General features: G+C 50.3%; 56 protein-coding genes and 1 pseudogene (2 of these 57 only partly in view). 27 read left to right on the top strand and 30 right to left on the bottom strand.

The window, feature by feature from the left end; genetic code table 11:
* The 3 genes from EOS98_RS00830 to EOS98_RS00820 form a co-directional block, all read right to left on the bottom strand.
* Positions 1-383, bottom strand: the 5' portion of a protein-coding gene (locus EOS98_RS00830) for a glutathione S-transferase (protein WP_000766677.1). Its footprint begins 226 nt before the window's first position; only the first 383 of its 609 coding nucleotides appear in the window; it begins with the start codon at positions 381-383; its stop codon lies beyond the left edge, outside the window.
* A 97-nt stretch (positions 384-480) separates the two neighbouring features.
* Positions 481-1,617, bottom strand: a complete 1,137-nt coding sequence (locus EOS98_RS00825) for an HlyD family secretion protein (RefSeq protein ID WP_000364909.1) — start codon at positions 1,615-1,617, stop codon at positions 481-483.
* A 2-nt stretch (positions 1,618-1,619) separates the two neighbouring features.
* The gene (locus tag EOS98_RS00820) at positions 1,620-1,982 is read right to left on the bottom strand and encodes a DUF3302 domain-containing protein (protein ID WP_000479643.1); all 363 of its coding nucleotides are present in this window, start codon (positions 1,980-1,982) and stop codon (positions 1,620-1,622) included.
* A gap of 533 nt (positions 1,983-2,515) precedes the next feature.
* Between EOS98_RS00820 and mtlA the strand changes: the two genes are divergently transcribed.
* From mtlA to mtlR, 3 genes are all read left to right on the top strand, one after another.
* Positions 2,516-4,432 (top strand): PTS mannitol transporter subunit IICBA, encoded by a 1,917-nt coding sequence (gene mtlA, locus EOS98_RS00810; protein ID WP_000093287.1) that lies wholly within the window; start codon positions 2,516-2,518, stop codon positions 4,430-4,432.
* 230 nt (positions 4,433-4,662) lie between these two features.
* Positions 4,663-5,811, top strand: coding sequence for a mannitol-1-phosphate 5-dehydrogenase (mtlD, locus tag EOS98_RS00805; protein ID WP_000645395.1), 1,149 nt, complete (start codon positions 4,663-4,665; stop codon positions 5,809-5,811).
* The gene (gene mtlR, locus EOS98_RS00800) at positions 5,808-6,398 is read left to right on the top strand and encodes a mannitol operon repressor MtlR (RefSeq protein ID WP_000193201.1); all 591 of its coding nucleotides are present in this window, start codon (positions 5,808-5,810) and stop codon (positions 6,396-6,398) included. Before mtlD ends, mtlR begins: the two co-directional genes overlap by 4 nt.
* A gap of 9 nt (positions 6,399-6,407) precedes the next feature.
* On the opposite strand, the gene EOS98_RS00795 is transcribed toward mtlR, so the two are convergent.
* Positions 6,408-6,617: a hypothetical protein gene (locus EOS98_RS00795; RefSeq protein WP_001062558.1), complete on the bottom strand. Its 210-nt coding sequence runs from the start codon at positions 6,615-6,617 to the stop codon at positions 6,408-6,410.
* A gap of 290 nt (positions 6,618-6,907) precedes the next feature.
* Between EOS98_RS00795 and EOS98_RS00790 the strand changes: the two genes are divergently transcribed.
* From EOS98_RS00790 to trmL, 7 genes are all read left to right on the top strand, one after another.
* Positions 6,908-7,270, top strand: a complete 363-nt coding sequence (locus EOS98_RS00790) for a YibL family ribosome-associated protein (RefSeq protein ID WP_000665687.1) — start codon at positions 6,908-6,910, stop codon at positions 7,268-7,270.
* Positions 7,271-7,757: 487 nt separating this feature from the next.
* Complete coding sequence (locus tag EOS98_RS00785; protein WP_064012710.1) at positions 7,758-8,441, top strand: DUF3251 domain-containing protein; 684 nt, start codon at positions 7,758-7,760, stop codon at positions 8,439-8,441.
* A 43-nt stretch (positions 8,442-8,484) separates the two neighbouring features.
* Positions 8,485-12,366 (top strand): YadA-like family protein, encoded by a 3,882-nt coding sequence (locus tag EOS98_RS00780; RefSeq protein ID WP_126523749.1) that lies wholly within the window; start codon positions 8,485-8,487, stop codon positions 12,364-12,366.
* A 298-nt stretch (positions 12,367-12,664) separates the two neighbouring features.
* Positions 12,665-14,320, top strand: a complete 1,656-nt coding sequence (gene lldP, locus EOS98_RS00775; protein ID WP_001055304.1) for an L-lactate permease — start codon at positions 12,665-12,667, stop codon at positions 14,318-14,320.
* Entirely contained in the window at positions 14,317-15,093 is a 777-nt protein-coding gene (gene lldR, locus EOS98_RS00770; RefSeq protein WP_076727395.1) for a transcriptional regulator LldR, read from the top strand. Before lldP ends, lldR begins: the two co-directional genes overlap by 4 nt.
* Positions 15,090-16,280 (top strand): quinone-dependent L-lactate dehydrogenase, encoded by a 1,191-nt coding sequence (gene lldD / locus EOS98_RS00765; protein ID WP_000586988.1) that lies wholly within the window; start codon positions 15,090-15,092, stop codon positions 16,278-16,280. Before lldR ends, lldD begins: the two co-directional genes overlap by 4 nt.
* A 64-nt stretch (positions 16,281-16,344) precedes the next feature.
* On the top strand, positions 16,345-16,818 hold the full coding sequence (gene trmL, locus EOS98_RS00760; RefSeq protein WP_000932335.1) for a tRNA (uridine(34)/cytosine(34)/5-carboxymethylaminomethyluridine(34)-2'-O)-methyltransferase TrmL: 474 nt from the start codon (positions 16,345-16,347) through the stop codon (positions 16,816-16,818).
* 67 nt (positions 16,819-16,885) lie between these two features.
* On the opposite strand, the gene EOS98_RS00755 is transcribed toward trmL, so the two are convergent.
* Complete coding sequence (locus EOS98_RS00755; RefSeq protein ID WP_001537635.1) at positions 16,886-17,890, bottom strand: LacI family DNA-binding transcriptional regulator; 1,005 nt, start codon at positions 17,888-17,890, stop codon at positions 16,886-16,888.
* Between the two features lie 318 nt (positions 17,891-18,208).
* Here EOS98_RS00755 and EOS98_RS00750 point away from each other — a divergent pair, with 318 nt between their 5' ends.
* Together EOS98_RS00750 and EOS98_RS00745 are read left to right on the top strand one after the other, a co-directional pair.
* Positions 18,209-19,405: an L-talarate/galactarate dehydratase gene (locus EOS98_RS00750; RefSeq protein WP_001218249.1), complete on the top strand. Its 1,197-nt coding sequence runs from the start codon at positions 18,209-18,211 to the stop codon at positions 19,403-19,405.
* Positions 19,406-19,478: 73 nt separating this feature from the next.
* Complete coding sequence (locus tag EOS98_RS00745) at positions 19,479-20,789, top strand: MFS transporter (RefSeq protein WP_001092104.1); 1,311 nt, start codon at positions 19,479-19,481, stop codon at positions 20,787-20,789.
* Between the two features lie 82 nt (positions 20,790-20,871).
* Here the strand turns inward: EOS98_RS00745 and cysE are convergent, their stop codons facing one another.
* The 5 genes from cysE to EOS98_RS00720 all read right to left on the bottom strand — a co-directional run bounded on the left by cysE (position 20,872) and on the right by EOS98_RS00720 (position 24,069).
* Positions 20,872-21,693: a serine O-acetyltransferase gene (gene cysE, locus EOS98_RS00740; protein ID WP_001112114.1), complete on the bottom strand. Its 822-nt coding sequence runs from the start codon at positions 21,691-21,693 to the stop codon at positions 20,872-20,874.
* 77 nt (positions 21,694-21,770) lie between these two features.
* Positions 21,771-22,790 (bottom strand): NAD(P)H-dependent glycerol-3-phosphate dehydrogenase, encoded by a 1,020-nt coding sequence (gene gpsA / locus EOS98_RS00735; protein WP_001076596.1) that lies wholly within the window; start codon positions 22,788-22,790, stop codon positions 21,771-21,773.
* Positions 22,790-23,257 (bottom strand): protein-export chaperone SecB, encoded by a 468-nt coding sequence (gene secB / locus EOS98_RS00730; RefSeq protein ID WP_000003370.1) that lies wholly within the window; start codon positions 23,255-23,257, stop codon positions 22,790-22,792. The genes gpsA and secB overlap by 1 nt, the downstream gene beginning before the upstream one ends.
* Positions 23,258-23,300: 43 nt before the next feature.
* Entirely contained in the window at positions 23,301-23,552 is a 252-nt protein-coding gene (grxC, locus tag EOS98_RS00725; protein WP_001273795.1) for a glutaredoxin 3, read from the bottom strand.
* Positions 23,553-23,637: 85 nt separating this feature from the next.
* On the bottom strand, positions 23,638-24,069 hold the full coding sequence (locus tag EOS98_RS00720; protein WP_001156179.1) for a rhodanese-like domain-containing protein: 432 nt from the start codon (positions 24,067-24,069) through the stop codon (positions 23,638-23,640).
* A gap of 247 nt (positions 24,070-24,316) precedes the next feature.
* Between EOS98_RS00720 and gpmM the strand changes: the two genes are divergently transcribed.
* Genes gpmM through EOS98_RS00705 form a run of 3 tightly spaced genes read left to right on the top strand, consistent with a single transcriptional unit; the run spans position 24,317 to position 28,120 of the window.
* Positions 24,317-25,861, top strand: a complete 1,545-nt coding sequence (gene gpmM / locus EOS98_RS00715) for a 2,3-bisphosphoglycerate-independent phosphoglycerate mutase (protein WP_000116576.1) — start codon at positions 24,317-24,319, stop codon at positions 25,859-25,861.
* A 33-nt stretch (positions 25,862-25,894) separates the two neighbouring features.
* Positions 25,895-27,154: a murein hydrolase activator EnvC gene (gene envC / locus EOS98_RS00710; RefSeq protein WP_241615622.1), complete on the top strand. Its 1,260-nt coding sequence runs from the start codon at positions 25,895-25,897 to the stop codon at positions 27,152-27,154.
* A 3-nt stretch (positions 27,155-27,157) separates the two neighbouring features.
* Positions 27,158-28,120, top strand: coding sequence for a divergent polysaccharide deacetylase family protein (locus tag EOS98_RS00705; protein ID WP_001135519.1), 963 nt, complete (start codon positions 27,158-27,160; stop codon positions 28,118-28,120).
* Here EOS98_RS00705 and EOS98_RS00700 read toward each other — a convergent pair.
* The 3 genes from EOS98_RS00700 to kbl form a co-directional block, all read right to left on the bottom strand.
* Entirely contained in the window at positions 28,107-29,141 is a 1,035-nt protein-coding gene (locus EOS98_RS00700; RefSeq protein WP_000798198.1) for a glycosyltransferase, read from the bottom strand. The genes EOS98_RS00705 and EOS98_RS00700 overlap by 14 nt on opposite strands.
* Positions 29,142-29,434: 293 nt before the next feature.
* Positions 29,435-30,460, bottom strand: coding sequence for an L-threonine 3-dehydrogenase (gene tdh / locus EOS98_RS00695; protein ID WP_000645990.1), 1,026 nt, complete (start codon positions 30,458-30,460; stop codon positions 29,435-29,437).
* A 9-nt stretch (positions 30,461-30,469) separates the two neighbouring features.
* Positions 30,470-31,666, bottom strand: a complete 1,197-nt coding sequence (kbl, locus tag EOS98_RS00690; protein ID WP_001213790.1) for a glycine C-acetyltransferase — start codon at positions 31,664-31,666, stop codon at positions 30,470-30,472.
* A gap of 202 nt (positions 31,667-31,868) precedes the next feature.
* Between kbl and rfaD the strand changes: the two genes are divergently transcribed.
* Genes rfaD through rfaL form a run of 4 tightly spaced genes read left to right on the top strand, consistent with a single transcriptional unit; the run spans position 31,869 to position 36,057 of the window.
* Entirely contained in the window at positions 31,869-32,801 is a 933-nt protein-coding gene (gene rfaD, locus EOS98_RS00685; RefSeq protein WP_000587771.1) for an ADP-glyceromanno-heptose 6-epimerase, read from the top strand.
* A gap of 2 nt (positions 32,802-32,803) precedes the next feature.
* Complete coding sequence (gene rfaF / locus EOS98_RS00680) at positions 32,804-33,850, top strand: ADP-heptose--LPS heptosyltransferase RfaF (RefSeq protein WP_126523747.1); 1,047 nt, start codon at positions 32,804-32,806, stop codon at positions 33,848-33,850.
* Positions 33,850-34,803 carry a lipopolysaccharide heptosyltransferase RfaC gene (rfaC, locus tag EOS98_RS00675; RefSeq protein WP_001264616.1) on the top strand — a complete coding sequence of 318 codons (954 nt, stop codon included), beginning with the start codon at positions 33,850-33,852 and terminating at the stop codon, positions 34,801-34,803. The genes rfaF and rfaC overlap by 1 nt, the downstream gene beginning before the upstream one ends.
* 39 nt (positions 34,804-34,842) lie before the next feature.
* Positions 34,843-36,057: an O-antigen ligase RfaL gene (gene rfaL / locus EOS98_RS00670; protein WP_126523746.1), complete on the top strand. Its 1,215-nt coding sequence runs from the start codon at positions 34,843-34,845 to the stop codon at positions 36,055-36,057.
* 56 nt (positions 36,058-36,113) lie between these two features.
* Here rfaL and EOS98_RS00665 read toward each other — a convergent pair whose 3' ends face one another.
* The 10 genes and pseudogenes from EOS98_RS00665 to rfaQ all read right to left on the bottom strand — a co-directional run bounded on the left by EOS98_RS00665 (position 36,114) and on the right by rfaQ (position 45,481).
* Entirely contained in the window at positions 36,114-37,259 is a 1,146-nt protein-coding gene (locus tag EOS98_RS00665; RefSeq protein ID WP_024797499.1) for a lipopolysaccharide N-acetylglucosaminyltransferase, read from the bottom strand.
* Between the two features lie 99 nt (positions 37,260-37,358).
* Complete coding sequence (waaZ, locus tag EOS98_RS00660) at positions 37,359-38,168, bottom strand: 3-deoxy-D-manno-oct-2-ulosonate III transferase WaaZ (protein WP_000536017.1); 810 nt, start codon at positions 38,166-38,168, stop codon at positions 37,359-37,361.
* Positions 38,169-38,317: 149 nt separating this feature from the next.
* On the bottom strand, positions 38,318-39,016 hold the full coding sequence (gene rfaY, locus EOS98_RS00655) for a lipopolysaccharide core heptose(II) kinase RfaY (protein ID WP_000582809.1): 699 nt from the start codon (positions 39,014-39,016) through the stop codon (positions 38,318-38,320).
* A gap of 22 nt (positions 39,017-39,038) precedes the next feature.
* Complete coding sequence (gene rfaJ, locus EOS98_RS00650; protein WP_000376867.1) at positions 39,039-40,049, bottom strand: lipopolysaccharide 1,2-glucosyltransferase RfaJ; 1,011 nt, start codon at positions 40,047-40,049, stop codon at positions 39,039-39,041.
* Positions 40,050-40,066: 17 nt separating this feature from the next.
* Positions 40,067-41,080, bottom strand: a complete 1,014-nt coding sequence (gene waaO, locus EOS98_RS00645; protein ID WP_020899385.1) for a lipopolysaccharide 3-alpha-galactosyltransferase — start codon at positions 41,078-41,080, stop codon at positions 40,067-40,069.
* Between the two features lie 5 nt (positions 41,081-41,085).
* Positions 41,086-42,165: a lipopolysaccharide 1,6-galactosyltransferase gene (waaB, locus tag EOS98_RS00640; RefSeq protein ID WP_126523745.1), complete on the bottom strand. Its 1,080-nt coding sequence runs from the start codon at positions 42,163-42,165 to the stop codon at positions 41,086-41,088.
* 117 nt (positions 42,166-42,282) lie between these two features.
* A pseudogene (locus tag EOS98_RS00630) lies at positions 42,283-42,444 on the bottom strand (glycosyltransferase family 8 protein); the annotation flags it as partial.
* A gap of 55 nt (positions 42,445-42,499) precedes the next feature.
* Positions 42,500-43,297 carry a lipopolysaccharide core heptose(I) kinase RfaP gene (gene rfaP, locus EOS98_RS00625; RefSeq protein ID WP_126523744.1) on the bottom strand — a complete coding sequence of 266 codons (798 nt, stop codon included), beginning with the start codon at positions 43,295-43,297 and terminating at the stop codon, positions 42,500-42,502.
* Positions 43,290-44,414, bottom strand: coding sequence for a glycosyltransferase family 4 protein (locus EOS98_RS00620; RefSeq protein WP_001261581.1), 1,125 nt, complete (start codon positions 44,412-44,414; stop codon positions 43,290-43,292). Before EOS98_RS00620 ends, rfaP begins: the two co-directional genes overlap by 8 nt.
* Complete coding sequence (gene rfaQ / locus EOS98_RS00615) at positions 44,411-45,481, bottom strand: lipopolysaccharide core heptosyltransferase RfaQ (protein WP_001519059.1); 1,071 nt, start codon at positions 45,479-45,481, stop codon at positions 44,411-44,413. The genes EOS98_RS00620 and rfaQ overlap by 4 nt, the downstream gene beginning before the upstream one ends.
* Positions 45,482-45,888: 407 nt before the next feature.
* On the opposite strand from rfaQ, the gene waaA reads away from it, so the two are divergent.
* The gene (waaA, locus tag EOS98_RS00610) at positions 45,889-47,166 is read left to right on the top strand and encodes a lipid IV(A) 3-deoxy-D-manno-octulosonic acid transferase (protein ID WP_000891580.1); all 1,278 of its coding nucleotides are present in this window, start codon (positions 45,889-45,891) and stop codon (positions 47,164-47,166) included.
* Between the two features lie 8 nt (positions 47,167-47,174).
* Positions 47,175-47,654: a pantetheine-phosphate adenylyltransferase gene (gene coaD / locus EOS98_RS00605; RefSeq protein WP_001171884.1), complete on the top strand. Its 480-nt coding sequence runs from the start codon at positions 47,175-47,177 to the stop codon at positions 47,652-47,654.
* A 27-nt stretch (positions 47,655-47,681) separates the two neighbouring features.
* Here the strand turns inward: coaD and mutM are convergent, their stop codons facing one another.
* From mutM to radC, 4 genes are all read right to left on the bottom strand, one after another.
* Positions 47,682-48,491 carry a bifunctional DNA-formamidopyrimidine glycosylase/DNA-(apurinic or apyrimidinic site) lyase gene (mutM, locus tag EOS98_RS00600; protein ID WP_001114516.1) on the bottom strand — a complete coding sequence of 270 codons (810 nt, stop codon included), beginning with the start codon at positions 48,489-48,491 and terminating at the stop codon, positions 47,682-47,684.
* A 97-nt stretch (positions 48,492-48,588) separates the two neighbouring features.
* On the bottom strand, positions 48,589-48,756 hold the full coding sequence (rpmG, locus tag EOS98_RS00595; RefSeq protein ID WP_001051798.1) for a 50S ribosomal protein L33: 168 nt from the start codon (positions 48,754-48,756) through the stop codon (positions 48,589-48,591).
* 20 nt (positions 48,757-48,776) lie between these two features.
* Positions 48,777-49,013, bottom strand: coding sequence for a 50S ribosomal protein L28 (gene rpmB, locus EOS98_RS00590; protein WP_001519051.1), 237 nt, complete (start codon positions 49,011-49,013; stop codon positions 48,777-48,779).
* A 217-nt stretch (positions 49,014-49,230) separates the two neighbouring features.
* Positions 49,231-49,896: a RadC family protein gene (gene radC, locus EOS98_RS00585; RefSeq protein ID WP_000380129.1), complete on the bottom strand. Its 666-nt coding sequence runs from the start codon at positions 49,894-49,896 to the stop codon at positions 49,231-49,233.
* Positions 49,897-50,071: 175 nt separating this feature from the next.
* On the opposite strand from radC, the gene coaBC reads away from it, so the two are divergent.
* From coaBC to slmA, 3 genes are all read left to right on the top strand, one after another.
* Entirely contained in the window at positions 50,072-51,292 is a 1,221-nt protein-coding gene (coaBC, locus tag EOS98_RS00580) for a bifunctional phosphopantothenoylcysteine decarboxylase/phosphopantothenate--cysteine ligase CoaBC (RefSeq protein WP_000050176.1), read from the top strand.
* Positions 51,270-51,728, top strand: coding sequence for a dUTP diphosphatase (dut, locus tag EOS98_RS00575; RefSeq protein WP_000976078.1), 459 nt, complete (start codon positions 51,270-51,272; stop codon positions 51,726-51,728). The genes coaBC and dut overlap by 23 nt, the downstream gene beginning before the upstream one ends.
* Before the next feature lie 107 nt (positions 51,729-51,835).
* On the top strand, positions 51,836-52,432 hold the full coding sequence (slmA, locus tag EOS98_RS00570; protein WP_000818607.1) for a nucleoid occlusion factor SlmA: 597 nt from the start codon (positions 51,836-51,838) through the stop codon (positions 52,430-52,432).
* Positions 52,433-52,509: 77 nt separating this feature from the next.
* Here slmA and pyrE read toward each other — a convergent pair whose 3' ends face one another.
* Together pyrE and rph are read right to left on the bottom strand one after the other, a co-directional pair.
* Positions 52,510-53,151, bottom strand: a complete 642-nt coding sequence (gene pyrE / locus EOS98_RS00565) for an orotate phosphoribosyltransferase (RefSeq protein WP_000806165.1) — start codon at positions 53,149-53,151, stop codon at positions 52,510-52,512.
* A gap of 78 nt (positions 53,152-53,229) precedes the next feature.
* A complete protein-coding gene (gene rph / locus EOS98_RS00560; protein WP_001247078.1) occupies positions 53,230-53,946 on the bottom strand; it encodes a ribonuclease PH in 717 nt (238 codons plus the stop codon).
* A gap of 125 nt (positions 53,947-54,071) precedes the next feature.
* Between rph and EOS98_RS00555 the strand changes: the two genes are divergently transcribed.
* Positions 54,072-54,935, top strand: a complete 864-nt coding sequence (locus tag EOS98_RS00555; protein ID WP_000621352.1) for a YicC/YloC family endoribonuclease — start codon at positions 54,072-54,074, stop codon at positions 54,933-54,935.
* Between the two features lie 49 nt (positions 54,936-54,984).
* Here EOS98_RS00555 and EOS98_RS00550 read toward each other — a convergent pair whose 3' ends face one another.
* Entirely contained in the window at positions 54,985-55,887 is a 903-nt protein-coding gene (locus tag EOS98_RS00550) for a LysR family transcriptional regulator (RefSeq protein WP_001050867.1), read from the bottom strand.
* A 73-nt stretch (positions 55,888-55,960) separates the two neighbouring features.
* On the opposite strand from EOS98_RS00550, the gene EOS98_RS00545 reads away from it, so the two are divergent.
* Positions 55,961-56,842, top strand: coding sequence for an HARLDQ motif MBL-fold protein (locus EOS98_RS00545; protein WP_001082961.1), 882 nt, complete (start codon positions 55,961-55,963; stop codon positions 56,840-56,842).
* 250 nt (positions 56,843-57,092) lie between these two features.
* A protein-coding gene (locus EOS98_RS00535) for a trimeric intracellular cation channel family protein (RefSeq protein ID WP_000924334.1) crosses the window boundary here: on the top strand, positions 57,093-57,550 show its 5' portion. 160 nt of this gene lie beyond the right edge of the window; only the first 458 of its 618 coding nucleotides appear in the window; its start codon is at positions 57,093-57,095; its stop codon lies beyond the right edge, outside the window.

Here is a 57,550-nt window from a genome sequence, read left to right as displayed (position 1 = left end):
TCCCGCTGGCGCAGCAGTTCCGTTTCCGATTGTTGCGCCGCCGGGCGCGCCTGTTCGCGTACAGAAACCAACGCTGCATCCATAATGCCGTCAGCCAACGCTTCAAGCTGGCGAACTTTAAGCGCCGCCATCGGGTCACGCGGGAGCATCGCTGGCGCGATATCCAGCAGCTCAATATATTCCGCGATGATCGGCGAATCGAACCAATACTCGCCCGCATCGGTGACCAACGCGGGTACTTTACCTAACGGGTTATAGCGCGCCACCCCGCTATCCGCGTTGTAGGGAAGTTCATTCACAAATTCGAAGGTGATGCCCTTTTCCAGTAACAGAATCGAAATTTTACGCACAAAAGGGCTGGTATAGCTGCCAATGAGTTTCATGCCGGGTCCTTTTTGCCAACAAAAAAGCGGTGCCCAATGATAGTGGGGCACCGCTTAGTATGGCTCAGGTCACTGAAAATGGCAGGTGATGACGGTCTCAATGATCCAAATAAAGGTAATGCATCCAACTGGTCATGCGCAGCAGTACTTTACGCATTACCGACACGTGGGCGAAATGGTCGGAATAGACTGCGACCTGGGCATAGATACCGTCCGGCAGCGCATCCACATCGGCATTCGGATCCAGCTCAATCGTGGCCAGCACACCATCGGTACCCGGCACCACCGTTAAGGACTGTAATGCGCCCTGCGCCTGATAAGAACCACCCGGAACGACAGGAAGAATACTGGTCAGCTTGCCGGTGAAAATCTGACCAGGCAGCGCGTTAAACACCACTTCCGCTTCATCGCCTGGTTTAAGGCGCAGCAGCGAGTTCTGGCGGAATTGCGCCACGATTTGCCGTTTTTGTTCAGGAATAAACACCATTACCGGACGCAAAGGTAATGCTGCTGCGTAAGTCCCCGGACGAATTAAAATCTGCGTGGCATAACCGTTGCTGGGGGCACGAACTACCGTCTGTTCAAGATTGTATTTAGCCTCGGCAAGCTGGGCACGTAGGGACGCAACCTGAGATTGCTCACCGTTGACCATACTGTCTAATTGGCTCTGAATCTGCGTCTGTTCTGCAACCGAGCCTTTGACCAGCGCATCCTGTGCCAGATAGTTTTGCCGAGCGTTATCGATATCGCTTTCAGAGAACGGGTTAACCTTCGCCTGACTGCCTTTCAAATAGCGTTGATAATCTTTATACAGACGGTCACGTTCAGCAGATACACGGGTGGTATTGGCGACCGCTTCCGACAACTGTGCTTTCAGGTTGTCGATGTTGTGCGTAGCGGTAACCAGATCAGCCTGCAGCCTGTCGACACGCGCCTGATACCGTACCGGATCGAGCTTAAACAGCACATCACCTTTTTTAATTAGCTGATTATTTTTATCTGTTACCTCACTAACAATTCCCGTGACTTGCGGAGTGACCGGAATTGAAATAACCGCTTTTTGCGCCGTAAAAGTATACGGGTGGTTATAGTTCATTAATAAAATCAATCCCGCAACAATGAACACCCCACCTAATGCAGCGGTAGCAAGTGTCCATTGGTTTACCGGAATACGGAATATTTTAAAGATGGCCCAGGCAAAGGCCACATAGGTCAGGACTATCAACAAATCCATGATTAAATCTCCGGAAAGGTGGAGCTATCGTTTTTTTTCTCCCCATCCAGTCTTTTTTCCAACTGGGTGATTCGCGCTGCCAGCGCGGCAATCTCAGGGTCTGACTCCTTTCCGGTCGGTGTGATGTGTGACTGCATTCCCCATCCCTTTTCAGGCTGGTAGAGCGTGGCCCAGATCCACAGGAACGGCCAAATAACATGAAGAGTGAACAGGCTCACCCATCCCGCAGTATGGATGGCATCGGCATGGGGATGGTTACGTTTTTTAGCCATGTTATAGGGAATATCGTGAATGGCGATGATTCCGTAAAACAGAACCAGAAAAACGAAGATCAGCACGCCCAACGCGAAATAATTTAGAAACATGCCTGCCTCGAATTCACGCTAATTAGAGTTTTTTATGCCGGCAGCCGTATGCACCCTGGCTGATGTTTTGAACATAACTGCAGTTTGGGGTTTTCGCCATACCACAAAATAAATATTTTTTCTGGTGAGAAGTTGCTTTGTTTTGCAATAAAAAATGTCGGGGGTAGAACCTGCCGCAGATCACATCTGCTCAAATCCAGATGAAAATAATTTGCGATCCACATCACAAAAATTCAACAAACAGCAAAACCAAAAATGTGAATCAGTTCACATTTAATCCTCATTTGCAGCGAATTATTGCACTGTGATGTTTTTTTGTACCGTTATTTTGTGATTAAAATCACATTAACTAACGCCATACACCCTATATTTACGTGACGAATATCACATAAAAGACCGTCGACTGGACAGTTGAACGATTCAGTGCCAGATTGCGCAGTATCTACACTACAGGGTCCGGCTACCTCTGCCGCTACATTAACAAACCTCGGGCTTTCAGCCTGCGCGACAGCAACATAAGAAGGGGTGTTTTTATGTCATCCGATATTAAGATCAAAGTGCAAAGCTTTGGTCGATTCCTCAGCAATATGGTGATGCCTAATATCGGCGCGTTTATCGCGTGGGGTATTATCACCGCATTATTTATTCCAACAGGGTGGTTGCCTAACGAAACGCTGGCGAAACTGGTTGGTCCGATGATCACCTACCTGCTGCCGCTGCTCATCGGTTATACCGGCGGTCGTCTGGTTGGCGGCGAACGCGGCGGCGTGGTGGGCGCTATCACTACCATGGGCGTTATTGTCGGCGCGGATATGCCGATGTTCCTCGGCTCAATGATCGCCGGTCCATTAGGCGGCTACTGCATTAAGAAATTCGACAGTTGGGTAGACGGTAAGATCAAATCCGGTTTTGAGATGCTGGTGAACAACTTCTCCGCTGGCATCATCGGTATGATCCTCGCCATCCTGGCGTTCCTCGGTATTGGTCCGGCGGTTGAAGTCCTGTCCAAAATTCTGGCGGCGGGCGTTAACTTCATGGTGGCGCACGATATGCTGCCGCTGGCGTCCATTTTTGTTGAACCGGCGAAAATCCTGTTCCTCAATAACGCGATTAACCACGGCATCTTCTCACCGCTGGGTATCCAGCAGTCCCATGAGATGGGTAAATCCATCTTCTTCCTGATTGAAGCTAACCCGGGTCCGGGGATGGGCGTTCTGCTGGCGTACATGTTCTTCGGTCGCGGCAGCGCTAAACAGTCTGCGGGCGGCGCGGCAATTATCCACTTCCTGGGCGGTATCCATGAGATCTACTTCCCGTACGTGCTGATGAACCCACGTCTGATCCTGGCCGTTATCCTTGGCGGTATGACTGGCGTATTCACCCTGACCATCTTGAACGGCGGTCTGGTTTCTCCGGCTTCTCCTGGCTCCATTCTGGCCGTACTGGCGATGACGCCAAAAGGCGCTTACTTCGCTAACATCGCTGCCATCGTGGCGGCAATGGCGGTCTCCTTCGTGGTTTCTGCAATTCTGCTGAAAACCAGCAAAGTGAAAGAAGAAGATGACATTGAAGCGGCCACCCGTCGTATGCATGACATGAAAGCGGAATCTAAAGGCGCCTCTCCGCTGGCGGCTGGCGACGTGACCAACGACCTGAGCCATGTGCGTAAAATCATCGTAGCTTGCGATGCCGGTATGGGTTCCAGCGCGATGGGCGCAGGGGTACTGCGTAAGAAAGTACAGGATGCGGGCCTGAGCCAGATCTCCGTCACCAACAGCGCCATTAACAATCTGCCGCCGGATGTGGATCTGGTCATTACTCACCGTGACCTTACCGAGCGCGCGATGCGTCAGGTACCGCAGGCGCAGCATATTTCGCTGACCAACTTCCTGGATAGCGGCCTGTACACCAGCCTGACCGAACGTCTGGTTGCTGCACAGCGCCACAATACTAATGAAGAGAAAGTACGCGACCATCTGAAAGACAGCTTTGAGGAGGGTGATAACAACCTGTTCAAACTGGGTGCGGAGAATATCTTCCTGGGCCGTAAAGCCGCTAACAAAGAAGAGGCGATTCGCTTTGCCGGTGAACAACTGGTGAAAGGCGGCTATGTTGAGCCGGAATACGTCGAGGCGATGCTGGACCGCGAAAAGCTGACGCCGACTTACCTCGGTGAATCCATCGCAGTTCCGCACGGCACGGTGGAAGCGAAAGATCGCGTGCTGAAAACCGGCGTGGTGTTCTGCCAGTATCCGGAAGGCGTACGCTTCGGTGAAGAAGAAGACGATATTGCCCGTCTGGTCATTGGTATCGCCGCACGTAACAATGAGCACATCCAGGTCATCACTAGCCTGACCAACGCGCTGGATGATGAATCCGTGATCGAACGTCTGGCGCACACCACCAGCGTGGATGAAGTGCTGGAACTGCTGGCAGGTAAAAAAGCTTAACAGTTAAGTATCCCCAAAATAGTTCGAGCTGCAGGAAGGCGGCAACGCAGTGAATCCCCAGGAGCGTACATAAGTACGTGACTGGGGTGAGCGAGGAGAGCCAACGCATCTGCAGTTCGAAATATGAAGGCGATACCCTCTCCCTTGTGGAGAGGGTTAGGTTGAGGGGAAATCTATGCAGTCCCTCACCCCAGCCCTCTCGGGTAAAAACATTAATGAAGGTTAATACTATGAAAGCATTACATTTTGGCGCAGGTAATATCGGTCGTGGCTTTATCGGCAAACTGCTGGCTGACGCGGGGATACAACTGACGTTTGCGGATGTAAACCAGGTCGTACTCGATGCCCTGAATGCCCGTCATAGCTATCAGGTTCATGTTGTGGGTGAAAATGAGCAGGTGGATACCGTTTCCGGCGTCAACGCTGTCAGCAGCATCGGCGATGATGTTGTCGACCTGATTGCCCACGTTGATTTAATCACTACTGCCGTGGGTCCGGTTGTGCTTGAGCGTATCGCTCCGGCCATCGCTAAAGGGCTGGTAAAACGTAAGGCGCAGGGCGTGGATGCCCCGCTGAATATCATCGCCTGTGAAAATATGGTGCGCGGCACCACGCAGCTGAAAGGCCACGTAATGAACGCGCTGGCGGATGGCGATAAAGCCTGGGTTGAACAGCACGTCGGTTTTGTCGATTCCGCCGTTGACCGTATTGTGCCGCCTTCCGCTTCTGCAACCAACGATCCGCTGGAAGTGACGGTAGAAACGTTCAGCGAGTGGATTGTTGATAAAACTCAGTTCAAAGGCACACTGCCAAACATCCCGGGGATGGAGTTAACGGATAACCTGATGGCATTTGTCGAACGTAAACTCTTCACGCTGAACACAGGTCATGCTATAACCGCGTACCTCGGCAAATTAGCCGGTCATCAGACCATTCGCGACGCTATTCTCGATGAGAGTATTCGCGCGGTGGTGAAAGGCGCGATGGAAGAAAGCGGCGCGGTGCTGATCAAACGCTACGGTTTTGATGCCGACAAACATGCGGCATACATTCAGAAAATCCTCGGTCGTTTTGAAAACCCGTATCTGAAAGATGACGTCGAACGCGTAGGTCGTCAGCCGCTACGCAAACTCAGCGCGGGCGACCGTCTGATCAAACCGCTGCTTGGCACCCTGGAATATGGTCTGCCGCATGTAAATCTGGTCAAAGGGATCGCGGCGGCGATGCATTTCCGTAGTGATGAAGATCCGCAGGCGCAGGAGTTGGCGGCTCTGATTACCGAAAAAGGCCCGCAGGCCGCGCTGGCGCAAATTTCCGGGCTGGATGCCAATAGCGATGTGGTGGCGGAGGCGGTTAACGCATATAACGCGACCAAATGACGCAGAATCCGGCGCAGGTTAGCCTGCGCCCAAATAACAGATTGTCAGATATGCAGGCAATAATGGAACAAACCCAGGCCTTTGAAAATCGTGTGCTTGAGCGTCTGAATGCTGGCAAAACCGTACGGAGCTTCCTGATTACCGCCGTCGAGTTATTGACCGAGGCGGTGAATATTCTGGTGCTCCAGGTGTTTCGCAAAGACGACTATGCGGTGAAATACGCTGTGGAACCGTTGCTGGACGGCGACGGGCCGCTGGGCGATCTTTCGGTACGTCTGAAACTTATCTATGGTCTGGGCGTACTCAGCCGCACCGAATATGAAGATGCGGAGCTGTTAATGGCGCTGCGCGAAGAGCTGAATCACGACGGCAATGAGTACGCCTTTACCGACGATGAAATCCTCGGGCCGTTTGGCGAACTGCACTGCGTCATGGCGCTACCGCCGCCGCCGCATTTTGATACGTCCGACGCGGCGCTATACGCCATGCAAATTCAGCGCTACCAGCAGGCGGTGCGTTCGACGATGGTCCTCTCTCTGACCGAGCTGATTTCTAAAATCAGCTTAAAAAAGGCCTTTCAAAAGTAAATCCCGCCGTTAACCTCTTTCTTCTTCTTTTGGTCGGTACAGCCGTCGGTAATATTCCAGACGCTGCAAATAAATGGGCGCGCTCTCCGACGGCACTTCGGAAGGAACATAATCACGCGGCGGCGTTTTATTCAGGTATTCACGGAACGCCTGGCTGGACGCCATAAAATCGACGGCTTTATCAATAAGAAGTGGTACGTTCTCACCTATTTTTGCCATGATAGATCCTCCATGTGGGACCCGCGTCTGACTCCCGCGGTCGCTTATTTGAGTTTAGGATCAATTTAGCGTTGTCATTGAGGAAAATGTGCTTAATCGCTTTTCTTGCCTACAAAAGGGCGCTTCATCTTTTCTTTCGACAAAAAGGATTTTATTCTCAACGAGATAATTAAATAGTGAGCAGTGTAATACTTGCCATAATTGATTATCTTTACGTCATGAGTTGTGAAGAATCACTCACTGCGCGCATACTATAAGGTATCTATCCCATTTCTATCAGAAGCTATCCCATGAAAGAAGTCGAAAAAAACGAAATTAAACGCCTGAGCGATCGTCTTGACGCTATTCGCCACCAGCAGGCAGGTCTCTCTCTGGTTGAATCCGCCGATAAATACGCGGAGCTGGAAAAAGAAAAAGAGACGCTGGAAGCAGAAATTATCCGTCTGCGCGAAGTACACAGCCAAAAACTGAGTAAAGAAGCGCAGAAGCTGATGAACCTGCCGTTTCGCCGCGCGATCACTAAAAAAGAGCAGGCCGATATGGGCAAACTCAAAAAAAGCGTACGCGGCCTGATCGTGGTCCACCCGATGACGGCGCTGGGCCGGGAAATGGGGCTCAAAGAGATGACAGGCTTCGCGAAGAGCGAGTTCTAAACCTTCCGCATCACAGGCTCTCAGGACACCCGTTGTACGGAGGGTGTCTTGAGAGCATCGGGCTATATTCCGAATTTTTCCTGGAAGTATTTACACCGCTTATATACAAGTTCATTTTTAACGGTAGTCCCTGCTTTTTCAGGATGAAAAATTCCACTATCATGCCTGTTTGTATTTATACAATGAATTTTTTTCATCCTCTTTTCTTATATCCCGCAGAATATGATTGACCCGCAAAATTAAATAACATTATCATCCCTGAAAAAAATCCCCATACATAAACATTATAATTATATTTTTATAAAGCATTGCTATGAGTAATTGATAAACAACGTCGGGTATTTGCGCATTTCTATAGAAACAATGAATGTTTTAATTATAACCATATATTAATGGCTATTGGCAATGCTCGCAAAATGATAAGTTAGCTGTATAAATAACAGGTTAACTATTTATATTATATAAATTATTAACAAGGATATTTTATATGCACAAAAATGGAAAATTTATCCCCCTGCTTGCTTTGGGATTCACATTCTTTTTATCTGGTTGTGACTACTTTGCAGATAAACACCTTGTTGAAGAGCTGAAAAAACAACAAAAAGAACAAGAAACAAAGATAAACCTGTTAGAAAAACAACAAAAAGAACAAGAAGCAAAGATGAATTTGCTAGAAAAACAACAAGCTACGGTTATCAACACAACTCAAAAGGTCGCCGAAGTCGTTGGCCGCGTTGAACGCAAACAACGGCTATTCGACTATACAGAACTGGACCCATCACAAACGCACTATTTTATTATTAACAACGGCAATATCGGATTAGCCGGGCGTATTCTATCTATTGAGCCAATAGATAATGGAAGTGTTATTCATCTTGATTTAGTTAACTTACTCAGCATTCCCGTATCAAACCTTGCGTTTAATATGACATGGGGTACGAAAAAACCTTCCGAGGCAAAAGATCTGCCTCGCTGGAAACAACTCCTGCTCAACACAAAAATGGATTCGACAATCGAACTCTTACCGGGAGCATGGACAAACGTCACGCTAACATTAAAAGGCGTATCGCCCAATAATCTTAAGTATCTAAAAATAGGTATTAACATGGAGAATGTCATATTCGACAGCATACAGCCTATTAATGATACGAAAAAGAAGCCAAAAAAATAATAGCCATTGATACAATTATTTTAGAAAAGGAAAGCACTTATTCATGAACAGAATATTTAGAGTCCTCTGGAATGCCGCTACGGGAACATTTGTTGTCACCAGCGAAACCGCAAAAAGCCGCGGCAAAAAAAGCGGCCGCAGAAAGCTGGCGGTTTCCGCACTCATCAGTCTTAGCAGCATTATGGTTTCTGCGGACGCACTGGCCAATGCTGGGAACGATACTGGCGACGGCGTTACTCCAACGGGTACCCAGACTGGAGGAAAAGGGTGGATTGCAATTGGTACCGATGCCACAGCCAATACTTACACTAACGTTGATGGCGCAAGCGCCGCTATGGGCTATAAAGCCTCCGCGATGGGGAAATGGAGTACCGCCATTGGTTCATACAGCCAGTCCACCGGCGACTCTTCGTTAGCGCTTGGCGTAAAATCGGTTTCTGCTGGTGACCGGGCCATTGCAATGGGCGCCTCATCCTCAGCCAGTGGAAGTTATTCAATGGCAATGGGCGTGTATGCCAATTCGAGCGGCGCAAAATCAGTTGCGTTAGGTTATAAATCTGTCGCGAGCGGAGCAACTTCCTCTGCATTAGGTTATCAAGCCACTGCGAGCGGCGACGACAGCGCTGCATTTGGTAATGGCGCAAAAGCGATAGGCACCAACTCAGTTGCCCTTGGCTCGGGCTCTATCGCCCAGGAAGACAATTCCGTCGCCGTGGGTAACAGCACCACTCAGCGGCAGATCACCTACGTTGCTAAAGGCGACATCAATTCCACCAGTACCGATGCCGTTACAGGTGCGCAAATTTATTCTTTAAGTCAATCCGTCGCCGACCGACTCGGCGGAGGGGCTTCCGTTAATAGTGATGGTACAGTGAATGCGCCCCTCTACGAGGTAGGCACAGGCATCTACAATAACGTAGGCAGTGCATTAAGCGCACTTAACACTTCTATCACTAACACAGAGGCCTCTGTCGCAGGATTAGCCGAAGACGCGCTGCTGTGGGATGACAGCACCAGCGCCTTTAGCGCTAGCCACACGGGAAACGCCAGCAAAATCACCAATCTGACGGCGGGTACCCTGGCTGCGGACAGCACCGACGCCGTTAACGGCTCTCAGTTGTTTGATACGAATGAAAAAGTAGATCAGAACACTGCTGATATCGCCACCAATACCGACAGCATCAACCAAAACACTGCCGATATTACCGCTAATACCGACAGCATTAACCAGAACACAACCGATATCGCCGCCAATACGACCAGCATCAATCAGAACACCACTGATATCGCTGCCAATACAACCAGCATCAATCAGAACACCACTGATATCGCCACCAACACCACCAGCATCAACAACCTGAACAATTCCGTCACCACGCTCACTGACGATGCCCTGTTGTGGGATGCAGTCTCTGGCGCATTCAACGCTAACCGCAACGGAAGCGCCAGTAAAATCATCAATGTCGCCGCCGGGGACCTTTCTGAGGACAGTACAGACGCGGTAAACGGCTCCCAGTTGTATGAAACCAACCAGAGGGTGGATCAAAACACCTCTGCTATCGCAGATATTAATACGTCCATCACCAATCTTAGCTCTGACAACCTGAGCTGGAATGAGACAACGAGTTCGTTCTCCGCCAGCCACGGAAGTAGTACGACAAACAAAATCACCAACGTTGCTGCCGGGGAGCTGTCTGAAGAAAGTACCGACGCCGTTAACGGATCGCAGCTGTTCGAAACCAATGAAAAAGTGGATCAGAACACGACCGATATCGCCGCCAATACCACTAACATCACTCAGAACAGCAGCGCGATTGAGAACCTGAATACTTCTGTCTCCGACATTAATACGTCCATTACCGGCCTCACTGATAACGCTCTGTTATGGGACGAAGACATCGGCGCTTTCAGCGCAAACCACGGTGGAAGCACCAGTAAAATAACCAATGTCGCCGCCGGGGCGCTTTCTGAGGACAGTACAGACGCGGTAAACGGCTCACAGTTGTATGAAACCAACCAGAAGGTGGATCAAAACACCTCTGCTATCGCGGATATCAATACGTCCATCACCAATCTTGGTACCGATGCACTGAGCTGGGATGACGAAGAGGGTGCGTTCAGCGCCAGCCACGGTACCAGCGGCACCAATAAGATAACCAATGTAGCAGCAGGTGAAATCGCCAGTGACAGTACTGACGCCGTTAATGGCTCTCAGCTTTATGAAACTAACATGCTGATTTCTCAGTATAATGAATCTATTAGCCAACTAGCCGGCGATACCAGCGAAACCTATATCACGGAAAATGGTACCGGCGTGAAATACATCCGTACGAATGATAACGGGCTTGAAGGCCAGGATGCATACGCAACGGGTAACGGCGCAACGGCAGTAGGTTACGACGCCGTCGCCTCTGGCGCTGGCAGTCTGGCTCTTGGCCAAAACAGCAGCAGTAGCATTGATGGCAGTATCGCTTTGGGCAGTGGCTCCACCTCTAACCGCGCTATTACAACCGGTATACGAGAAACGAGCGTAACAAGCGATGGCGTCGTCATTGGCTACAATACAACAGACAGAAAGTTGCTGGGCGCGTTGTCATTGGGGACGGATGGAGAAAGCTATCGTCAAATTACCAACGTTGCGGACGGCTCTGAAGCGCAAGATGCGGTAACAGTTCGTCAGTTACAAAATGCCATTGGTGCGGTCACTACTACACCGACCAAGTACTACCACGCAAACTCAACGGAAGAAGATTCACTGGCTGTCGGAACTGACTCACTGGCAATGGGTGCGAAGACCATCGTCAATGCTGATGCAGGTATTGGTATTGGTCTGAATACACTGGTGATGGCTGATGCCATCAACGGTATTGCTATCGGTTCTAACGCACGCGCCTACCATGCAAACAGTATTGCAATGGGTAATGGTTCTCAGACCACTCGCGGCGCACAGACTGACTACACCGCCTACAACATGGACACACCGCAGAACTCTGTCGGTGAGTTCTCTGTCGGCAGTGAAGACGGTCAACGTCAGATCACTAACGTCGCGGCGGGTTCGGCAGATACCGATGCCGTTAACGTTGGTCAATTGAAAGTCACCGACAGCCGTGTTGCCGCGAATACCGAAAGCATCAATAACCTGAACACGCAGGTGAGTAGTCTTGATACTCGCGTCACCAATATTGAAAACGGTATTGGCGATATCGTCACTACCGGTAGCACCAAGTACTTCAAGACCAACACCGATGGCGTAGATGCAAATGCCCAGGGTGCGGACAGCGTCGCGATTGGCTCTGGCTCTATTGCTGCCGCTGAAAACAGCGTGGCGTTAGGCACAAATTCCGTCGCAGATGAAGCTAATACTGTGTCTGTCGGCTCTTCTACTCAACAACGCCGTATTACCAACGTTGCCGCAGGGGTGAACAACACTGACGCGGTTAATGTGGCGCAACTGAAAGCCTCAGAAGCAGGCTCCGTGCGTTATGAAACCAATGCAGATGGCTCGGTTAACTATAGCGTGCTCAACCTGGGAGACGGGAGTGGCGGCACCACTCGGATCGGCAATGTTTCAGCGGCGGTGAATGATACGGATGCGGTTAACTATGCGCAATTGAAACGCAGCGTCGAAGAAGCAAACACCTATACCGACCAGAAAATGGGTGAAATGAACAGCAAAATCAAAGGTGTAGAAAACAAGATGAGCGGCGGTATCGCTTCAGCGATGGCGATGGCCGGTCTGCCACAAGCCTACGCCCCGGGCGCCAACATGACCTCGATTGCTGGCGGTACGTTTAATGGTGAAAGTGCCGTCGCCATTGGTGTCTCCATGGTAAGTGAAAGCGGGGGCTGGGTGTATAAATTGCAAGGAACCAGCAACAGCCAGGGCGATTACTCTGCGGCCATTGGCGCGGGCTTCCAGTGGTAATGAAGTAACAACACTCCCGACATCAAAGGCAATGGCATAATGCCATTGCCTTTTCACTTCCCTTTGCTGTCCTCTCCCCTCAATTGGCCCTACCAATTTTAGCCCGTTACCACAGCCTACTCACATTTCACTAAATTAACTCTACAATACCGTTGCCAATAAATAACATCTGGTTAACTATTTGTTGTCATTATCCATACACAACAATATTGGCAGGACCACTTTTACACATAATGTGACCCCAACGAGATGAGCAAAGATTCATCCCATTATGCGTGTGGTTCTCAGGAGACCTGCAATGAACCTCTGGCAACAAAACTATGACCCGGCGGGTAATATCTGGCTTTCCAGCCTGATCGCATCGCTCCCAATCCTGTTCTTCTTTTTCGCCCTGATTAAACTCAAGCTGAAAGGCTACGTTGCCGCTTCGTGGACGGTGGTTATCGCGCTCGCCGTTGCGCTGCTGTTCTATAAAATGCCGGTCGATCACGCGCTGGCATCGGTCGTGTATGGTTTCTTTTACGGGCTATGGCCGATTGCCTGGATAATCATCGCCGCGGTCTTCGTCTATAAAATTTCGGTCAAGACCGGGCAGTTTGACATTATTCGCTCGTCAATTCTGTCGATTACCCCCGATCAACGTCTGCAAATGCTGATTGTCGGCTTCTGCTTCGGCGCGTTCCTTGAAGGCGCGGCGGGTTTCGGCGCGCCGGTGGCGATAACCGCCGCGCTGCTGGTGGGTCTGGGCTTTAATCCGCTGTATGCGGCAGGGCTGTGCCTGATTGTAAACACCGCGCCTGTCGCCTTTGGCGCGATGGGGATCCCGATTCTGGTTGCCGGACAGGTCACGGGCCTGGACAGCTTTGAAATCGGTCAGATGGTCGGTCGTCAGCTACCGTTCCTGACCATTATCGTGCTGTTCTGGATTATGGCGATTATGGACGGCTGGCGCGGCGTGAAAGAAACCTGGCCTGCGGTGATGGTCGCTGGCGGCTCGTTTGCTATCGCCCAGTATCTCAGCTCCAACTTTATCGGGCCGGAACTGCCGGACATTATCTCTTCGCTGGTGTCTCTGGTGTGCCTGACGCTGTTCCTCAAACGTTGGCAGCCGGTGCGCATCTTCCGCTTCGGCGATATGGGCGCGTCACAGGTCGATCAGACGCTGGCCCGTACCCGCTATACGACAGGACAAATTGTTCGCGCCTGGTCGCCGTTCCTGTTCCTGACCGCCACGGTCACTCTCTGGAGCATACCGCCGTTCAAAGCGCTGTTTGCCCCCGGCGGCGCGCTGTATGACTGGGTAATTAACGTTCCGGTACCGTATCTCGATAAACTGGTCGCCCGTATGCCGCCGGTTGTACACGAAGCGACCGCTTACGCGGCGGTGTATAAATTTGACTGGTTCTCCGCCACCGGCACGGCGATCCTGTTTGCCGCGCTGTTGTCTATCGTCTGGCTGAAAATGAAACCCTCAGCCGCAATCCAGACCTTTGGCAGCACGCTGAAAGAGCTGGCGTTGCCGATTTACTCCATCGGCATGGTGCTGGCGTTCGCGTTTATCTCGAACTATTCCGGGCTTTCTTCCACGCTGGCGTTAGCGCTGGCGCACACCGGCAGCGCCTTCACGTTCTTCTCGCCGTTCCTCGGCTGGCTGGGGGTATTCCTGACCGGCTCGGATACCTCATCTAACGCGCTGTTTGCCTCTCTACAGGCTACCGCGGCGCAGCAAATCGGCGTCTCTGATGTACTGATGGTGGCGGCGAACACCACTGGAGGCGTAACCGGGAAGATGATCTCGCCGCAGTCTATCGCCATCGCCTGCGCGGCGGTGGGGCTGGTAGGGAAAGAGTCCGATCTGTTCCGTTTTACTGTCAAACACAGCCTGATCTTCACCTGTATGGTGGGCGTGATCACTACGCTTCAGGCCTATGTTTTAACCTGGATGATTCCGTGATTGTGATGCCAAAACGCCTGTCAGACGAGATTGCCTCTCGCGTGCGGGCGCTGATTGAAGAACAAAACCTGGAAGCGGGCATGAAATTGCCCGCCGAGCGCCAGTTGGCTCAACAGCTTGGCGTATCACGCAACTCTTTACGCGAAGCGCTGGCGAAGCTGGTCAGCGAAGGCGTGCTGGTGAGCCGTCGCGGCGGCGGGACGTTTGTTCGCTGGCAGCATGAAGCCTGGTCTGAACAAAACATCGTTCAGCCGCTGAAAACCCTGCTGGCGGACGATCCTGATTACAGCTTCGATATTCTGGAAGCCCGCCACGCCATTGAAGCCAGTACGGCCTGGCACGCCGCCATGCGGGCCACCAGCGCCGACAAAGAGAAGATCAGACTCTGCTTTGATGCGACGCTCAGCGAAGACCCGGATCTCGCCTCCCAGGCCGACGTGCGCTTTCATCTGGCGATCGCGGAAGCCTCGCACAATGTGGTGCTGTTGCAAACCATGCGCGGGTTCTTCGACGTCCTGCAATCCTCCGTCAAACAGAGTCGCCAGCGTATGTATCTCGTTCCGCCCGTATTCTCAAAGCTGACGGAACAACACCAGGCGGTGATGGACGCCATTCTGGACGGTAACGCCGAGGGCGCGCGTAAAGCGATGATGGCGCACCTCAGTTTTGTCCACACTACGATTAAACGATTTGATGAAGACCAGGCCCGCCAGGCGCGTATTACCCGCCTGCCCGGCGACCATAATGAGATGACCAGGGAGAATAAATCATGATTATTTCAGCAGCCAGCGATTATCGCGCCGCAGCTCAGCGCACGTTGCCTCCTTTCCTCTTCCACTACATCGACGGCGGCGCGTATGCGGAATATACCCTGCGCCGAAATGTGGAAGACCTGTCGCAAGTCGCTCTGCGCCAGCGCGTGCTGAAAAATATGTCCGATTTAAGCCTGGAAACGACCCTGTTTAACGAAACGTTGTCGATGCCAGTGGCATTAGCGCCGGTAGGTCTGTGCGGCATGTACGCCCGTCGCGGCGAAGTACAGGCCGCCGCCGCCGCAGACGCAAAGGGCATTCCGTTCACCCTTTCCACCGTCTCCGTCTGTCCGATAGAAGAAGTTGCACCAACCATTAAGCGCCCGATGTGGTTCCAGCTTTATGTGCTGCGTGACCGGGGCTTTATGCGCAACGCGCTTGAACGTGCAAAAGCGGCGGGCTGCTCCACGCTGGTCTTTACCGTGGATATGCCGACGCCGGGCGCGCGCTACCGTGACGCCCACTCCGGGATGAGCGGCCCAAACGCGGCCATGCGCCGTTACTGGCAGGCGGTGATGCACCCTAAATGGGCGTGGGATGTCGGCCTGAACGGTCGCCCGCATGATTTAGGCAATATTTCCGCCTATCTGGGTAAACCGACCGGCCTTGAGGACTATATCGGCTGGCTGGCAAATAACTTCGATCCGTCCATCTCCTGGAAAGATCTGGAGTGGATACGCGAATTCTGGGACGGCCCAATGGTGATCAAAGGGATCCTCGATCCAGAAGATGCCCGCGATGCGGTACGTTTCGGCGCTGACGGTATCGTGGTGTCGAATCACGGCGGCCGCCAGCTCGATGGCGTGCTCTCTTCCGCCCGCGCCCTGCCCGCCATTGCCGATGCGGTGAAAGGCGATATCGCCATTCTGGCGGATAGCGGGATTCGTAACGGGCTGGATGTCGTGCGTATGATTGCGTTGGGGGCCGATACCGTACTGCTGGGTCGGGCCTATCTCTACGCGCTGGCGACGGCAGGAAAAGCGGGTGTCGCCAATCTGCTGGACCTGATCGAGAAAGAGATGAAAGTCGCCATGACCCTGACCGGCGCGAAATCCATTAGCGAAATCAGTGGCGATTCACTGGTGCAGGAACTGGGGAAAAGTTTGCCCGCCGCGCTGGCGCCAATGAGCAAAGGCGATGCCGCCTGAACGCCTGGCGCGTGAGAGCCCGGTAAATTTCTGCTATTCTGCCCCCCGCATTTAAGGGGGCATCATGCTTAACATCGTACTCTTCGAACCAGAAATCCCGCCGAATACCGGCAACATCATTCGTCTTTGCGCCAATACCGGCTTTCGTCTGCACATCATCGAACCGATGGGGTTTACCTGGGATGATAAGCGCTTACGCCGCGCAGGGCTGGACTATCACGAATTCGCCGCGGTTCAGCGCCATCACGATTATGCCGCCTTTGTCGCCGCCGAAAACCCGCAGCGCCTGTTTGCGTTGACGACAAAGGGCACGCCCGCCCATAGCGCCGTAAGCTATCAGGATGGCGATTATTTGATGTTTGGCCCGGAAACGCGCGGCCTGCCCGCCAGCATTCTCGATGCGTTGCCTAAAGAGCAGAAGATTCGCATTCCGATGATGCCGGATAGCCGTAGCATGAACCTGTCGAATGCGGTGTCGGTGGTGGTGTATGAAGCGTGGCGCCAGTTAGGATATCCCGGCGCGGTATTGCGGTCGTAATATATTCAATGCCGGATGGCGGCTAACGCCTGATCCGGCCTGGCCGATCCCGATGGCATGTTCCCGTTTATGCGGACTCTCGCTCAATCAAATGAAAGCCAATATCCACAATAGCTTCTGCGCACGGTTTCTGTTCAATACGATCGGCCAACAGCGTAGCGGCGCGCTGGCCAATGGCGCGTCTGTCAACGCTTACGGTAGTAATTGATGGTCGATTGCTGGCGGCAAAATCAAGGTCGCCAAAACCAATAACCGCTAAATCATGCGGAATGCGCAAACCACGGCTTTCCGCCTCCATCATCGCCCCCTGTGCCAGGGTATCAGAACTGCAAACAATGACATCAAACGTCCCTTCGTCAAAAAGCTGGCTTAAACCGCTGCGCCCCAGCGAAAGCGATGCCGGAAGGGGGACATCTACCTGCGGTACGGCATGAATAGCGTGGCGTTGAAGAACACTACATAACCCCTGCTTACGTTGCGCGGCTCGGCGATCGGCGGTCCACAACAAGCCGGGACGACGATAGCCCTTACTCAGAAGATACTCCCCCGTCGCCTGCCCGACTTTTTCATGGGAAAAACCGACCAGCATATCAAGCGGCGTGGGCGTTAAGTCCCAAATTTCCACCACCGGAATAGCCGCGTTCAGGATGACCTTTTTCAGTTCTATCGTGTGATGGATCCCGGTAAGCACCACGCCATCGGGGCGGCGGGAAAGCAGTGTCGCCACCAATTCCGCTTCCGTTTGTTCGGTATATCCCGCCACGCACAGCAATATGTGATATCCGCGTCGGGCCAGTTCATCGCTCAGCGACTGGATGGTATCGACAAACATGTTGTTGTTAATTTGCGGCACGACGACAGCGATTAATTTACTCCGTCGCGACGCCAGACCACCGGCTAACGCGTTGGGTATGTAGCCTGTGACGCGAACCGCCTGCATGACTTTCTCAACCGTTTTGGGGCGAACCAGTTGTGGCGAATTCAATGCCCGGCTGACTGTCATCGGAGACAGCCCGGCGCTACGTGCTACATCTTCCAGCGTCGGCGCACGAGGTGATTTGGTTCTCTTCACGTCTGATGCCCCTGCAAAGATTGGCTGATTTATCCGCGCATTATTCATCATGCCTGCGGCTATTGCCAGCTTCGCATCAGGAAAGGCCGTAAATACAGTAGGTTATCAAGCTCAGTCATTACAAAATGATAGCGCCATCATTTTGTATTATGCATTTCCCCAGATATTTTTGGATCGTGATCCATTTTGCAATAAATCCTGCTTTTTATACGACATATGTGATCAAATGTTCAAATCAACATCAACTTTCTGGATCCTGCGCTCGCTTAATAATAAAAATGTTAGCGCAATCATTTTGTGATTATCAGGAGAAAAAAAATGGCTTTAAGCGCGAATTCCGACGCCGTAACGTATGCAAAAGCGGCGAATACCAGAACCGCGGCAGAAACCGGCGATCGTATCGAATGGGTGAAGCTATCACTGGCTTTTCTACCGCTGGCGACGCCAGTGAGTGACGCGAAGGTACTGACCGGTCGCCAGAAACCTTTGACCGAAGTGGCAATCATCATTGCCGAAATCCGCAGTCGCGATGGCTTTGAAGGCGTTGGTTTTAGCTACTCCAAACGTGCTGGCGGCCAGGGTATTTATGCTCACGCCAAAGAGATAGCCGATAATCTACTGGGCGAAGATCCCAATGATATCGACAAAATATACACTAAGCTGCTGTGGGCCGGAGCCTCAGTGGGGCGTAGCGGGATGGCGGTACAGGCTATCTCCCCTATCGATATCGCCTTATGGGATATGAAGGCTAAACGTGCCGGTCTGCCCCTGGCAAAACTGTTGGGCGCGCACCGCGACTCCGTTCAGTGTTACAACACCTCAGGGGGGTTCTTGCATACACCGCTCGATCAAGTGCTGAAAAATGTGGTGATTTCCCGCGAAAATGGCATTGGCGGTATTAAGTTGAAAGTCGGACAACCCAACTGCGCTGAGGATATTCGCCGCTTAACCGCAGTACGTGAAGCGCTTGGGGATGAGTTCCCGTTAATGGTTGACGCTAACCAGCAGTGGGATCGCGAAACGGCTATCCGCATGGGGCGTAAAATGGAACAGTTCAATCTTATCTGGATTGAAGAACCACTAGATGCTTACGACATCGAAGGCCACGCCCAGCTTGCTGCCGCGCTGGATACGCCTATCGCCACCGGGGAAATGCTGACCAGTTTCCGGGAACACGAGCAGTTGATTCTGGGCAATGCCAGCGATTTCGTTCAGCCAGATGCGCCGCGTGTCGGCGGTATCTCTCCTTTCCTGAAGATTATGGATCTGGCTGCGAAACACGGGCGTAAGCTGGCGCCGCACTTTGCGATGGAAGTACACCTGCACCTTTCCGCAGCGTATCCCCTGGAGCCGTGGCTGGAACATTTCGAGTGGCTGAACCCATTATTCAACGAGCAACTTGAGCTGCGCGATGGCCGCATGTGGATTTCCGATCGTCATGGTCTGGGTTTCACGCTCAGTGAACAAGCGCGCCGCTGGACACAATTAACATGTGAATTTGGCAAACGCCCTTAACCCGACTGGCGGGAATCCGTCCCGCCTCTCTTACCTTACAGGATGCATTCTGCCCTTATCTGAGGAGTAGATAATGAACACAATAATAAAGCGCACAAAAGTGCGTCATACCATTCTTATATTTTTATTTCTTGCTACCGTATTTAATTATGCGGATCGCGCAACTCTATCCGTAGTTGCCCCAATAATGAGTAAAGAATTAGGTTTTGATCCGGAAGCGATGGGCCTGGCCTTCTCCTCATTTGGTATCGCCTATGTCATTATGCAACTACCCGGTGGTTGGCTATTAGACCGCTACGGTTCACGACTGGTTTACGGTTGCGCATTGATTGGCTGGTCGTTAGTAACCATGTTTCAGGGAACGATCTATCTGTATGGCAGCCCATTAATTGTACTGGTTATTCTACGTCTGCTGATGGGCGCGATTGAAGCGCCTGCCTTTCCGGCGAACAGTCGTTTAAGCGTACAATGGTTTCCCAATAATGAACGAGGTTTCGTTACTTCAGTTTATCAGGCTGCGCAATATATCTCGCTGGGCATTATCACCCCGCTAATGACGATCATTCTGCATAATTTAAGCTGGCATTTTGTCTTCTATTATATTGGCGCTATTGGCGTGATGCTCGGTATATTCTGGTTAATGAAAGTCAAAGATCCGATGCACCATCCAAAAGTTAATCAAGCGGAAATTGACTATATTCGTAGCGGTGGTGGCGAGCCCTCTCTGGGCTGTAAAAAGGAGCCGCAGAAAATAACGTTCGCGCAGATTAAAACCGTCTGTGTTAACCGGATGATGATCGGTGTTTACATCGGGCAATTCTGCGTCACCTCTATCACCTGGTTCTTCCTGACCTGGTTCCCGACCTATCTGTACCAGGCGAAAGGCATGTCGATTCTGAAAGTCGGTTTTGTGGCCAGTATTCCAGCCATTGCCGGTTTTATTGGCGGCCTGCTCGGCGGCGTGTTCTCCGACTGGCTGCTCAAACGCGGCTATAGCCTTACCGTCGCGCGGAAGCTGCCTGTTATCTGCGGTATGTTGCTCTCTTGCGTAATAGTGATCGCCAACTACACCTCTTCAGAATTTGTGGTCATTGCGGCGATGAGTCTGGCCTTTTTTGCCAAAGGGTTTGGTAACCTGGGCTGGTGCGTACTCAGCGACACCTCGCCGAAGGAAGTTCTGGGTATTGCCGGCGGCGTATTTAACATGTGCGGCAATATGGCAAGCATCGTTACGCCGCTGGTCATCGGCGTGATTCTTGCCAATACTCAGTCGTTCGACTTTGCCATTTTATACGTTGGCTCGATGGGACTTATTGGTCTCATTTCATATCTGTTTATCGTCGGCCCGCTGGATCGCATCACGCTGACATCATCCGCAGCCTGATTGTCCACATTGCGAATTCTTCGCTCCGCTGTTCCGGGATTGCACTCCATCGGAACAGCGTTTTTTAGTTGTACCGCGCAATTCAGATACCGTCGCCATACTCAAACGTATGGTGTAGCCCGTTGAAATGCTGGTCCATATCCATCGACGGCTTATCGCTGCCCGGCTTGCCGACAATACGCGCCGGAACGCCTGCGGCGGTAGTGTGCGGCGGGACAGGCTGTAAAACAACGGAACCTGCGCCAATTTTCGCGCCGCGCCCCACCTCGATATTGCCGAGAATTTTCGCGCCCGCGCCAATCATCACGCCTTCGCGGATTTTAGGATGACGATCGCCGCTCGTTTTCCCGGTACCGCCCAGGGTGACGGATTGCAGGATCGACACATCATCTTCAATAACCGCCGTCTCCCCCACCACAATACCGGTGGCATGGTCGAGCATAATCCCGCGGCCAATTTTCGCTGCCGGGTGAATATCCACCTGAAACGAGACCGAAACCTGATTTTGCAGGAAGATAGCCAGCGCGCGGCGACCTTTATTCCACAACCAGTGACCAATGCGGTAGGCCTGTAGCGCATGAAAGCCTTTCAGATATAACAGCGGCGTGGAGTATTTATCCACCGCCGGATCGCGAGTGCGCACGGCCTGAATATCGCAGGCTGCCGACGCGATCATTTCCGGGTCGGCGGCATAGGCTTCTTCAACTACTTCACGGATAGCGATAGCGGGCATGATGGGCGAAGCCAGTTTATTTGCCAGCATATAGCTCAGCGCACTGCCCAGATTTTCATGCTTGAGTAGCGTGGCGTGATAAAAACTGGCCAACATAGGCTCACAGTCAGCTAAAGCGCGGGCTTCAGCTTTAATATTCTTCCAGACGATTTCCAGTTCTTCACACGGCATGGCTTACTCCAGACGGGCAGAAAACGACCAACCCGTTCTGTGCGGGTTGGGTCGTTTATGCAAACAGTTCCTTACGGCTAGTGGCGACTCAGCTCTTCCTTGCGGGCGCGACCTAATAACGTTAATGCTGCCTCGCGCGCGTTTTTTCCGCAATACAATACTTGATAAATTTCCTCGGTTATTGGCATTTCAACACCAAAACGGTGCGCCAATTCACGAACTTCTTTCGTATTGCGATAGCCTTCGACCACCTGGCCAATCTTATCCTGCGCGCCTTTAACGTCCATGCCCTGGCCAAGCATCATGCCAAAACGACGGTTGCGCGACTGGTTGTCGGTACAGGTCAGCACCAGATCGCCTAAACCCGCCATCCCCATAAAGGTGGCGGGATCGGCGCCAAGCGCTGCGCCAAGCCGCGACATTTCGGTCAGTCCACGCGTGATTAGCGCCGTGCGGGCGTTCGCGCCGAAGCCGATGCCGTCAGACATCCCCGCGCCAATCGCAATCACGTTTTTCACCGCGCCGCCAAGCTGCACGCCGATAAAATCCGCATTGATATAGACGCGAAAACTTTTTCCGCAGTGCAACAGTTGCTGGAGATCGTCGGCAAAGGTCTCATCGGTTGAGGCCAGCGAGATTGCCGTCGGCAAACCCGCCGCCAGCTCTTTAGCGAACGTCGGACCGGAAATCACCGCCAGCGGGATTTGATCGCCTAACGCCTCGCGAGCGACATCCTGCAACAGGCGCCCCGTTTCCGCTTCCAGGCCTTTGGTCGCCCATACCAGACGCGCATCCGGACGCATCAGCGGTTTAATCTGCCGCAGCACGTCGCTGAAAACATGGCTTGGCACCACCACCAGAATGTTACGACTGGCCGCCAGCGCGGTTGCTAAGTCGCTTTCCAGGTGTAACGTATCGGGAAAAGGCACATCGGGAAGGAACGCGACGTTGCAGCGATCGTGCTCCAGGGTCGCGATATGTTTTGGGTCGTGGCCCCACAGGACAACCTGGTGGCCGTTTCTCGCCAGAGTGATGGCAAGAGCGGTGCCGTACGAGCCGGCACCGATGACTGTCATTGACGCATTACTTTGGTTCATCAGGCATCCTGATGTTCTTCAGTACCTTCGCCAGCCTGCTGCTGCAAATAGTTCATGAACAGCGCATCAAAGTTGACCGGCGCAAGGTTCAGTTGCGGGAACGTACCGCGTGAAACCAGGCTGGTGATGCACTCGCGAGCATACGGGAACAGAATGTTCGGGCAGTATGCACCCAGGCAATGCGCCATCTGAGTACCTTCAATACCGCTGATGGAGAAAATACCGGCCTGCTGAACTTCGCACAGGAACGCGGTTTCTTCCCCCAGGGAAGCCGTTACGGTAACACGCAGCACAACTTCATAAACGTCATCCGCCAGTTGGGAAGATGCCGTATCAAGATCCAGTTTAACCTCTGGCTGCCAATCTTTCTGGAAAACATGCGGTGCGTTTGGCGCTTCGAAAGAAACATCCTTGGTATAGATACGTTGGATCTGGAAAGCCATTTCAGTGTTATTTTGTTCTGACATGTGTAAAACCCTTTAGTGTTGTCCTTAAATACTTGAGTACGCCTTAACGCAACAGCGGATCCAGTCCACCACGCGCATCCAGCGCATACAAGTCGTCACAACCGCCAATGTGCTGTGCATCAATAAAAATTTGCGGAACCGTCGTTCGGCCACTACGTTTGATCATCTCTTCACGCTTCACGGCGTCGCCGTCAATCGCAATTTCCTGGAAACTCACGCCCTTGCTGTTTAACAGCGCCTTTGCACGATGGCAAAACGGACAGGTTGCTTTGGTGTAGATTTCAATATTGGCCATGACTTCGCTCCTGTTTTTTACCCGATGGATTTCATGTCGACGCAAGGGCAAGTCATTCCCCTTGCGTCATGAAAACGACGGGTAATCACTTACCGCGCACCAGAGGCAGATTCTCGCCGCTCCAGCCTGCTACGCCTTCTTTCAACACAAAGACCTTTTCAAAGCCGGCTTTTGTCAGCGCGTTAGCGGATTCCTGGCACTGCATACCAGAACCGTCGACCACGATAATCGGCTTGTCTTTGTGCTTTTCCAGTTCGCCAACATTGTTGGCTTTGATTTCGCTCGGCAGCAAATTGGTCGCGCCAGCGATATGGCCTTTACGGAAATCGTCACGTTGACGTAAATCCACAACAACGGCGTCCTCTTTGTTGATAAGGCGCGTGGCTTCGCCGCGTGTAATCACCTTAACTTTTGAAGTCAGACCTTTGAACGTGGTAAATAAAACCGCCACCAGTAACGCAATCCAGGCGATACTCAGTATGGGATGACGGCCAACAAATTGCATAATTTCTTGCATGGGGGGTAACAACTCCCGACGTAGTGATTAAAAAACCAGGAAAGGAGTATACCTGTGCAGTGGCGCAAATACAGCCAGAGCGTGCACTGGAATGCATTTTTGCGGGGCGCTACGAAAAAAAATCACGCTATTACTTGCCTTATCACGCCAGCGCGATCCCTTTCTTTGATCTTCTGAGGCTATTTTATCGATTCAGCTGTAGTAAAATTACGCAATTATTTTGTCTATTGAGTATGAGGTTGTCGCAATGTCGGTTTCTAAAAAACCTATGGTACTGGTGATTCTGGATGGCTACGGCTACCGTGAAGAACAGCAGGATAACGCTATCTTAAACGCCAAAACCCCGGTGATGGATGCTCTGTGGGCAAAACGTCCGCATACCCTGATCGACGCATCCGGTCTGGAAGTGGGTCTGCCTGACCGCCAGATGGGCAACTCCGAAGTGGGCCACGTTAACCTGGGCGCAGGCCGCATCGTTTATCAGGACCTGACGCGTCTGGACGTTGAAATTAAAGAACGTACTTTCTTTGCTAACCCAGTCCTGACCAATGCGGTAGACCAGGCGAAAAACGCCGGTAAAGCGGTTCATATTATGGGTCTGCTGTCCGCGGGCGGCGTCCACAGCCACGAAGATCACATTATGGCGATGGTGGAACTGGCCGCAGAGCGCGGCGCAGAAAAAATCTATCTGCACGCCTTCCTCGACGGTCGCGACACGCCGCCGCGCAGCGCTGAAGCCTCGCTGAAAAAATTCGAAGACAAATTCGCCGCGCTGGGCAAAGGCCGCGTGGCGTCTATCGTCGGTCGTTACTACGCTATGGACCGCGACAACCGTTGGGATCGCGTGGAAAAAGCGTATGATCTGATGACCCTGGCCCAGGGCGAATTCCAGGCGGATACCGCTGTGGCTGGCCTGCAGGCCGCTTACGCTCGTGATGAAAACGATGAGTTTGTCAAAGCGACCGTTATCCGCGCCGAGGGCCAGGCTGATGCGGCGATGGAAGACGGCGACACGCTGATTTTCATGAACTTCCGCGCTGACCGCGCGCGCGAAATTACCCGCGCTTTCGTTAATGCTGATTTCGACGGCTTTGCGCGTAAGAAAGTGGTTAATCTGAACTTCGTGATGCTGACCGAATACGCCGCCGATATCAAAACTGCCGTTGCCTACCCACCAGCGTCGCTGGCGAATACCTTTGGCGAATGGATGGCGAAAAACGACAAAACTCAGCTGCGTATTTCCGAAACGGAAAAATATGCGCACGTAACCTTTTTCTTTAACGGCGGCGTAGAAGAACCGTTTGCTGGTGAAGAGCGCATTCTGATCAACTCCCCGAAAGTGGCCACTTATGACCTGCAACCGGAAATGAGCTCTGCAGAATTGACTGAAAAATTGGTCGCGGCGATCGAAAGCGGTAAGTACGACACCATCATTTGTAACTATCCAAACGGCGATATGGTCGGTCATACCGGCGTGATGGAAGCCGCCATCAAAGCGGTGGAAGCGTTGGATAACTGCATTGAACAGGTAACAAAAGCGGTTGAGTCCGTTGGTGGACAACTGTTGATTACCGCGGACCACGGCAACGCGGAGCAGATGCGCGATCCGGCGACCGGTCAGGCGCATACCGCCCACACCAACCTGCCGGTGCCGCTGATTTATGTCGGCGAGAAAAACGTGAAGGCGGTTGAAGGCGGCAAACTTTCAGACATTGCGCCTACCATGCTGTCGCTGATGGGGATGGAAATCCCGCAAGAGATGACTGGTAAGCCGCTGTTCATCGTGGAATAATCCCTCCCCATGAGGGGAAAGGCGATTAACACCATTCAACAGGCCGTGAAACCAAGAACGTTTTCAGTCAGGCCTTTGTTCTACGCCAGCGTACTTAGCGCTGGCGTATTGTTGTGCGCCTTTTCCGCCCACGCGGATGACCGCGATCAACTCAAATCTATTCAGGCCGATATCGCCGCGAAAGAACGCGACGTACGCCAGCAGCAGCAACAACGCGCCAGCCTCCTGGCACAACTTAAAGCCCAGGAAGAGGCCATCTCGGCCGCAGCACGTAAGCTGCGCGAAACGCAAAGCACCCTGGATCAGTTAAACGCGCAAATTGATGAGATGAACGCCTCAATTGCCAAACTGGAGCAGCAAAAAGCCAGCCAGGAGCGTAATCTCGCCGCACAGTTGGACGCCGCTTTCCGCCAGGGCGAACACACCGGCATTCAGCTTATTCTTAGCGGAGAAGAAAGCCAGCGTGGGCAACGCCTGCAGGCCTACTTCGGCTATCTGAACCAGGCGCGCCAGGAGACTATCGCCGAACTGAAACAGACTCGCGAACAGGTCGCCACGCAAAAAGCCGAGCTGGAAGAGAAGCAAAGCCAACAACAAACGTTGCTGTATGAACAGCGCGCTCAGCAGGCGAAGCTGGAACAGGCGCGTAATGAACGTAAGAAAACGCTTGCCGGACTGGAGTCGTCTATTCAGCAAGGCCAGCAACAGTTAAGCGAACTACGCGCCAACGAATCACGCCTACGCAACAGTATCGCGCGGGCGGAAGCGGCGGCCAAAGCGCGAGCGGAGCGTGAAGCCCGCGAAGCGCAGGCGGTACGCGATAAGCAGCAGGAAGCCTCGCGTAAAGGCAGCACCTATAAGCCGACGGAAAGCGAGCGTTCGCTAATGTCCCGCACCGGCGGTCTGGGCGCGCCACGCGGTCAGGCATACTGGCCGGTACGCGGCCCGATATTGCATCGCTATGGCGAACGGCTGCAGGGTGAGCTACGTTGGAAGGGGATGGTGATCGGCGCGTCGGAAGGCACCGAGGTCAAAGCCATCGCCGACGGCAGGGTGATTCTGGCGGACTGGCTGCAAGGCTATGGCCTGGTGGTGGTCGTGGAGCATGGTAAAGGTGATATGAGCCTTTACGGCTATAACCAGAGCGCGCTGGTCAGCGTAGGCGTGCAGGTGCGCGCCGGACAACCTATCGCCCTTGTGGGCAGTAGCGGCGGTCAGGGCAGACCCTCGCTTTATTTCGAAATTCGTCGCCAGGGTCAGGCCGTCAATCCACAGCCGTGGTTGGGAAGATAAGTTTTGCCTCAGTTTCGTCGCTCCATTCTCACGCTGGCCACTTTGCTGGCGTTTGCACATCCCGTTTTCGCTGGCAAGCTCGCCATCGTGATTGATGATTTTGGCTATCGCCCGCATACGGAAAACCAGGTTCTGGCGCTGCCGCCAAACATCTCCGTCGCCGTACTGCCCAACGCGCCGCACGCGCGCGAAATGGCAACTAAAGCGCACAATAGCGGGCATGAGGTATTAATCCATCTGCCGATGGCGCCGCTAAGCAAACAGCCGCTGGAGAAGGATACGCTGCGACCAGATATGAGCAGCGATGAGATCGAGCGCATTATCCGCGAGGCGGTAAACAACGTGCCGTATGCCGTCGGGCTTAATAACCACATGGGCAGCGCAATGACTTCCAGCCTGTTCGGTATGCAAAAAGTTATGCAGGCGCTGGAACATTACAATCTCTATTTTCTCGACAGCATGACGATTGGCAATAGCCAGGCGATGCGCGCGGCATCCGGTACGGGTGTGAAAGTGATCAAGCGTAAAGTGTTCCTCGACGATACGCAAAACGAGGCGGATATCCGCCGTCAGTTTAATCGCGCTATCGAACTGGCCCGTCGCAACGGTTCCGCTATCGCGATTGGACATCCGCATCCCGCAACGGTTCGCGTGCTGCAACAGATGGTTTATCGCCTGCCGGCGGATATCACCCTGGTACGTCCAGGCAGCCTGCTCAACGAACCGCAGGTAGATACGTCCCGACCTGGTGTGACGCCGCAGAAAATTGACGCGCCGCGCAATCCCTTTCGCGGCGTGAAGATGTGCAAGCCGAAAAAACCGCTGCAACCGGTCTACGCTACGCGCTTTTTCAGCGTCATCGGCGAGAGCATTACGCAAAGTTCCGTGGTTGTCTGGTTTCAGCACCAGTGGCAAGGCTGGGGGAAAATCGCCGCGCCTAAAAACGTGAGCGCTAAGACAGATTGAGCGCCTTACGGGCCATACGACGGTGCGACAAGGTTTTGTCGCGCCATTGCCACAGCCGGAAAGACCAGAGCAGCGTCTGATAAGCCGCTTTCGCGCTGCGGACGTTAGCCATCATCCGTCTATACATGCCAGAAGTAAAAATTTCGGCAATCATACGCTGGCGGGTCAAAATATCAGGCTCTTTACGTACCGCATGACAAACGCGTAACGCTTCCCAGGTAATTTGCTGGCGAAACTCCGGGTAAATCGGAATACGCCGGGCATAATCACGATTGAGCTTTTCTAATAACCGCGTAATTTTAATATAATGCCGCTGATAATTAAGATTTTTATTGCCTTGTCTTTGCAAACGGCTTACCGAATTATCATGCAGGAAATATTTATATAATGATTGTTCGGTATAACGTACGCGCGTGGCATTAAACATAACTTCCGTCGACCATAATATGTCCTGATGATGTAGTCCGGGAACGAAAGTAATATTGTTATCGATAATCAGCGCACGTCGATAAACGCCCATCCAGACAACATGCGTCCAGCGCCGCGAGGCCAACGCCATACGCAACCAATCCGGTCCGCTTAATACCCCGGTGGAACGCAGACGATCGGTCGGAATAGATTGCCAGGCGTGCCCGGTTTTTCGGACGCACCAGTCCGCGTTGCACTGCGCAACGTCCAGATCATCGTTAAGCGCCATGGTCATCAGCGTTTCATACATCTTCGGGTAGACCAGGTCATCTGCATCGACAAAGGCGACATAATCGCCGGTCGCTGCTTGCAGGCCAAGATTACGGGCGACAGATGCGCCAGCATTGGCCTGATGAAGCAGTCGAACATGCGGGTAATGTTCCGCGTAATGTTTTGCTATCTCAACGGAATGATCCGTCGATCCATCATTCACAATAATAATTTCCAGCGCCGACCACGTTTGCGCGATTAATGACGCCATGCAAGCATTAAAATCCGCTCCCGCATTATATAACGGGACAATGATACTCACTTTGGTTTTACTATTTTTCATAACGATTACCAGAAAAACCTTAATTTACCCTGCCTTTATACTGTGGCTCTATTAAGAAACTATTAAGCCGCCATAATTAATTTTTACAGTAAAAAGCAAGCACAAAACTCAGAGTAGAGCGTGACGTTAGCGAGTAAAATAAGAGTAAAGCGCAATTACGAATGCTTGATGTCTATGACAATTCTTTACGGCTTTCCAGATTTTCCCTAACAAAAAAGGTTGGCGAATGACACCAACCTTTTACGATGACACGTATATCAGACCCGATAAATATCATCGGGTCTCTATACATATTAATCCCAGCTCAGAATAACTTTTCCTGACTGGCCTGAACGCATGGCGTCAAAACCTTTCTGGAAATCATCAATAGAGAAACGATGGGTGATAATCGGTGACAGATCCAGACCGGACTGGATCAGCGCCGCCATTTTGTACCACGTTTCGAACATCTCACGACCATAAATACCTTTAATGAACAAGCCCTTAAAGATAACTTTTGTCCAGTCGATAGACATATCTGATGGCGGAATCCCCAGCATCGCAATACGACCGCCGTGATTCATGGTGTCCAGCATGGTACGAAACGCCGGCGGCGCGCCGGACATCTCCAGACCCACATCGAACCCTTCGGTCATTCCCAGCTCCGCCATGACGTCGTTCAGGCTCTCTTTCGCGACGTTGACCGCGCGGGTGACGCCCATTTTACGCGCCAGCTCCAGACGGTATTCATTGACGTCAGTAATCACCACATGACGCGCGCCGACATGTTTCGCCACTGCGGCGGCCATTACACCGATTGGCCCCGCCCCCGACACCAGTACATCTTCGCCGACCAGATCGAAAGACAGCGCCGTATGCACCGCATTACCAAACGGGTCGAAAATAGAGGCTAAATCATCAGAAATGTTATCCGGGATTTTAAACGCATTGAACGCCGGGATGACCAGGTATTCCGCGAAGCAGCCGGGACGGTTGACGCCCACGCCGGTGGTGTTGCGACACAGGTGAGTACGACCGCCACGGCAGTTGCGGCAATGACCGCAGGTGATATGACCTTCGCCGGAGACGCGATCGCCGATTTTAAAGCCTTTCACTTCCTGACCGATGCCGACCACTTCGCCGACATATTCATGCCCCACGACCATCGGAACCGGGATGGTTTTTTGCGACCAGTCATCCCAGTTATAGATGTGAACGTCAGTACCGCAGATGGCTGTTTTACGGATTTTAATCAGCAAATCGTTATGGCCGACTTCCGGTTCCGGAACGTCGGTCATCCAGATGCCCTCTTCCGCTTTCAGTTTGGATAACGCTTTCATCTTACATCCTCAGGCAATCACGCCCAGTTGTTTACCAATACGCGTGAACGCGTCTACCGCACGCGTAATTTGCTCAGGCGTATGCGCCGCAGACATCTGGGTACGAATACGCGCCTGACCTTTTGGTACGACCGGATAGAAGAAACCGGTAACGTAAATGCCCTCTTTTTGCAGTTCGCGGGCAAATTTCTGCGCGACAACCGCATCTCCCAGCATTACCGGGATGATGGCGTGATCCGCGCCTGCCAGCGTAAATCCCGCGGCAGACATCTGCTCACGGAACTGCCGGGCGTTCGCCCACAAGCGATCGCGCAGTTCTGCGCCCGCTTCCACCATCTCTAACACTTTAATAGAAGCCGCCACGATCGCCGGCGCCAGGGAGTTGGAGAACAGATATGGGCGGGAACGCTGACGCAACCACTCAACGACCTCTTTACGCGCCGCGGTATAGCCGCCGGATGCGCCGCCTAACGCTTTGCCCAGCGTACCGGTAATAATATCTACGCGGCCCATTACGTCGCAGTATTCATGGGAACCACGACCGTTTTCGCCGACAAAGCCTACCGCGTGAGAATCATCAACCATCACCAGCGCATCGTATTTATCGGCCAGATCACAGACGCCTTTCAGATTGGCGATGACGCCATCCATTGAGAACACGCCGTCGGTGGCGATCAGGACATGACGTGCGCCGGCCTCACGCGCCTCTTTCAGCCGCGCTTCCAGCTCAGCCATATCGTTGTTGGCATAGCGATAGCGCTTCGCTTTACACAAACGCACGCCGTCAATGATAGACGCGTGGTTCAGCGCGTCGGAAATAATAGCGTCTTCCGCGCCCAGCAACGTCTCAAACAAGCCGCCGTTAGCATCGAAACAGGAGGAATACAGAATCGCATCTTCCATGCCGAGGAAGCTTGCCAGCTTTTGCTCCAGCGCTTTGTGGCTGTCCTGGGTACCGCAGATAAAACGCACGGACGCCATACCGAAACCGTGGCTGTCCATGCCCGCTTTTGCGGCATTAATCAGCTCAGGGTGATTCGCCAGCCCGAGATAGTTATTGGCGCAAAAGTTAATAACGTGGCTTCCATCCGCCACGGTGATATCCGCCTGCTGCGCAGACGTAATAATGCGCTCTTCTTTAAACAATCCTTCCGCCCGGGCGGTTTCCAGATCGTTGGTTAACTGTTTGTAAAAATCCCCACGCATTGCGATTCTCCAGACTGGGCAAATTTCAGCACATATTACCCAAAGCGATACGTTGATACGAGATGACGCGTCATCACTTCTTTAAAATGCAGCATAAATCACGCGTATCCTCACGGGTTATCAGTGAATGGATGAATAGTGTTATGATAAGAACATTCATGTCTGAGACAGTCTCTGACACCATAATTCAAAGGTTACAGTTATGATCATCGTTACCGGCGGCGCGGGCTTTATCGGCAGCAATATCGTTAAGGCCCTGAATGATAAAGGTATCACCGATATTCTGGTGGTGGATAACCTGAAAGACGGCACCAAGTTTGTAAACCTGGTGGATCTGAACATTGCTGACTATATGGATAAGGAAGATTTCCTGATCCAGATTATGTCCGGAGAAGAGCTCGGCGATATCGAAGCTATTTTCCATGAAGGCGCCTGCTCTTCCACCACCGAGTGGGACGGCAAGTATATGATGGATAATAACTATCAATACTCCAAAGAGCTGCTGCACTATTGTCTTGAGCGCGAAATCCCGTTCCTCTATGCCTCTTCTGCCGCCACCTATGGCGGTCGCACGTCTGATTTCATCGAATCGCGCGAATACGAAAAACCGCTTAACGTTTACGGCTATTCTAAGTTCCTGTTTGATGAATATGTGCGCCAGATCCTGCCAGAAGCGAACTCGCAGATTGTCGGTTTCCGCTATTTCAACGTCTATGGACCACGTGAAGGCCATAAAGGCAGCATGGCAAGCGTGGCATTTCATCTGAATACACAGTTAAACAACGGCGAAAGCCCGAAACTGTTTGAAGGCAGCGAAAACTTCAAGCGCGACTTCGTTTACGTGGGCGATGTGGCCGCCGTTAACCTGTGGTTCCTGGAAAGCGGCAAGTCCGGCATCTTTAACTTGGGCACAGGCCGTGCGGAATCTTTCCAGGCCGTCGCCGACGCGACGCTGGCATACCATAAAAAAGGCAGCATTGAATACATTCCGTTCCCGGATAAGCTGAAAGGTCGCTATCAGGCGTTTACGCAGGCGGATTTAACCAATCTGCGCAACGCGGGCTACGACAAACCCTTTAAGACCGTCGCCGAAGGCGTCACGGAGTATATGGCCTGGCTGAACCGCGACGCGTAAGTATGAAAATTTTGGTCATTGGCCCGTCCTGGGTGGGCGACATGATGATGTCGCAAAGTCTCTATCGCACGCTTAAAGCGCGCTATCCCCAGGCGATAATCGACGTGATGGCGCCAGCCTGGTGCCGTCCGTTGTTATCGCGTATGCCGGAAGTTAACGAGGCGATACCCATGCCGCTGGGCCACGGCGCGCTGGAAATCAGCGAGCGCCGCAGATTGGGCCATAGCCTGCGAGAGAAGCGCTACGATCGCGCCTGGGTGTTGCCAAATTCGTTTAAATCGGCGCTGATTCCTTTCTTTGCCAATATCCCGCACCGTACCGGCTGGCGCGGCGAAATGCGCTATGGCCTGCTGAACGATGCGCGCGTCCTTGATAAAGACGCCTGGCCACTAATGGTGGAGCGCTACGTGGCGCTGGCTTATGACAAGGGCGTGATGCGCACGGCGAAAGATCTGCCGCAGCCGCTACTCTGGCCGCAGCTCCAGGTTAGCGAGGGTGAAAAGTCGCTGATGTGCAGCGACTTTTCATTATCTTCTGAACGTCCTCTGATCGGCTTTTGCCCCGGCGCGGAATTTGGCCCGGCAAAACGTTGGCCGCACTATCACTACGCCGAACTGGCAAAGCAGCTCATTAACGAAGGGTATCAGGTCGTGCTGTTTGGCTCGGCAAAAGACCATGAAGCCGGCAATGAGATCCTGGCGGCGCTGAATAGCGAGCAGCAGGCATGGTGTCGCAACCTGGCGGGGGAAACCCAGCTGGAACAGGCCGTCATTCTGATAGCCGCCTGTAAAGCCATCGTCACCAACGATTCCGGACTGATGCACGTCGCGGCGGCGCTCGACCGCCCGCTGGTCGCCTTGTATGGCCCAAGTAGCCCGGATTTCACGCCACCGCTGTCTCATAAGGCCCGGGTGATTCGTCTCATTACGGGTTATCACAAAGTGCGTAAAGGTGATACGGCGCAAGGCTATCACCAGAGCCTGATCGATATCACGCCGCAGCGGGTTCTGGAAGAGCTTCATTCGCTGTTGTCGGAAGAGGGCGTTTAATGCGGGTTTTGATCGTTAAAACATCATCGATGGGCGACGTATTACATACCCTGCCTGCGCTTACCGACGCGCAACAGGCGATTCCGGGGATTCAATTTGATTGGGTTGTCGAAGAAGGGTTTGCGCAAATTCCGTCCTGGCACAGTGCTGTCGATCGCGTGATTCCCGTCGCTATTCGCCGTTGGCGCAAGGCCTGGTTTTCCGCGCCCATTAAAGCGGAACGCACAGCCTTTCATCGGGCGGTATGCGCATACCAATACGACGCTGTGATTGATGCGCAGGGGCTGGTAAAAAGCGCGGCGCTGGTGACGCGTCTGGCGCATGGGATAAAGCACGGTATGGACTGGAGTACCGCCCGCGAACCGTTGGCCAGCCTGTTTTATAACCGTAAACACCATATCGCAAAGCAACAACATGCGGTTGAACGGACGCGCGAGCTGTTCGCCAAAAGCCTGGGATACGATAAACCGCAGTCGCAGGGCGATTATGCCATCGCAAAACATTTTCTGCATTGCCAGCAGGCGGTCAGCGATCCATATGCGGTATTTTTACATGCCACGACCCGCGATGATAAACACTGGCCAGAAGCAAACTGGCGCGAGCTTATCGGTATGGTGGGCAACACCGGATTACGGATAAAACTTCCCTGGGGCGCGCCTCATGAGGAGGCCCGGGCTAAACGACTGGCCGAAGGCTTTGACTATGTGGATGTGTTACCGCGCATGAGCCTGGAGGAGGTCGCCAGAGTGCTGGCTGGCGCAAAATTTGTCGTATCGGTTGATACCGGCCTGAGCCATCTCACCGCCGCGCTCGACAGACCGAATATTACGCTATATGGCCCAACGGACCCTGGGTTAATTGGAGGTTATGGGAAGAACCAAATGGCATGCTGCTCACCAGAAAAAAACCTGGCGAATTTAGATGCCACAAGCGTATTTGGAAAGATTCATTAAAGAGACACTGTCTCATCCCAAACCTATTGTGGAGAAAAGATGCTAACCACATCATTAACGTTAAATAAAGAGAAATGGAAACCGATCTGGAATAAAGCGCTGGTTTTTCTTTTTGTTGCCACGTATTTTCTGGATGGTATTACGCGTTATAAACATTTGATAATCATACTTATGGTTATCACCGCGATTTATCAGGTCTCACGCTCACCGAAAAGTTTCCCCCCTCTTTTCAAAAATAGCGTATTTTATAGCGTAGCAGTATTATCATTAATCCTTGTTTATTCCATACTCATATCGCCAGATATGAAAGAAAGCTTCAAGGAATTTGAAAATACGGTACTGGAGGGTTTCTTATTATATACTTTATTAATTCCCGTACTATTAAAAGATGAAACAAAAGAAACGGTTGCGAAAATAGTACTTTTCTCCTTTTTAACAAGTTTAGGACTTCGCTGCCTTGCAGAGAGTATTCTATATATCGAGGACTATAATAAAGGGATTATGCCATTCATGAGCTATGCGCATCGACATATGTCCGATTCCATGGTTTTCTTATTTCCAGCATTATTGAATATTTGGCTGTTTAGAAAAAATGCACTTAAGTTGGTTTTTTTGGTGCTTAGCGCTATCTATCTTTTCTTTATCCTGGGAACCCTATCGCGAGGGGCATGGTTGGCGGTGCTCATAGTAGGTGCGCTGTGGGCAATACTGAATCGCCAATGGAAGTTAATAGGAGTCGGTGCCATTTTATTAGCCATCATCGGCGCTTTGGTTATCACTCAACATAATAACCAACCAGATTCAGAACATTTACTTTATAAATTACAGCAGACAGATAGCTCATCTCGTTATACTAACGGAACCCAGGGCACCGCGTGGATACTGATTCAGGAAAACCCGATCAAGGGCTACGGCTATGGTAATGATGTGTATGATGGTGTTTATAATAAACGCGTTGTCGATTATCCAATGTGGACCTTTAAAGAATCTATCGGTCCGCATAATACCATTCTGTACATCTGGTTTAGTGCAGGCATATTGGGTCTGGCGAGTCTGGCCTATTTATATGGCGCTATCATCAGGGAAACAGCCAGCTCTACCTTCAGGAAAGTAGAGATAAGCCCCTACAATGCTCATCTCTTGCTATTTTTATCTTTCGTCGGTTTTTATATCGTTCGTGGCAATTTTGAACAGGTCGATATTGCTCAAATTGGTATCATTACCGGTTTTCTGCTGGCGCTAAGAAATAGATAAAAAAACGCGCTGATACTTATTACGGTATCAGCGCGTTTTTCATCATCCGGGCTCAATCACTTATCAAACCAGCTTTTCATTTGTTCCTCGAAACGCTGCGCTACATTTTCCCAACTGTATTTTGAAAACACCAGGGATTTTGCTTTTTCGGCAATCTGGTGGCGTTCCTCATCAGCAAGCGCACGGTTAATATCATTAATTATACTGTCGCTCGACATAGGCTCTGCGAGGTGATAGCCCGTTATGCCATCTAACACAAATTCGCTAATCCCCCCTTTTTTGCTGGCAAGAACCGCTTTTCCTGCTGCCATCGCTTCTACAGCCACCATGCAAAATGCTTCTTCAACCTGAGACGGCACAATAACCAGATCGGCTATATGATAGAAGTTATGCATCTGGTCGGGAGATTGCCCCCCAGCCATAATACAATCCGTTCCAATCTCTTTTGCGGCGTCCAGTACTTTCTTTTGATACTCTGCTTTTTCACCCTTGCGGCTTGCATAAGGATCGCCAACAACGACAAGTTTAATATTACTTCTTAAGGTACGTAATTGTTTGAACGCCTGCAAAAGCAACAGGATGCCTTTATCAGGCGAAATTCTCCCGGCATATAAGAGAACGGTGGCATCTTCCGCAATATTTAATTGCTGACGAAGATTATCTTGTGGGTTTCTTTTATAAGTCTCAGCACAAAAACCATTAGGTACAATACTAACAGCAGCGGCGGGCAATCTTTCTTCATAAAACGCTTTAAGAAACTGACTGGGCACGATAATTTTTGCATCGTTATCAGGAAGTTCTGGTTCAAATGCGTTATGCATGTGCATAACCAGTTTTGCATTCGGATTGCGCTCTCTGATCTGCCGATACAGTTTCATACTATTATGAATAACAATGACGCTATCTTCCTGGGTAGTCACTTTATCTCTAATATTAAGGACGCGCTGGGAATAGGGTAGTGGGTCGAGACGAGTCCATTTCTGAAAAAGACGCTTATAAACTTTACTAAACCCAATGTAATGAATATCACAGTTATCGTTTATTTTATTATATTCAGGATAGCCAGCATTCTTTATACAAGCAATAGCACTCGGTATTGATAGTCGTTTTGCAACCTGGTAAATCCAGGTTTCTACCGCAGCCGCACCACGAGGAGGAATTGAAAATATAGGAGTAACAGTAAATATGATTTTTTTAATCATAATAGCTATAATCCAGAATAGTTAACTTTATAGAAAAAGAAATGTTATAGAAAAAGAAATGCGTGCCGAAGCAACGCAAAATAATGATTTATCTAGTGTCTAGACAATTTTATCGTAATATATTTCATCCTCAAGTTCCGAGGCTGTAATATATGGAATAATATCGTAATGAATTGCAGTATCATCTGATAAATTAAAGATATTTAAATCACTCACATTTTTTCTCATAAAAGTAAAAAATGGCAGTATTTTAAACAGGTCTTTACTAAGTTCAGATGGCATAGGGCTGGTAGATTCGTCATAGAAACGTGGGCAACTTCCTGTTAAGTCAAGCCCAGAACATATAATACGTCCATACTTGAGGGAATAGGCAACCTGAATAGCGGTATAAGCAATAGTATGACAAGAGCAATACCCGATGCTGATATCCTTGCAAAATCCAGCCAGCCGTCCTCTTTTCGAAAGAGGAACTGAAATAAGTAATGCTTTATGAACCCGCTTGAGGATATTAAATTTAATTTTCTTTAAAAAACCCCCTTTTTCTCGGCGATAAAAGGAGCGAATAATTAAACAGTTTTCTTCAATATATTTTTGATCATCCACTGAAGCCTGTTCGTACACATCAAGATTGACGATAGTGAACTGACTGTTACGGCTAAAGTTATAAAAATCTTCGCGCCGACGATGGAGGAAGCGAACATCCGTCAGAAGGTACAAAAATGGCTTGACGTTATTGTTTAGCAAATATTGAACAGAACCATTGACTGCAATGACATCTTTCATTCGTAACAAGGACAGCGGCGTTTTTCTGGACGTAGGACCAGAAAGAAAAATAATACAATCTTCAGCCGTTCTTTTCGCAATAAGTTGCAGAACATCGGCGTGAGTTATGAAGTTAACGCTGCCCATAAAAAACTCGTATGTTTATCATGCAACCTATAAATAAATGTTATATTCAATAACTAATATTACATCTCAAATTCTCTCAAGTATGTCATAACGCTGCAGCAAATAAAAGTCAGTCAGCCCCTTAAATTAAACCAAACGTGCTACATTGATCAGCGCTTTTCCTTACCCTTAATACGACGCAAGAAATTTCGAAGTTTTTTCTTATAAATCAATAAGTAAAATCCGATATCTCTCACATTATTTTTGATACCATAATGTCTTTCTAAATCAATACGATCCTTTGCTTTTCGTTGTCTGGAAGGTCTTTTTCCGGACAAATCGATAATTCTGATCTCATTGCCTTGCAGGATAAAGTTACCTTTATGGGGATCGCCCGAAACCATACCATGCTGATGCAGAGAATATATCGACTGTTTGATTTTCCCTCTCACCTCGTCAGAAATTTCTGGCATATCAACAAGTTCAATACCTTCAATATACTCAATTATCATCACGTATGTTTTTACATAGCGTAATGTTTTAATTTCCGCCAGCAGGTAAAAATCATTAAGCGCCGCAAACCCTTCACGCCGCACACGATCTGTCTGATGAAAAAGCTTTTCGTAGTAATCTCCTTTTACTAACGATTTGAAAAAGCGTTCAGTATTTTTTACTTTTGGACTAAATACTTTGAGAATATATTTTCCGTAGTCTGTATTAATCAATACAACTTTTGTATCTTCTATATTACGAAAGACTTTAATAACCTGATGATTATAAGATAGAAAATCTTTGAATATCTCAATGTATTTTTCACCGTCTTTTTTGACAAAGACGGTATAGTTTTTAATCTTTTTTTCAATAATCATAATGGAGATTTGGGGAGGGGAATTATTTGTGGAAAAGTTTACGATAAAGATATGCGCTTCCAGCCATAAGGCCTTTAAAATAATGACCCTGCACGAGAAGATGTTTATATCGCTTCTTAAATTCGACTATGGTACGCGCATCTTTTGCGGGAAAATCCTTCCAGGGCGAGTTAAGTCGTGCATTTTTATAATAGATAACTGAAGGATAATTTGCCCAGGCATGCCATGGTTTTGTAGCACCCGTATAATGAATTAAAATAGTATTATCATTAATTATATTGCTATATTTTTTATGTGACTTATCTTTCAACTCACTTTTAATAGTATAAATGGTATTATACGGTCGCGGTAGAAAAATGACTTTATCCTGTAGGAGAATATTCAAAACATCCTGATCGGGATATTTAAAAGAGTCAGCCTCTTTACCTGCCAAAAGTAAAAATGCCTTTTTGGTTAAGGCATTCTCTTGCCATAATTTCAGGTTAACAAAAACCACGCCGGAGTTAAAATAACCACCTTGTAAATTAAAAGCGCTTAATCTCTCATTTACCTTATTCTGGATGGAATCAACATCTTTTACGACCGCAGCAATCTTCTCTGTCAGATCAAGCTGTAGAAGATCTTGCAAAGATCCTTTGCATACAACATCGGCATCCAAATAAAGTAAGGTGTTTACCTTCTTGCTGAGATAATCGAAAGCAAATAAACGAAAATACATTGCTCTCGACCATACTTTAGTTTGAGGCAATACCTCAAGGCTTTCTACTTTAATAAGATAAAGAGAAATTTTTATGTGATGCTGTACGGCTAAACGCTCTATATATTTTACAAAACACGGGGAGTATGAATCACAAATAATGTGAAAAGCGAGCGGGATATTATTGTTTAATACAACTGAAGCGATTGATACCCCCACACCATCAAGATAGTTTTCATCAACGCCATAAGAAATGTTTAATACGTTATCATCATTATTATTACTTTCATCAAAAACTTTATATTCAGCTATTTCTATCTCAGGAAATGAATCCATTACATCACCTATGGGTTTTATTCAAGAAGTTTACGTTTAAAGTAGGCTATATAATAATTTACACCCGAAGTATAATGCTTCTGATTAAACATATGCTTTGCCGCATAACGTAACTGATGGCTAGTGACTGGATTTAAAAGTGCACAATGAGACCATGGTGAGTTGCTCTTAGCCTGTAAAAAATATTGTGACACAGGGTAAGCCCCCCAACTATGCCAGGGCTTCGTTGGTCCGATATAATGAACAAATACAGTCTCAGCATCGACTGGATTAATAACTGAATCTTTTAATTCATAGTTAAGACTAAATTGTGTATTAAATTTTTTATCAACAAAACGCGCTTTATTCACTAACAATATATTTAATACATCCTGATCAAGGTGCGTTATGCGCTGTACTACCTCCGGATCTTTTAGCATTTCAATCGCTTTCTTAGAGATATTTTCTGCGGTCCAAAGAGGTATGTTAATTAAAATAAAACCGGCATTAAAATAGCCAGAAACCAGCCCAGGCGTTGCCAGGCTAACCGAGCGCTTAGTCCACCATTCCAACTCGCCTTCAGCAACGACAGCAGCAATCTCATTTTCAGCGAAATTAAGATCAATAAGTTCCTGAATACTCCCCTTACATGCAATATCTGCATCCAGATAAAGTACTCTATCTGTTTTATCTGAAAAATAATCGGCGATAATGAATCTAAAGTATGTTGCATAGGTCCAGTTTTTGGTACTGGGTAGCGATTTTAAGCGCTCACAGTCGATTAGGTAAACAACAATCTGCGTAGCGTACTGTTTTGCTAATGCCTCAAATCGCTGCTGGTCTTCAGAGTCAAAGAAATCGGTAAAAACATGGAAAGCTAACGTCTTATCTGGGTTAGCGAGGAGAACCGATGCAATAGAGACACCACAGCCAAAAAGAAAGTTTTTATCAATCCCATAAGCTATATTAAATTTATCAGCATCACTATGTTGTGCATAGTTATAATCTAAAGTCTGTTGAATGACTTCTTCTTCAAAATATTTTCTGCTCATAGTGATCACTTTTGTAATTTCGAGAATATCGCATTATTAAAATTTTTAAAATATAGCACATCGTAAAATCTCTCAATCGTGCCGGGAATAATATCATGCTGATATTTTACTTCACCAGAAATAACACGATTAAGGTGTCCTACAAAATCATCTATAGCCCCCGGGGTATAAAGCTCACCATTCAAACCGGGTTTAATCATATCGCGCGGACCAGACATACAATCAGAACTAATACACGGAATTCCATATGACATTGCTTCCAGCAGGGTCATAGGAAATCCCTCAAATGCAGAGGTAAGTAGTAACGCGGTGACATTTTTTATTTTTTGCTGTACGACTTGCCACGGCTCGCTTTGCCAACCATACCAGATTACACGCTGCTCAATACCAAGCTCCCGACTATAGGCCTGGCACTTTTCAAAATCTGAGCCATCACCAATAATATGTAGCTGCCATTCCCCTGTCGTACGAGCTAAGCCATCAAATAAATCTTTAACTCTTTTCTGCCCTTCAAATTTAAGACGCCCTACATAGAGAAATACAGCGGGTTTATCGCGCTCAGGCGGCGGCACAATGATTGTTTTAATAGAGACAGGATTATAAACGACGCTAATATCTTGCGCTGAGATACCCCGTGTCATCATCTGTTCTTTAATACCACTACTGATGGCCAGATGATAATCCGCGTACGTTATACATTCTGCATGTTTTTTATGGTCGAGCGAAAAATGTGGCCACGAGAAAATAATAAACTGTTTACCACTTTTCTTTCGTGCTTTATTGGCATAAAGACATGAGATGACATCAATACATATCACAATATCCGGTGACGTTTCTTTCAGCCACTGACTAAAATTATAAACATGCTTAGCTCGACGAAGAAAACTTAATTTTATATTTGAGAATGATTGCGCATATTTAATCTCTTTTAGCCATGCTTTATCCATTTTGTCATTACGACAAAAGAAAAACATTTCACAGTTGATCTTCGGAGAGCTATTTTCAAACGTATGGATAACGTTGCTAATAACGGTTTCCATCCCTCCAAAACCGGATACCGCTTCGCCAATAAAAGCTATTTTCATATATACTCCAGAGTTAAAACCTTAATCTAAAGACTTTAGATATTAAATAGCAAAAATAGTAATATAACCCTATAGAGTAATTTTTACCTGACATCTCTCTTTTGGCTTTAAGGCGTATTCAATATCTTTATTATTTTCGATAATGGAATATATTGCCACACCTCCTGGCATTATAAAACCATGATCAAAGCAAAGAGCAATGTCCAGTCTTCTTCCAAAAAAATCATCATGTTGAATTATGTTTTTTTGGTTTGAAATATAACTTTTAATGTCAGACATTCTGTCTATCCTTGTCTCACTCATAAATTACTCACTGAGTGCATAATTATTATAATTACAGATTTTTTCTTATTGTTCTTTCTTTAATTCGAGCGGCTTTAACATCCGCCTGATGAATCAACCCCGATTCTTTTTGCAAAATCTCTCGCAGGGGGAGAGAGAAATACTCACGCATAAACCGGAATATATCTCGCTGAGTCAGGCCAATATTCATTGAAGAAAAATAAAGCCCAATTAAATCTTTGTCACGCCAGCGAAGGGGAACGCGCTGGCGTATCTGCGCGCGATGCAGGTCGATTACGGAGATTTTTAAATCCTCTTCGCGACCAGTGAAAGGTAAATGCAGAAGAAAGTGGCAAATATAACAGTCGCGATGGTTAATTCCCCCGGCGTGTATTTTACGTACCATAGTCGCAACACGCTTAATGATCATCCACTTCACCTGCGCGTCCGGTGGATTAACAGCCCAGTCAGCGCAGTAGTCTTCAAGGCTAATGGTAGGCGTTAAATCTTCGGTGATAATAAATGATGTTCTGGTTAGCGGGTTTACGCCTTTTTCACCAAAACCAACGCCGTGCATCGTATCAACACCCAGCTCATGTAGACGATGAATGGCGTGCCATTCTCTGTCAGCGCCCAGAACAGGCATACGTAACGAAATCAGGTTCTTCACAATTTCTTTCAGCGAAGTACCTTTATGCCACTTCAGGAAGTAGCTTTTACCGTCCAGCTCAAACCGCAATGTTCGACGCGTCTCCAGCTCTCTGAACACTTCGCCCTGTAACGTTTTTACTTCCTCAAAAGCATCTTTACCGCGCCATAGTGAGGTTAACGGCGCTTTCAGCTCAACCATCTAAATCACCTGTAATAATATCTGCGGCCTTCTCCGGTAAGCTGTATAAATCCTGGGTATCAGCATAATACCGCGCATTTTCAGCCCAGGCGTTGCGTAAGGAAGGCTGTGTCAGCGCTTTGAGTAAAACCTCATTTAACGCATCCTGGCGGAATGGTTCAGTCATCGCTTCGCCACAGTTTGCATCCACAATATAATGTGCATAACCGCACACCGCGGTTGTCAGTACCGGCAAACCAGCAGTAATGGCTTCCAGCAAAACAATACCTGCAGCTTCCTGATAGGCTGGATGCAGTAAAAGGTCGGCTGCCGCCATTAACTCCGCGATATCATTACGTCCGGAGAAAAAATGCACATTCGTGCCGACGCCGCTTCTTTCAGCCAGTGCTGCAAACTTCTTCGGCTTATCCTGCCCGACAACATAGAGCACCGTATTTTGCCGTAAAGATTCGGGTAGCGATGCCAGCGCTTCAATAGAGCGATCCACACCTTTACGGGTGAAGTCAGACCCTACTTGCAACAGTAATTTTTGCTGTTCTGAGATACCATTTTTCTGACGATAAATTTGACGACTGTTCGGGATCTGTTGGCTATATTTTCTGTCCGGGTAAATCCCCGGAGGAAGAATATGGAAACGCTCCGCTTCAGTCTGATAATGTTTTTGGAAGTCAGCAATCTGCTTATTCGTCAGCATTAATAGTTGCGTCTGCTTGCCGTGTTCAAACGTGGCGCGTTCAAAAGCAGCATAATGCCGATAGCGTGATGTCAGGCGATAGAAAAAACCTTTTTCCTGTGCGACTTTTTCGGCGTAACACACGTCTGCGGCGTAATACACATCAAGGCCTGGCATCTTATTGAACCCAACCACCCGATCGACAGGATGGTCGCGCAAATGGTGTTGCACCCAGGCATAATATTCTGCGTTACGACCGTGGTTCGTCCGGGATTTAACCGGCACGCGGATTAATTCAAAGTTATCCGGGCATTCCCCTTCCCATGACTGAGTATAAACACGAACCTGATGCCCTCGCGCCGCCACGGTTTGGGCAATGCGCATAAAATCACGCTGCAGACCGCCAAAAGGAAAATACTTATATAAGCAAAAGGCAACTCTCATAGCAGGCTGTCCAAATCTATGGCGCGTGCCTCATGCGGCAGCATTTTTTCCGTCGCGGCGATAACATCTTCAGCCGGAATCACGGAAAGGTATTTTTTATTACGATCAAGCTCATGCCGTTCAGGCATCGGCTGATAATTTCCTGCCCAAAACTGAATGATGTCGTCGGTCCAGGGACGCCAGAACACATGATCCGTCGCGCCGAAAAGGCAAATGACCGGCGTTTTGACTGCTGCGGCAATATGACCAGGGGCCGAATCAACGCCGATAAAGAGATCCGCATGGTCAATCAACGCGCCCAATTCAGGAAAGCGAGTTTTACCCGCCAGACCAGTAACCGGTTTTGTTTCACAGCCGCGTGCAATAGCATCCACGCAGGCCATCTCGTCTGCGGCCGGGCCTGACGTCAGTACAACTTGATAACCGCGGCGCTGCACGGCATCAATAACCTGCGAGAATTTATCATTATCCCAGCACTTAAATAGCTGCCGTGCCGTAGGCTGAATAACAACATATTGTCGGGTCACACCAAGTTGTTTGAGCTGTTGTCGCATGTTTTCCCAATGTTCCGGGCGATAGCTCATGGTGGTTTCCGTGACATACTGTTTTAGCGCTAACGGCTTTAGCGCGGATAATGTGCGCTCAACAGCATGTTCTCCCGCATAAGGTACTAAATGCGTAAAGCTCTTTTTCCATAAAGCAGACTGACGATTACCGAAATCCTGCGAGATTTTTATTTTTGCGTTTAAAAAACGCACAATAAGCGCCACGCTCCACTGATCGGTGAGATTGACGACCAGATCATACGAGTTAGCACGCAATTTTTTGATTAACGATAGCGCGTTTTTGATCTTCTCTTTTGTTCCTGCGCCTTTGTTACTGATGCCGTAGAGTGCATTAATCTCCGGATTTTCCGACAATATCGGTATAGTGTTCTGGTAAAGAAGCACATCGATTTTTGCATCGGGATAATTCTGCTTCAGCGTGCTGATGACAGGAGTGGTAAGTAACATGTCTCCATGAAAACGCATTTTTATAATCAGAATTCTTCGAAATGGCTTTTCCACAAGCGACTCTTTGGTTGAAATTGTCCGGATAAATAAGCAGAAAAAAGCACGCTACCGCCCCAGGCTCACAGCAACCCGATGGCTAATACCGCACTCATTTTAGATGCGCTAGTGTAACACTTCTTTCGCAGCAATCCGATACGAATAATTTTTATACACAATCATTTTTTTAATCATAAATTCAAAGAGATATTAATTTATCCCTCTCTTGTGAATGGTCATTCCCATTGTCTGGGGCGACAAGGGCGGCAAATTTCAATGGATTGCGTAAAAATGCAAAAATAATGGGGTTCAGCGCCTGGAATCCTCGCTTCTGAGCCAATTTGGCGCAAAAATGGGAAAAGTAATGGTAAAGCCCAGGCTAAATACATAGAATCCCCAGCACATCCATAAGTCAGCTATTTACTATGCTCGAATTGCTTTACACCGCTCTTCTCTACCTTATTCAGCCTCTGATCTGGATACGGCTTTGGGTGCGTGGACGTAAAGCGCCGGCCTATCGTAAGCGCTGGGGTGAACGCTACGGATTCTACCGCCGTCCGTTGAAACCGGGCGGAATCATGCTGCATTCCGTCTCGGTGGGCGAAACTCTGGCGGCCATCCCATTGGTCCGCGCTCTACGTCATCGCTATCCCGATCTGCCTATTACCGTAACGACCATGACGCCGACCGGCTCGGAGCGCGTCCAGTCCGCCTTTGGCAACGATGTTCAGCACGTTTACTTGCCTTATGATTTGCCCGATGCGCTCAATCGTTTCCTCAATGAGATTGATCCTAAGCTGGTATTGATCATGGAGACTGAGCTCTGGCCAAATCTGATTGCTGCGTTGCACAAACGTCATATTCCGCTGGTTATCGCTAATGCGCGGCTTTCCGCCCGCTCCGCCGCGGGTTATGCGAAGCTTGGCAAGTTTGTCCGTACGCTCCTGCGCCGTATCACCCTGATTGCCGCGCAAAACGAAGAAGATGGCGAACGCTTTGTGGCCTTGGGCGCGAAGAACAATCAGGTCACGGTCACCGGCAGTCTGAAATTTGATATTTCAGTTACGCCGCAGTTGGCGGCTAAAGCCGTTACGCTACGCCGCCAGTGGGCGCCGCACCGTCCGGTCTGGATTGCCACCAGCACCCACGATGGCGAAGAGAGTATCGTTATCGCCGCTCACCAGGCGTTATTACATCAATTCCCGAATTTATTACTGATTCTGGTGCCCCGCCATCCGGAGCGTTTCCCGGATGCTATCAATCTTGTGCGTCAGGCAGGGTTAAGCTACATCACTCGCTCTTCGGGCGAAGTGCCGTCCGCCAGCACCCAGGTCGTGGTAGGCGATACCATGGGCGAATTAATGTTGCTCTATGGCATTGCCGATCTCGCCTTTGTTGGTGGTTCGCTGGTTGAACGCGGCGGTCATAACCCGCTGGAGGCCGCCGCTCATGCGATTCCGGTACTGATGGGTCCGCATACCTTTAACTTTAAAGATATTTGCGCCCGTCTGGATCAGGCGAGCGGACTTATCACGATTACCGATGCGGCTACGCTGGCAAAAGAAGTTTCCTCTTTACTGACCGACGCTGATTATCGTAATTTCTACGGACGTCACGCAGTTGAAGTGCTGTATCAAAATCAGGGCGCGCTCCAGCGTCTGCTGCAACTGCTGGAACCTTATCTGCCACCGAAAACGCATTGAGGACTGTCATGCAAAAACGGGCGATTTATCCAGGCACGTTTGATCCGATTACTAACGGTCATCTCGATATTGTGACGCGCGCAACGCAGATGTTCGACCATGTCATTCTGGCCATCGCCGCCAGCCCCGGTAAGAAACCCATGTTCACCCTGGACGAACGTGTGGCGCTGGCGCAAAAAGCGACCGCACACCTGGGTAACGTAGAGGTGGTGGGCTTTAGCGACCTGATGGCCAATTTCGCCCGCGACAGACAGGCGAATATCCTGATTCGTGGTCTGCGCGCGGTGGCGGATTTTGAATATGAAATGCAGTTGGCGCATATGAATCGCCATCTGATGCCGCAACTGGAAAGCGTTTTCCTGATGCCGTCCAAAGAGTGGTCGTTTATTTCATCGTCGCTGGTCAAAGAAGTGGCGCGCCATCAGGGCGACGTGACCCACTTTCTGCCGGACAATGTGCATCAGGCGCTAATGGATAAGTTGAAATAAGTTTCCTTCCTTGCCGGGCCTGGCATTTTACTTCTGACAGTGACGGCAATAGAACGTCGCACGCTGTGCGTGTTTCGTTGCGACTATCGGCGTACCGCATACCCGACACGGCTCGCCTTTGCGCCCGTACACCTGCAACTCCTGCGCAAAATAGCCCGGTTTCCCATCGCTTTGCAGAAAATCCTTCAGCGTTGTCCCGCCTTGTTCGATAGAGCGCAGCAAAACGGCTTTAATCACCCGAGCCAGCAGGTCGCACTCCTCTGTCGAGAGTGACGACGCCAGGCGGTCAGGGTGAATACCAGCGGCAAACAGCGACTCGCTGGCGTAGATATTCCCCACGCCGACCACCAGCTTGTTATCCATCAGCCAGGGTTTAATCGCCGTCTTCTTCTTCGCGCATTTCTGCCGCAAATATTCGCCATTAAACTCATCGCTTAGCGGCTCCGGTCCCAGATGCGCCAGTACGTTATGCCCTTCCAGCTCTTTGGTCCATAACCAGGCGCCAAAGCGGCGAGGATCGGTATAACGTAGAATTTTGCCATTGCTCATCACCAAATCGACATGGTCGTGCTTTTCCGCCGGCAGCGCTTCCGACAGTATCCGCAAGCTTCCCGACATCCCCAGGTGAATAATTATCCAGCCGTCAGGCAGCTCCAGCAGTAAATATTTAGCACGACGCTGAACGCTAAGGACGGGTGTATCGCTCAGACGATAAATTTCGTCTGAAACCGGCCAGCGCAGACGGCCGTTACGGATATGGGCGTGCAGGATAGTAGCGCCAACTAAATGGGGTTCAATACCCCGGCGGCTGGTTTCAACTTCGGGTAATTCAGGCATAACGTCTCCGGCTGTGTGGCAGGTCTCATTAATATGGGGACGGCCAGAAAACAAAAAACCCCGCCGAAGCGAGGTTTTTGTTACATCAAAGCGAGAATTATTTGATTTTCGCTTCTTTGTAGATCACGTGCTGACGGACAACTGGATCGAATTTTTTCAGTTCCAGTTTTTCCGGTTTAGTACGTTTGTTCTTCGTAGTGGTATAGAAGTGACCAGTACCAGCAGAAGAAACCAGCTTGATTTTCTCACGAATACCTTTAGCCATGATTTATTTCCTCTTAGTACTTAGTACTTTTCGCCACGGGCACGCAGTTCAGACAGAACTGTTTCGATGCCTTTTTTATCGATGATACGCATACCTTTAGCAGATACACGCAGGGTGACAAAACGCTTCTCGCTCTCAACCCAGAAACGGTGAGAGTGCAGGTTAGGCAGGAAACGGCGTTTAGTCGCGTTCAGTGCGTGGGAACGGTTGTTACCGGTCACCGGACGCTTGCCAGTAACTTGGCAGACTCGGGACATGTCTATTCTCCAAAAATCAAATTAGCTCGAGCTTCGTATGGGGTATCGGCGCCTCGTCAGGCTTTACAGCCTGGTCATCGCGCAGTTCTATTGAACTCTCGATTGCCAGGCCCAAATGCCAAACCCGAGATTCTCAAAGGTGGCGTAGTATACGCTGACCCGGCGATATGCTCAAGTCCCGAACAGACAAAGATCCCGATGGATCGCGCAAAGAATCTTAAATCCAGCCGCGTTCGGCAAAAGAAACGTACTCTCCGCGCCCAATTATCAGGTGATCGAGCACCCGGATATCCATAAACTGGCAACACTTTATCACGCGCTCAGTGATAAGTTTATCTGCTTTACTTGGCTCTGCGCAGCCTGAAGGGTGGTTATGCGCCAGAATGACCGCTGAAGCATTGAGTTTAATCGCTTCCCGAACAATCTCACGCGGATGCACCTCTACGTGGTTAAGCGTGCCGGAAAACAGGCGGCTGTGCTGAAGCACCCGGTGCTGGGCATCGAGGAAGATCACCAGAAAGATCTCACGCTCTTCGCCCGTCAGTTGGCTTTGCAGAAATTCCCGCGTCATTTCCGGACTCAGCAACGCACTTTCCTCATTCATGCGCACGCTGTAATAGCGCCTTGCCAGCTCAGCAATGCCTTTCAACTGCGCGAATTTCGCCAGGCCGATGCCGTTTACGCCGCGAAACTGCGCAAAGTCCGCCGACAGCAGGCCATACAGCGACCCAAAGTGCTGCAATATCTCTTTTGCCAACGTCATAACATCTTTTCCCGGCGTGCCGGTACGTAAAAAAAGCGCCAGCAGTTCCACGTCGCTGAGGGAAGCAATGCCGGATCTGAGCATTTTTTCACGCGGTAATAATTCGTCCAACGTATCCATACGCGCACCTCCTTTTTTAAGGAAGCGGCATAGTGGCACAGCCTTTGGGAGAGATCGACGCCCCGATTTTGTTCTTGCGTAGCGCCTCGCAAAGTGGAGCGCAGGCAAAGACACGACGCCGTAGAGATTGTGATAAAATAGCCGCCTTTCAAAGTCACCCAACAGGAAAGACATGATGAGCCTGGCCGGTAAAAAAATTGTTCTCGGCGTTAGCGGCGGTATCGCTGCGTATAAAACGCCGGAGCTGGTGCGCCGTTTACGTGAGCGCGGCGCTGACGTGCGCGTGGCAATGACCGAGGCGGCAAAAGCCTTTATTACCCCCCTGAGCTTACAGGCAGTGTCGGGCTATCCCGTATCCGACAGTCTGCTTGACCCTGCCGCCGAAGCTGCGATGGGGCATATCGAGTTGGGGAAATGGGCCGACCTGGTGATTCTTGCCCCCGCGACCGCCGATCTGATCGCCCGTGTAGCATCGGGTATGGCTAATGATTTAGTCTCCACCATCTGCCTGGCGACGCCAGCCCCGGTGGCCGTTCTTCCGGCCATGAACCAACAGATGTACCGCGCTGCCGCCACGCAACATAATCTGGAGGTGCTCGCCTCTCGCGGCCTGTTCATTTGGGGGCCGGATAGCGGCAGTCAGGCGTGCGGCGATGTAGGCCCAGGCCGAATGCTGGACCCATTAGTTATCGTTGATAAGGCCGCCGCGCATTTCGCTGCCGTCAACGATCTGCGACATCTTAATATCATGATTACGGCAGGCCCGACGCGCGAACCGCTCGACCCGGTGCGTTATATTTCCAACCACAGCTCAGGTAAAATGGGCTTCGCTATTGCGGCGGCCGCCGCGCGTCGCGGCGCAAATGTCACGCTGGTCTCCGGTCCCGTTTCGTTACCAACGCCGCCTTTTGTAAAACGGGTTGATGTCATAACCGCGCTGGACATGGAAGCCGCTGTTCAGGCCGCCGTTCAACAGCAGCACATTTTCATTAGCTGCGCCGCCGTGGCTGACTATCGCGCAGAGACTATCGCCAGCGAAAAAATCAAAAAACAGGCGGCGCAAGGTGATGAATTACTAATAAAAATGGTCAAAAACCCGGACATTGTCGCCGGGGTGGCCGCACTCAGTGACAATCGCCCCTATGTTGTTGGGTTTGCCGCGGAAACGAATAATGTGGAAGAATACGCCCGGCAAAAACGTATCCGTAAAAACCTTGACCTGATTTGTGCAAATGATGTTTCTCTTTCAAATCAGGGATTTAATAGCGATAAAAACGCTTTACACCTTTTCTGGCAGGATGGAGATAAAGTCTTACCGCTTGAGCGGAAAGAACTCCTGGGCCAATTATTACTCGACGAGATCGTGACCCGTTATGATGAAAAAAATCGACGTTAAGATTCTGGACCCGCGTGTTGGTCAGCAGTTTCCGCTGCCGACTTATGCTACTTCTGGTTCTGCCGGGCTTGACCTGCGCGCCTGTCTCGACGACGCCGTAGAACTGGCGCCTGGCGCAACGACGTTGGTGCCTACCGGACTGGCCATTCATATCGCCGATCCATCACTGGCGGCAGTCATGTTGCCGCGTTCGGGCCTGGGCCATAAACATGGTATCGTGCTGGGCAACCTGGTCGGGCTGATTGATTCCGATTATCAGGGGCAACTGATGGTTTCGATCTGGAACCGTGGTCAGGACAGTTTTACCATTGAACCGGGCGAACGTATCGCGCAAATGGTGTTTGTTCCGGTCGTTCAGGCCGAATTTAATCTGGTGGAAGCATTTGACGCCACCGAACGTGGCGAGGGCGGCTTCGGTCATTCTGGCCGTAAGTAAATTTTACGCATCCCCATAACGTCATAATACTGCCGCAAGCGCTGAGTTTGCGGTTATAGCGTGGGTGCTCGCCTGGCAAGTGCTTATTTTCAGGGGTATTTTGTAACATGGCAGAAAAACAAACTGCGAAAAGGAATCGTCGCGAAGAAATACTTCAGTCACTGGCGCTGATGCTTGAATCCAGCGATGGAAGCCAACGCATCACGACGGCAAAACTGGCGGCCTCAGTCGGCGTTTCCGAAGCGGCGCTATACCGCCATTTTCCCAGCAAGACCCGCATGTTCGATAGCCTGATTGAGTTTATCGAAGATAGTCTGATTACCCGTATCAACCTGATTTTAAAAGATGAAAAAAACACCAGCACGCGTTTGCGCCTGATTGTGCTGCTGATTCTGGGTTTTGGCGAACGCAACCCTGGCCTGACGCGCATTCTTACCGGGCACGCGCTGATGTTTGAACAGGATCGCCTGCAGGGGCGCATTAATCAGCTTTTTGAACGCATCGAAGCGCAGCTCCGCCAGGTGCTACGAGAAAAAAGAATGCGTGAAGGCGAAGGCTACACGACGGATGAAAATCTGCTGGCAAGCCAACTGTTAGCCTTCTGTGAAGGTATGCTTTCACGGTTCGTGCGTAGCGAATTTAAATACCGCCCAACGGACGATTTCGACGCCCGCTGGCCGCTCATTGCCGCTCAGCTACAGTAACGCTGACTGGATAGTGGCTCACGCCTTATCCAGGCGACAGAAACATAAGCCCGGTAAAGCGCCACCGGGCAATTCGCTTACACGCCAAATTCTTCCCGGTATGCTCGCACAGCCGCCAGATGCTCAGCCATATCAGGTTTTTCTTCCAGATAGGCAATCAGGTCTTTCAGCGTAATGATGGAGATAACCTTACAACCATAGTCGCGCTCCACTTCCTGAATCGCGGAAATCTCGCCGCGGCCACGTTCCTGACGATCCAGCGAAATCAGTACGCCAGCCAGCGTAGCCCCGTGCGCCTGAATAATCTCCATCGACTCGCGAATCGCCGTACCTGCGGTAATCACGTCATCCACCAGCATCACGCGGCCCTGTAGCGCGCTGCCCACCAGACACCCGCCTTCGCCATGATCTTTTGCCTCTTTGCGGTTAAAGCAGTACGGCAGGTCTTTATCGTGATGTTCCGCCAGCGCAACCGCCGTCGTCGTCGCGATCGGAATACCTTTGTACGCGGGGCCAAACAGCAGATCAAATTCAATACCGGAATCCACCAGCGCTTCGGCATAAAAACGGCCTAACAACGCCAGGTCGCGCCCGGTATTAAACAGCCCGGCGTTGAAGAAATAGGGGCTTTTGCGCCCGGATTTCAGCGTAAACTCGCCAAACTTTAGTACCTGCTTGTTAAGCGCAAACTCAATAAACTGGCGCTGATACGGTTTCATGGATTCGCTCCTTTTCTTACTTTCATCATTTACGAAATTTACGGACAAAAAAAAGGCGACTTTTCAGTCGCCTTAAAATCAATTTTCTAACGCCGCCTTCTGCGTCGCCACAATGGATTCAATTCCCCCTCGGGCCAGCGCCAACAAAGTGAGAAGTTCTTCATGGCTGAACGGCTCGCCTTCCGCGGTACCCTGTACTTCAATAATGCGGCCGTCTTCAGTCATCACGACGTTCATGTCGGTTTCTGCGGCGGAATCTTCAACATATTCCAGATCGCAGATCGCTTCGCCGTTAACGATGCCTACGGAAACCGCCGCCACCATGCCTTTCATCGGATTGGTTTTCAGCTTACCGTTGGCAACCAATTTATTCAGCGCATCCGCCAACGCCACGCAGGCGCCGGTAATAGACGCTGTACGCGTACCGCCATCGGCCTGGATTACATCGCAGTCCAGCGTAATGGTAAATTCGCCGAGCGTTTTCAGATCGACCGCCGCACGCAGCGCACGCGCGATCAAACGCTGAATTTCCATAGTACGACCGCCCTGCTTACCCTTTGCCGCTTCGCGCGCGTTACGGGTATGGGTAGCGCGAGGCAACATGCCATACTCTGCGGTGATCCACCCCTGGCCTTGTCCTTTCAGAAAACGTGGAACGCCCTCTTCAATGGAGGCAGTGCACAACACTTTGGTATCTCCAAATTCGACCAGTACCGAGCCTTCAGCGTGTTTTGTATAGTTACGGGTCAGGGTTACGGGACGCACCTGATTAGCGCTACGGCCTGCTGGACGCATATTGAGATCTCCGGCTTAAAACGAATGTGGCTGCGCATTATACGGACTTCCGATGGTTATTCCTATCCTGACAAGGCCTGGATAGCTATAATCCCCTCATCTCTCCTTTAAAAACGGGAACATCTATGATCCGCAGTATGACCGCCTACGCCCGGCGTGAAATCAAGGGTGAATGGGGTAGCGCGACCTGGGAAATGCGCTCGGTAAACCAGCGTTATCTGGAAACTTACTTTCGTCTGCCGGAACAGTTCCGTAGTCTTGAACCCGTCGTGCGCGAACGCATTCGTACACGCCTGACGCGCGGCAAAGTCGAATGTATGCTGCGTTTTGAACCCGATGCCAGCGCGCAAGGCGAGCTTATTCTGAATGAAAAGCTCGCGAAACAATTAGTTAGCGCCGCAAACTGGGTCAAAATGCAGAGCGACGAAGGGGAAATCAATCCGGTTGATATTTTGCGCTGGCCAGGTGTCATGGCGGCGCAAGAGCAGGATCTGGACGCGATTGCCGCAGAAATTTTAGCCGCACTGGACGGTACGCTGGATGACTTTATCGTCGCGCGCGAAACGGAAGGCCAGGCGCTGAAAGCGCTGATTGAACAACGTCTGGAAGGCGTCAGCGCCGAAGTAGCGAAAGTCCGCGCGCATATGCCGGAAATCCTGCAATGGCAGCGTGAACGCCTGGTCGCGAAGCTGGAAGATGCTCAGGTTCAGTTGGAAAACAACCGTCTGGAGCAAGAGCTGGTGATGATGGCGCAGCGCATTGATGTGGCGGAAGAGCTGGATCGTCTGGAAGCGCACGTCAAAGAGACTTACAACATTCTGAAGAAAAAAGAGGCGGTAGGTCGCCGTCTGGACTTCATGATGCAAGAATTTAACCGTGAGTCGAACACCCTGGCCTCCAAATCCATCAACGCTGATGTAACTAACTCCGCTATTGAATTAAAAGTGTTGATCGAGCAAATGCGCGAGCAAATCCAGAATATTGAATAATTCTGGCGCTCAATATGTCACAGAGCCCGCCTTATGCGGGCTCTCGCGTTTATCGGTAGTACGTTTTTAATTTCCGGCGAATAGCGTCGATAAGGCGTCGCTTCCACTCTACCGTTGAAGCCCGATACTGCATAAAAATAGCGCCTTCCGCCTGCTCCCCGGCAAGCGGCAGGACAAAAAGACCGCGCTTATCGGATAAATTTTCATACCAGGGGCGCGGTACAATCGCCATTAGCGGCGCCGACTGGACAGCAGGCGCAAGTTGACTGTAATCATGACAAACAAACGTCAGCGGACGTTCAAACCCGGCACGAGCCTGCTGCCTGTCCAGTTCGTTGTTCTCTTTTGTCCACGGCAAACAGTAAATGTGTTGATAATGCTGTAGATCAGCAAAATTCAACGCTGTGGCATTCTCCAGACGTGAACGCAATGGCGCGCCATAAACCGCGATCAAACGCGTCGTCCCCACCCGCTCGTAATGCAGAGCGCTGACCTGCTTTTGATGGTCGCCAATTGCCAGCACCAAATCAACCGAGCTATCCAACAGTTCATCACGCCAGGGTCGGCGGGCAAAAGGAAGGCACTCGATCACCGCCTGATGAAGATGACCTTTCTCTGCGAGAACGGGCGTAAGCAGCGCGTTCAATGCGGGAGGAAGTACCACCCGAAAACAACGGGAGCCGTTCTCTTTATCGCCAAACAGCTCCTCATTAAGCGAAACAAACACAGGCGCCAATTTGTCACGCAGCGCCTGCGCATAAGGCGTAGCAATCTGGCGGTTCCCTTCCCGTCGAAACAACGGATCGTTTAGCGCATCGCGCAATCTCATTAGCGCATGACTTACCGCAGAAGGCGACAAAGCCAGCTTTTGCGCCGTTTTCCCCGTAGAGCTCGTCTCCAGCAGCACATACAGTACTTTTAACAGGTTCATATCCATTTGCAGCAAGTTCATTAAACGTCTCTCTTATTGAACCTGGCTAAATTACTGCCAGGTATACTGCGGGCGCTTCAATCAGGAGAACATTATGAATCGCTATGCATTATTCTTTGTATGTATATTTTCAACATCAGCACTTCCTGCCATGGCGGCATTAGATCCTTCACAACCGTTATCACCCGCGCCTCCGTTATCACTGTTTAAAGCGTGGGCTAAGCCTATAAAGCCGTTTCAAATCACAGAAGGCGTGTGGTATGTCGGCACGGAAAATCTCTCTTCTATTCTGCTGACCACTCCGGCAGGGCATATTCTTATTGATGCGGGGTTGGATGAAAGCGCACCGCAAATTAAAGCGAATATTGAAGCGGCAGGATTCCGCCTCACAGACGTGCGCTATCTGTTGAATAGCCATGCGCGGCTGGATCAAGCGGGGGGCATGGCACGTTTGAAAGCGTGGAGCGGCGCACAATTGGTCGCCAGCCAACCCAACGCCGATCAGATGGCGAGGGGTGGACGACAGGATTTTGCGCTTGGCGATGCGCTCCCCTTTCCGCCCGTCACCACCGATAAAATTATCCACAACCAGGAAAGCATCAGCCTCGGAGGGATAACCGTGACAGCACTATTCACGCCTGGACATCTGCCCGGCTCAACTTCCTGGCGCGTAACGCTTCGCAACGGCAAGACGCTAATTTACGCAGATAGTCTCGCCACGCCCGACTATCTGCTGATTAACAACAAAAATTACCCTGACCTGGTTACTGATATTCAGGGTAGCTTTAAGACACTGGCCGCCCAGCATGTTGATATCTTTATTGCCAACAAAGGTGACCGCTTCGGGCTACTGGAGAAACGACAGCAACTTCGCAACGGCGATACACAGGCATTCTTTGATTCCAATGGCTTGCAACAGTATGTGGAACGCTCGCGCCAGCGCTTCATCACACAACTTACCGCACAGCAGCCATAATGAAATGATTCACCGGCGGCGCGTCCAGGGCGCCGTTCTTTTAAATTATCTAAGTCAAAACAGAAAAACCTCGCATACAATAAACCACAAAAACGATGTTCAATTTATTGATATTTATAATAAATAATTATTAATCATAAATTTAAAATCATTACTAAAATTTATTAATCGTGTAATGCCTTAGAAAATCTCAATCGTGATACAGCGCACAAATCGTTAATCTTCGCCCCCAGTAAATTAGGGGGAAATCATGCTGTTGCACGTTCTTTATTTAATTGGCATCACTGCCGAGGCCATGACGGGCGCACTCGCTGCGGGTCGTCGTCGCATGGATACATTCGGCGTAATTATTATTGCTACCGCCACCGCCATTGGTGGAGGCTCGGTTCGCGACATTCTGCTCGGTCACTATCCGCTGGGTTGGGTGAAGCATCCCGAATATGTCATTATTGTGGCGACTGCCGCTGTATTGACCACCATTGTTGCCCCCGTCATGCCCTATTTACGCAAGCTTTTCCTGGTACTTGACGCGCTGGGGTTGGTGGTTTTCTCTATTATTGGCGCTCAGATAGCCCTTGATATGGGCGAAGGGCCAATTATCGCCGTGGTGGCCGCCGTCACTACCGGCGTCTTTGGCGGCGTGCTCCGCGATATGTTCTGCAAACGCATTCCACTGGTGTTTCAAAAAGAGCTATATGCCGGCATTTC

The organism is Salmonella sp. SSDFZ69 (assembly GCF_004010755.1).
GTDB classification, from domain to species: Bacteria; Pseudomonadota; Gammaproteobacteria; order Enterobacterales; family Enterobacteriaceae; genus Salmonella; species Salmonella enterica.
The sequence above is the reverse complement of the archived record's forward strand: the minus strand, read 5'-3'. Positions and strand labels throughout refer to the sequence as shown.

Bases quoted from the DNA above. Each gene is read 5' to 3' on its own strand.
- EOS98_RS00825 (WP_000364909.1), bottom strand. From the start codon at position 1,617: ATGGATTTGTTGATAGTCCTGACCTATGTGGCCTTTGCCTGGGCCATC.
- EOS98_RS00820 (WP_000479643.1), bottom strand. From the start codon at position 1,982: ATGTTTCTAAATTATTTCGCGTTGGGCGTGCTGATCTTCGTTTTTCTG.
- mtlA (WP_000093287.1), top strand. From the start codon at position 2,516: ATGTCATCCGATATTAAGATCAAAGTGCAAAGCTTTGGTCGATTCCTC.
- mtlD (WP_000645395.1), top strand. From the start codon at position 4,663: ATGAAAGCATTACATTTTGGCGCAGGTAATATCGGTCGTGGCTTTATC.
- mtlR (WP_000193201.1), top strand. From the start codon at position 5,808: ATGACGCAGAATCCGGCGCAGGTTAGCCTGCGCCCAAATAACAGATTG.
- EOS98_RS00795 (WP_001062558.1), bottom strand. From the start codon at position 6,617: ATGGCAAAAATAGGTGAGAACGTACCACTTCTTATTGATAAAGCCGTC.
- EOS98_RS00790 (WP_000665687.1), top strand. From the start codon at position 6,908: ATGAAAGAAGTCGAAAAAAACGAAATTAAACGCCTGAGCGATCGTCTT.
- EOS98_RS00785 (WP_064012710.1), top strand. From the start codon at position 7,758: ATGCACAAAAATGGAAAATTTATCCCCCTGCTTGCTTTGGGATTCACA.
- EOS98_RS00780 (WP_126523749.1), top strand. From the start codon at position 8,485: ATGAACAGAATATTTAGAGTCCTCTGGAATGCCGCTACGGGAACATTT.
- lldP (WP_001055304.1), top strand. From the start codon at position 12,665: ATGAACCTCTGGCAACAAAACTATGACCCGGCGGGTAATATCTGGCTT.
- lldD (WP_000586988.1), top strand. From the start codon at position 15,090: ATGATTATTTCAGCAGCCAGCGATTATCGCGCCGCAGCTCAGCGCACG.
- trmL (WP_000932335.1), top strand. From the start codon at position 16,345: ATGCTTAACATCGTACTCTTCGAACCAGAAATCCCGCCGAATACCGGC.
- EOS98_RS00750 (WP_001218249.1), top strand. From the start codon at position 18,209: ATGGCTTTAAGCGCGAATTCCGACGCCGTAACGTATGCAAAAGCGGCG.
- EOS98_RS00745 (WP_001092104.1), top strand. From the start codon at position 19,479: ATGAACACAATAATAAAGCGCACAAAAGTGCGTCATACCATTCTTATA.
- cysE (WP_001112114.1), bottom strand. From the start codon at position 21,693: ATGCCGTGTGAAGAACTGGAAATCGTCTGGAAGAATATTAAAGCTGAA.
- gpsA (WP_001076596.1), bottom strand. From the start codon at position 22,790: ATGAACCAAAGTAATGCGTCAATGACAGTCATCGGTGCCGGCTCGTAC.
- secB (WP_000003370.1), bottom strand. From the start codon at position 23,257: ATGTCAGAACAAAATAACACTGAAATGGCTTTCCAGATCCAACGTATC.
- grxC (WP_001273795.1), bottom strand. From the start codon at position 23,552: ATGGCCAATATTGAAATCTACACCAAAGCAACCTGTCCGTTTTGCCAT.
- EOS98_RS00720 (WP_001156179.1), bottom strand. From the start codon at position 24,069: ATGCAAGAAATTATGCAATTTGTTGGCCGTCATCCCATACTGAGTATC.
- gpmM (WP_000116576.1), top strand. From the start codon at position 24,317: ATGTCGGTTTCTAAAAAACCTATGGTACTGGTGATTCTGGATGGCTAC.
- EOS98_RS00700 (WP_000798198.1), bottom strand. From the start codon at position 29,141: ATGAAAAATAGTAAAACCAAAGTGAGTATCATTGTCCCGTTATATAAT.
- tdh (WP_000645990.1), bottom strand. From the start codon at position 30,460: ATGAAAGCGTTATCCAAACTGAAAGCGGAAGAGGGCATCTGGATGACC.
- kbl (WP_001213790.1), bottom strand. From the start codon at position 31,666: ATGCGTGGGGATTTTTACAAACAGTTAACCAACGATCTGGAAACCGCC.
- rfaD (WP_000587771.1), top strand. From the start codon at position 31,869: ATGATCATCGTTACCGGCGGCGCGGGCTTTATCGGCAGCAATATCGTT.
- rfaF (WP_126523747.1), top strand. From the start codon at position 32,804: ATGAAAATTTTGGTCATTGGCCCGTCCTGGGTGGGCGACATGATGATG.
- rfaC (WP_001264616.1), top strand. From the start codon at position 33,850: ATGCGGGTTTTGATCGTTAAAACATCATCGATGGGCGACGTATTACAT.
- rfaL (WP_126523746.1), top strand. From the start codon at position 34,843: ATGCTAACCACATCATTAACGTTAAATAAAGAGAAATGGAAACCGATC.
- EOS98_RS00665 (WP_024797499.1), bottom strand. From the start codon at position 37,259: ATGATTAAAAAAATCATATTTACTGTTACTCCTATATTTTCAATTCCT.
- waaZ (WP_000536017.1), bottom strand. From the start codon at position 38,168: ATGGGCAGCGTTAACTTCATAACTCACGCCGATGTTCTGCAACTTATT.
- rfaY (WP_000582809.1), bottom strand. From the start codon at position 39,016: ATGATTATTGAAAAAAAGATTAAAAACTATACCGTCTTTGTCAAAAAA.
- rfaJ (WP_000376867.1), bottom strand. From the start codon at position 40,049: ATGGATTCATTTCCTGAGATAGAAATAGCTGAATATAAAGTTTTTGAT.
- waaO (WP_020899385.1), bottom strand. From the start codon at position 41,080: ATGAGCAGAAAATATTTTGAAGAAGAAGTCATTCAACAGACTTTAGAT.
- waaB (WP_126523745.1), bottom strand. From the start codon at position 42,165: ATGAAAATAGCTTTTATTGGCGAAGCGGTATCCGGTTTTGGAGGGATG.
- rfaP (WP_126523744.1), bottom strand. From the start codon at position 43,297: ATGGTTGAGCTGAAAGCGCCGTTAACCTCACTATGGCGCGGTAAAGAT.
- EOS98_RS00620 (WP_001261581.1), bottom strand. From the start codon at position 44,414: ATGAGAGTTGCCTTTTGCTTATATAAGTATTTTCCTTTTGGCGGTCTG.
- waaA (WP_000891580.1), top strand. From the start codon at position 45,889: ATGCTCGAATTGCTTTACACCGCTCTTCTCTACCTTATTCAGCCTCTG.
- coaD (WP_001171884.1), top strand. From the start codon at position 47,175: ATGCAAAAACGGGCGATTTATCCAGGCACGTTTGATCCGATTACTAAC.
- mutM (WP_001114516.1), bottom strand. From the start codon at position 48,491: ATGCCTGAATTACCCGAAGTTGAAACCAGCCGCCGGGGTATTGAACCC.
- rpmG (WP_001051798.1), bottom strand. From the start codon at position 48,756: ATGGCTAAAGGTATTCGTGAGAAAATCAAGCTGGTTTCTTCTGCTGGT.
- rpmB (WP_001519051.1), bottom strand. From the start codon at position 49,013: ATGTCCCGAGTCTGCCAAGTTACTGGCAAGCGTCCGGTGACCGGTAAC.
- radC (WP_000380129.1), bottom strand. From the start codon at position 49,896: ATGGATACGTTGGACGAATTATTACCGCGTGAAAAAATGCTCAGATCC.
- coaBC (WP_000050176.1), top strand. From the start codon at position 50,072: ATGAGCCTGGCCGGTAAAAAAATTGTTCTCGGCGTTAGCGGCGGTATC.
- dut (WP_000976078.1), top strand. From the start codon at position 51,270: ATGATGAAAAAAATCGACGTTAAGATTCTGGACCCGCGTGTTGGTCAG.
- slmA (WP_000818607.1), top strand. From the start codon at position 51,836: ATGGCAGAAAAACAAACTGCGAAAAGGAATCGTCGCGAAGAAATACTT.
- pyrE (WP_000806165.1), bottom strand. From the start codon at position 53,151: ATGAAACCGTATCAGCGCCAGTTTATTGAGTTTGCGCTTAACAAGCAG.
- rph (WP_001247078.1), bottom strand. From the start codon at position 53,946: ATGCGTCCAGCAGGCCGTAGCGCTAATCAGGTGCGTCCCGTAACCCTG.
- EOS98_RS00555 (WP_000621352.1), top strand. From the start codon at position 54,072: ATGATCCGCAGTATGACCGCCTACGCCCGGCGTGAAATCAAGGGTGAA.
- EOS98_RS00550 (WP_001050867.1), bottom strand. From the start codon at position 55,887: ATGAACTTGCTGCAAATGGATATGAACCTGTTAAAAGTACTGTATGTG.
- EOS98_RS00545 (WP_001082961.1), top strand. From the start codon at position 55,961: ATGAATCGCTATGCATTATTCTTTGTATGTATATTTTCAACATCAGCA.